40 protein-coding genes (2 of these 40 cut by a window edge) are annotated in these 57671 nt (G+C 73.9%); 23 read left to right on the top strand and 17 right to left on the bottom strand.

The window, feature by feature from the left end:
* On the top strand, window positions 1–148 hold the 3' portion of the coding sequence (locus tag AC6CH9_RS08610) for a fructosamine kinase family protein (protein ID WP_498154510.1). It extends 722 nt beyond the left edge of the window; only the last 148 of its 870 coding nucleotides appear in the window; its start codon lies beyond the left edge, outside the window; the stop codon is at window positions 146–148.
* Between the two features lie 18 nt (window positions 149–166).
* Here AC6CH9_RS08610 and AC6CH9_RS08605 read toward each other — a convergent pair whose 3' ends face one another.
* Both AC6CH9_RS08605 and AC6CH9_RS08600 read right to left on the bottom strand, forming a co-directional pair.
* Window positions 167–727 (bottom strand): phosphoribosyltransferase, encoded by a 561-nt coding sequence (locus AC6CH9_RS08605; protein WP_498154509.1) that lies wholly within the window; start codon window positions 725–727, stop codon window positions 167–169.
* A gap of 153 nt (window positions 728–880) precedes the next feature.
* A complete protein-coding gene (locus tag AC6CH9_RS08600) occupies window positions 881–1867 on the bottom strand; it encodes an FKBP-type peptidyl-prolyl cis-trans isomerase (RefSeq protein WP_498154508.1) in 987 nt (328 codons plus the stop codon).
* Window positions 1868–2087: 220 nt separating this feature from the next.
* Here AC6CH9_RS08600 and AC6CH9_RS08595 point away from each other — a divergent pair, with 220 nt between their 5' ends.
* The 3 genes from AC6CH9_RS08595 (at window position 2088) to AC6CH9_RS08585 (ending at window position 4161) form a co-directional block, all read left to right on the top strand.
* Complete coding sequence (locus AC6CH9_RS08595) at window positions 2088–2393, top strand: Rv1322 family protein (protein ID WP_498154507.1); 306 nt, start codon at window positions 2088–2090, stop codon at window positions 2391–2393.
* A 33-nt stretch (window positions 2394–2426) separates the two neighbouring features.
* On the top strand, window positions 2427–3284 hold the full coding sequence (locus AC6CH9_RS08590; RefSeq protein WP_498154506.1) for an alpha/beta hydrolase: 858 nt from the start codon (window positions 2427–2429) through the stop codon (window positions 3282–3284).
* 88 nt (window positions 3285–3372) lie between these two features.
* A complete protein-coding gene (locus AC6CH9_RS08585) occupies window positions 3373–4161 on the top strand; it encodes an alpha/beta fold hydrolase (protein WP_498154505.1) in 789 nt (262 codons plus the stop codon).
* A gap of 39 nt (window positions 4162–4200) precedes the next feature.
* On the opposite strand, the gene AC6CH9_RS08580 is transcribed toward AC6CH9_RS08585, so the two are convergent.
* Together AC6CH9_RS08580 and AC6CH9_RS08575 are read right to left on the bottom strand one after the other, a co-directional pair.
* Entirely contained in the window at window positions 4201–4647 is a 447-nt protein-coding gene (locus AC6CH9_RS08580; protein WP_498154504.1) for a hypothetical protein, read from the bottom strand.
* 3 nt (window positions 4648–4650) lie between these two features.
* Window positions 4651–6084 (bottom strand): cell envelope integrity protein TolA, encoded by a 1434-nt coding sequence (locus tag AC6CH9_RS08575; protein WP_498154503.1) that lies wholly within the window; start codon window positions 6082–6084, stop codon window positions 4651–4653.
* A gap of 375 nt (window positions 6085–6459) precedes the next feature.
* Between AC6CH9_RS08575 and AC6CH9_RS08570 the strand changes: the two genes are divergently transcribed.
* The 3 genes from AC6CH9_RS08570 to AC6CH9_RS08560 are packed head-to-tail and all read left to right on the top strand — an operon-like array spanning window position 6460 to window position 9703.
* Window positions 6460–7698: a hypothetical protein gene (locus AC6CH9_RS08570; protein ID WP_498154502.1), complete on the top strand. Its 1239-nt coding sequence runs from the start codon at window positions 6460–6462 to the stop codon at window positions 7696–7698.
* Window positions 7695–8732: a DUF8094 domain-containing protein gene (locus tag AC6CH9_RS08565; protein ID WP_498154501.1), complete on the top strand. Its 1038-nt coding sequence runs from the start codon at window positions 7695–7697 to the stop codon at window positions 8730–8732. Before AC6CH9_RS08570 ends, AC6CH9_RS08565 begins: the two co-directional genes overlap by 4 nt.
* A 20-nt stretch (window positions 8733–8752) precedes the next feature.
* Window positions 8753–9703, top strand: a complete 951-nt coding sequence (locus AC6CH9_RS08560) for a tetratricopeptide repeat protein (protein WP_498154500.1) — start codon at window positions 8753–8755, stop codon at window positions 9701–9703.
* Window positions 9704–9987: 284 nt separating this feature from the next.
* Here AC6CH9_RS08560 and glgB read toward each other — a convergent pair whose 3' ends face one another.
* Window positions 9988–12219, bottom strand: a complete 2232-nt coding sequence (gene glgB / locus AC6CH9_RS08555) for a 1,4-alpha-glucan branching protein GlgB (protein WP_498154499.1) — start codon at window positions 12217–12219, stop codon at window positions 9988–9990.
* Between the two features lie 98 nt (window positions 12220–12317).
* Window positions 12318–13766 (bottom strand): glycosyl hydrolase, encoded by a 1449-nt coding sequence (locus AC6CH9_RS08550; RefSeq protein WP_498154498.1) that lies wholly within the window; start codon window positions 13764–13766, stop codon window positions 12318–12320.
* A 283-nt stretch (window positions 13767–14049) separates the two neighbouring features.
* On the opposite strand from AC6CH9_RS08550, the gene AC6CH9_RS08545 reads away from it, so the two are divergent.
* Together AC6CH9_RS08545 and AC6CH9_RS08540 are read left to right on the top strand one after the other, a co-directional pair.
* The gene (locus AC6CH9_RS08545; protein ID WP_498154497.1) at window positions 14050–17496 is read left to right on the top strand and encodes a cellulase family glycosylhydrolase; all 3447 of its coding nucleotides are present in this window, start codon (window positions 14050–14052) and stop codon (window positions 17494–17496) included.
* A gap of 151 nt (window positions 17497–17647) precedes the next feature.
* Window positions 17648–18271: a LysE family transporter gene (locus tag AC6CH9_RS08540; protein WP_498154496.1), complete on the top strand. Its 624-nt coding sequence runs from the start codon at window positions 17648–17650 to the stop codon at window positions 18269–18271.
* 111 nt (window positions 18272–18382) lie between these two features.
* On the opposite strand, the gene AC6CH9_RS08535 is transcribed toward AC6CH9_RS08540, so the two are convergent.
* Complete coding sequence (locus AC6CH9_RS08535; RefSeq protein WP_498154495.1) at window positions 18383–21949, bottom strand: glycosyl hydrolase; 3567 nt, start codon at window positions 21947–21949, stop codon at window positions 18383–18385.
* A gap of 283 nt (window positions 21950–22232) precedes the next feature.
* Complete coding sequence (locus AC6CH9_RS08530; RefSeq protein WP_498154494.1) at window positions 22233–23249, bottom strand: LacI family DNA-binding transcriptional regulator; 1017 nt, start codon at window positions 23247–23249, stop codon at window positions 22233–22235.
* A gap of 164 nt (window positions 23250–23413) precedes the next feature.
* On the opposite strand from AC6CH9_RS08530, the gene AC6CH9_RS08525 reads away from it, so the two are divergent.
* The 5 genes from AC6CH9_RS08525 to AC6CH9_RS08505 all read left to right on the top strand — a co-directional run bounded on the left by AC6CH9_RS08525 (window position 23414) and on the right by AC6CH9_RS08505 (window position 30676).
* The gene (locus tag AC6CH9_RS08525) at window positions 23414–24433 is read left to right on the top strand and encodes a LacI family DNA-binding transcriptional regulator (RefSeq protein WP_498154493.1); all 1020 of its coding nucleotides are present in this window, start codon (window positions 23414–23416) and stop codon (window positions 24431–24433) included.
* A gap of 200 nt (window positions 24434–24633) precedes the next feature.
* Window positions 24634–25944, top strand: coding sequence for an ABC transporter substrate-binding protein (locus AC6CH9_RS08520; protein WP_498154492.1), 1311 nt, complete (start codon window positions 24634–24636; stop codon window positions 25942–25944).
* A gap of 126 nt (window positions 25945–26070) precedes the next feature.
* The gene (locus tag AC6CH9_RS08515; protein ID WP_498154491.1) at window positions 26071–27030 is read left to right on the top strand and encodes a carbohydrate ABC transporter permease; all 960 of its coding nucleotides are present in this window, start codon (window positions 26071–26073) and stop codon (window positions 27028–27030) included.
* Window positions 27027–28031: a carbohydrate ABC transporter permease gene (locus tag AC6CH9_RS08510; protein WP_498154490.1), complete on the top strand. Its 1005-nt coding sequence runs from the start codon at window positions 27027–27029 to the stop codon at window positions 28029–28031. Before AC6CH9_RS08515 ends, AC6CH9_RS08510 begins: the two co-directional genes overlap by 4 nt.
* Window positions 28028–30676, top strand: a complete 2649-nt coding sequence (locus AC6CH9_RS08505) for a glycoside hydrolase family 2 protein (RefSeq protein ID WP_498154489.1) — start codon at window positions 28028–28030, stop codon at window positions 30674–30676. The genes AC6CH9_RS08510 and AC6CH9_RS08505 overlap by 4 nt, the downstream gene beginning before the upstream one ends.
* A gap of 58 nt (window positions 30677–30734) precedes the next feature.
* Here AC6CH9_RS08505 and AC6CH9_RS08500 read toward each other — a convergent pair whose 3' ends face one another.
* From AC6CH9_RS08500 to AC6CH9_RS08485, 4 genes are all read right to left on the bottom strand, one after another.
* The gene (locus AC6CH9_RS08500; protein ID WP_498154488.1) at window positions 30735–32300 is read right to left on the bottom strand and encodes an aminoglycoside phosphotransferase; all 1566 of its coding nucleotides are present in this window, start codon (window positions 32298–32300) and stop codon (window positions 30735–30737) included.
* Between the two features lie 82 nt (window positions 32301–32382).
* A complete protein-coding gene (locus AC6CH9_RS08495) occupies window positions 32383–34422 on the bottom strand; it encodes a cell wall-binding repeat-containing protein (RefSeq protein WP_498154487.1) in 2040 nt (679 codons plus the stop codon).
* Window positions 34423–34757: 335 nt separating this feature from the next.
* Window positions 34758–36554 (bottom strand): maltose alpha-D-glucosyltransferase, encoded by a 1797-nt coding sequence (gene treS, locus AC6CH9_RS08490; protein ID WP_498154486.1) that lies wholly within the window; start codon window positions 36552–36554, stop codon window positions 34758–34760.
* The gene (locus AC6CH9_RS08485) at window positions 36551–38656 is read right to left on the bottom strand and encodes an alpha-1,4-glucan--maltose-1-phosphate maltosyltransferase (RefSeq protein WP_498154485.1); all 2106 of its coding nucleotides are present in this window, start codon (window positions 38654–38656) and stop codon (window positions 36551–36553) included. Before AC6CH9_RS08485 ends, treS begins: the two co-directional genes overlap by 4 nt.
* A 171-nt stretch (window positions 38657–38827) precedes the next feature.
* On the opposite strand from AC6CH9_RS08485, the gene glgP reads away from it, so the two are divergent.
* A complete protein-coding gene (glgP, locus tag AC6CH9_RS08480) occupies window positions 38828–41434 on the top strand; it encodes an alpha-glucan family phosphorylase (protein WP_498154484.1) in 2607 nt (868 codons plus the stop codon).
* 234 nt (window positions 41435–41668) lie between these two features.
* Entirely contained in the window at window positions 41669–42718 is a 1050-nt protein-coding gene (locus AC6CH9_RS08475) for a type IV toxin-antitoxin system AbiEi family antitoxin (protein WP_498154483.1), read from the top strand.
* Between the two features lie 85 nt (window positions 42719–42803).
* On the opposite strand, the gene AC6CH9_RS08470 is transcribed toward AC6CH9_RS08475, so the two are convergent.
* The 3 genes from AC6CH9_RS08470 to glgX all read right to left on the bottom strand — a co-directional run bounded on the left by AC6CH9_RS08470 (window position 42804) and on the right by glgX (window position 48476).
* The gene (locus AC6CH9_RS08470; RefSeq protein ID WP_498154482.1) at window positions 42804–44075 is read right to left on the bottom strand and encodes a hypothetical protein; all 1272 of its coding nucleotides are present in this window, start codon (window positions 44073–44075) and stop codon (window positions 42804–42806) included.
* 189 nt (window positions 44076–44264) lie between these two features.
* The gene (locus AC6CH9_RS08465) at window positions 44265–46019 is read right to left on the bottom strand and encodes an FAD-binding dehydrogenase (protein WP_498154481.1); all 1755 of its coding nucleotides are present in this window, start codon (window positions 46017–46019) and stop codon (window positions 44265–44267) included.
* An 81-nt stretch (window positions 46020–46100) separates the two neighbouring features.
* The gene (glgX, locus tag AC6CH9_RS08460) at window positions 46101–48476 is read right to left on the bottom strand and encodes a glycogen debranching protein GlgX (protein WP_498154678.1); all 2376 of its coding nucleotides are present in this window, start codon (window positions 48474–48476) and stop codon (window positions 46101–46103) included.
* Window positions 48477–48593: 117 nt separating this feature from the next.
* On the opposite strand from glgX, the gene AC6CH9_RS08455 reads away from it, so the two are divergent.
* From AC6CH9_RS08455 to AC6CH9_RS08440, 4 genes are all read left to right on the top strand, one after another.
* Entirely contained in the window at window positions 48594–49409 is an 816-nt protein-coding gene (locus tag AC6CH9_RS08455; RefSeq protein WP_498154480.1) for an electron transfer flavoprotein subunit beta/FixA family protein, read from the top strand.
* A 13-nt stretch (window positions 49410–49422) separates the two neighbouring features.
* The gene (locus AC6CH9_RS08450) at window positions 49423–50430 is read left to right on the top strand and encodes an electron transfer flavoprotein subunit alpha/FixB family protein (RefSeq protein WP_498154479.1); all 1008 of its coding nucleotides are present in this window, start codon (window positions 49423–49425) and stop codon (window positions 50428–50430) included.
* An 8-nt stretch (window positions 50431–50438) separates the two neighbouring features.
* Window positions 50439–50978, top strand: coding sequence for a hypothetical protein (locus AC6CH9_RS08445; protein WP_498154478.1), 540 nt, complete (start codon window positions 50439–50441; stop codon window positions 50976–50978).
* A gap of 182 nt (window positions 50979–51160) precedes the next feature.
* Window positions 51161–53293 carry a PhoX family protein gene (locus AC6CH9_RS08440; protein WP_498154477.1) on the top strand — a complete coding sequence of 711 codons (2133 nt, stop codon included), beginning with the start codon at window positions 51161–51163 and terminating at the stop codon, window positions 53291–53293.
* A 71-nt stretch (window positions 53294–53364) separates the two neighbouring features.
* Here AC6CH9_RS08440 and AC6CH9_RS08435 read toward each other — a convergent pair whose 3' ends face one another.
* Entirely contained in the window at window positions 53365–54411 is a 1047-nt protein-coding gene (locus AC6CH9_RS08435) for an aminoglycoside phosphotransferase family protein (protein WP_498154476.1), read from the bottom strand.
* 220 nt (window positions 54412–54631) lie between these two features.
* Here AC6CH9_RS08435 and AC6CH9_RS08430 point away from each other — a divergent pair, with 220 nt between their 5' ends.
* Both AC6CH9_RS08430 and mnmA read left to right on the top strand, forming a co-directional pair.
* Window positions 54632–55897, top strand: a complete 1266-nt coding sequence (locus AC6CH9_RS08430) for a cysteine desulfurase family protein (protein WP_498154475.1) — start codon at window positions 54632–54634, stop codon at window positions 55895–55897.
* Window positions 55894–57084 (top strand): tRNA 2-thiouridine(34) synthase MnmA, encoded by a 1191-nt coding sequence (gene mnmA / locus AC6CH9_RS08425; protein WP_498154474.1) that lies wholly within the window; start codon window positions 55894–55896, stop codon window positions 57082–57084. The genes AC6CH9_RS08430 and mnmA overlap by 4 nt, the downstream gene beginning before the upstream one ends.
* On the opposite strand, the gene AC6CH9_RS08420 is transcribed toward mnmA, so the two are convergent.
* Window positions 57057–57485 carry an ester cyclase gene (locus AC6CH9_RS08420; protein ID WP_144425491.1) on the bottom strand — a complete coding sequence of 143 codons (429 nt, stop codon included), beginning with the start codon at window positions 57483–57485 and terminating at the stop codon, window positions 57057–57059. The genes mnmA and AC6CH9_RS08420 overlap by 28 nt on opposite strands.
* A 173-nt stretch (window positions 57486–57658) precedes the next feature.
* Between AC6CH9_RS08420 and AC6CH9_RS08415 the strand changes: the two genes are divergently transcribed.
* A protein-coding gene (locus AC6CH9_RS08415) for a uroporphyrinogen decarboxylase/cobalamine-independent methonine synthase family protein (RefSeq protein ID WP_498154473.1) crosses the window boundary here: on the top strand, window positions 57659–57671 show its beginning. Its footprint extends 1037 nt past the window's final position; the window shows 13 of its 1050 coding nt (coding positions 1–13); the start codon lies at window positions 57659–57661; the stop codon falls past the right edge of the window.

Here is a 57671-nt window from a genome sequence, read left to right as displayed (position 1 = left end):
GGATCTCACGGGCCTCGACGACGACTGGCGTACGCGCCTGCCCGTCGTCCAGCTCCGGCAGCACCTGGCCGTCATCGCGCAGTTCGAGCCCGACTGGGGTGCGGCGGACGCCGTCCGCGCGACGCTGGCCCCCTTCCGGACGCGCTGACCGACCACGGCCGTCCGCTCAGTCGTTCGGCCGGGACTGCGCGCCCTCGACGGGCGGGTCGGCCGACCACGGGAACGTGATCCAGAGGTCGGTGTCCTTCCACGAGTAGTCCGGCTGGATGATGGTGCGCGGCTTGGTGTAGAGCACCGCGGATCGCGCCTCGGCGCCGTGGGTGCCGAGCATCTCCATGACCAGGGCGAGCGTGCGGCCCGAGTCCGCGACGTCGTCGACCACGAGCACGTGCGCGCCCGGCAGGTCGGAGGTGTCCATGAGCGGAGGGAGCACGCGCGGGTCGGTGAGGGTCTGGCCGATGTCGGTGTAGAACTCGACGTTGAGCGTCCCGACGCCCTTGGTCCCCAGCGCGTACGCGACCGCACCGCCGGGAAGGAGGCCGCCGCGCGCGACGGCGACGACGACCTCGGGCCGGAACCCGCTCGCGACGACCTGCTCGGCGAGCTCACGCGCAGCGACGCCGAAGGTCTCCCACGTGAGCACCTCGCGCTCCGGCGGGACGGCGGGGCTCGGCGACGACGCGTCGTCGGGCGCGGAGGGAACCGGGGTGGTGGAGGCGTCCGTCATGGATCGAGCGTACGTCGCGCGACGCGCGGGCTCTGCCGGTCCAGGTCCCGGCGGCCCGGGACCGATGGCCCGGCCCGCTACCCGCGACGACGGAGGGCCGCACCCCCGTGTCGGGTGCGGCCCTCCGTGGAGCGGCGTCGGCTCGGTGCCGGGTCAGTACGCCGCGAGGATGTCCACGACGAAGACGAGGGTCTCGCCCGCGAGCTCGTTCGAGTTCGTGTCGCTCTTCTCGCCGTAGCCGAGCGACGGCGGGATGACGAGGAGCACCTGGCTCCCGACGGTCTGGCCGGACAGGCCCTGGGTCCAGCCGGCGACGACGCCGCTCAGCGGGAAGGTCGAGGGCTCACCGCGGTCCCACGACGAGTCGAACTGCTCGCCGTCGAGCTTCCAGCCCGTGTAGTGCGCGATGACGGTCTGGTCCTCGGTGACCTCGGGGCCGCTGCCCTTGATGAGCGGCTGGACGACCAGCTCGGTCGGCGCGGTGTAGCCCTCAGGGATCTCGATCGACGGCTTGCCCGTGTCGTCGAGCGTGACGACGGGCAGGCCCTCGGCGGGGGTCACGGCCTCGCCCTCGGCGCGGTCCGGGACGTCCGCGGGGTCGGGAGCGACCGGGGCGTCCTCGACCGCCGTGACCTCGCCGACCGTGAGGACGGCCGAACCGTCCTGCCCCGGCGCGGCGAACAGGAAGCGCGTGCCGACCTTCTTGCCGACCAGCGCCTCGAGCAGCTGCGGGTACACCTGGTCGTCGAGGACGACCGGCTGCGCCGAGTCGTCCTCCCAGGTCGAGCCGAGCTTCGACCCGTCCGCACCGGAGTACGCCGCCTGGTGGAGCGTGACCTCCTGGCCCTTGGCGATCTCGTCACCGTCGCCGTCGTTCAGCGAGAGTGCGGCCGCACCGGATACCTCGAGCGGGGCCTCGAACTCGACGGTCGGCTCGCTGCCGGGGTCGCCCGTGACCGTGACGGCCTCGAGCACCGCGACGTCCTCGGGCGCCGACGTCGCGCCGTCGGTCGCGCCGTCGGAGGCGGACGGGCTCGGCGACGTCTCGTCGCCGGACCCGCCCTCCGACGAGCAGCCGGAGAGGACGAGGGCGGCGCCCAGGGTGAGCGCGGCGACGCCGCGCAGGGTGCGGTGCTTCACGAGGGGGGTCCTTCGGGTCGGTGGGACGGCGAAGCCGTCGGGTCTGGGCCGCACCCGCACGACGGCGGTCGTCGGCGTCCCGGGTGGGGGCCGCCTCGCGTCCGCACGCCGGGTGCAGCACCGGCGCGGACACTCTAGCGGTCCTGCCTGGACACCTGCTGGGAGCGGTCCTCGCGACGCTCGCGCGAGGCCGCGCGCGCCGCCGGGGGAGAATGGGCGCATGCCGTCGCGCCGACCGTCCCGCAAGCGACCCTGGGGGGCGGAGCACGCCCCCCTCGACCTGGACCGTGCCCTCGGCGGCGCGCGCCGCGAGTCCGCGACCGACGGCGAGTGGCAGGTCCGGACCGTGCGCGGCGGGTCCAAGACGTACCTGTGCCCAGGATGCAACCAGGAGATCCCGCCCGGCACGGGCCACGTCGTGGCCTGGCAGGAGGACTCGTTCTTCGGCGCCGAGACGGCGCTCGACCACCGCCGGCACTGGCACACGTCGTGCTGGCAGGCGCGCGGGCGCCGTCGTCCCCGGTAGGGGTCCGCGCTGGACGAACTAGGCTCGACCCTGATGAGCACCGCACCCGATCCCGCGCCCGCCGGAGCCGACGCGCCGGCCGGTCCGACCCCCATCCGGTCCTTGACGGTCCTGCCCGCGCGGCGCGAGGACGTCGAGCTGCACACGGCGGACGGGCTGACGCTCGTCGGCGAGCTCGCGCTCCCCGCCGACCGCGACCCGGTCGCGACGCTCGTGACCCTCCACCCGCTGCCGACGCACGGCGGCTACATGGACTCGCACGTGTACCGGAAGGCGGCGTGGCGCCTGCCCGCGCTGGCGGACCTCGCGGTGCTGCGGTTCAACACGCGCGGGACGTCGTCGCCGCGCGGGACGAGCGAGGGGACGTTCGACGGTGGCGAGGCCGAGCGCTACGACGTCGCCGCGGCCATCGAGCTCGCGGAGTTCCGCGACCTCCCGCACCCCTGGCTCGTCGGGTGGTCGTTCGGGACCGAGCTCGCGCTCAAGCACGGGACGGACCCGGCCGTGGAGGGCGCGATCCTGCTGTCGCCGCCGCTGCACCGCGCGACGGACGAGGATCTGGACCGGTGGGACGCGTTCGGCAAGCCGCTCGTGGTGCTCGTCCCCGAGCTCGACGACTACCTGCGCCCCGACGAGGCGCGCCGACGCTTCGCGCGCGTGCGCAACGCCGAGGTGATCGGCGTCGACGGCGCCAAGCACCTGTGGGTGGGGGAGCCGTCCGTGCGGCGCGTGCTCGACGAGATCGTGGGCCACGTCCGGACAGGGTTCCCGCTGCCGCTGCCGACCGAGTGGTCCGGCGACGGGACCCGGGCCGTGACGGCCGAGCGCGACACCGCCGACTCCGACCAGGCGAGCTACGACGCGAGCCGGTCGGACGGCGTGGACGACTGACACCCCCCGGCGGGAGGGTCGCGGCCGTGGCACGGTGGGACGAGACCTGATGCTGATGGCCACGGAAGCACGACCTGAGGAGGACGACGTGACGACGCCCCCGCTCGAGACCTTCACGCTGCGCGAGGGGTACGGGACCCCGCTCGTGCTGCTGCACGGCTTCCCGCTGGACCACCGCATGTGGGCCGACGTCGCAGCCGCGCTGCCGGGTGAGCCCACCGTCGTCGCCGTGGACCTCCCGGGGCTCGGCGCGAGCCCGCTCGCGGGCGGTCCCCCGTCGATCGACGCCTCCGCCGACGCCACCGCCGCCGCGCTCACCGCGGCGGGGATCACGCGCGCGGTCGTCGCGGGGCTGTCGATGGGTGGCTACGTCGCCCTCGCGCTCGCGGAGCGGCATCCCGACATGGTCGCCGGCCTCGGGCTCGTGGACACCAAGTCGACCGCAGACACCGACGAGGCCGCCGCCAACAGGCTGCGCATCGCGGACGACGCCGCGCGGTCCCAGACCGTCGACGCCGTCCTCGGCATGCCCGGCGTGATGCTCGGCGAGACGAGCAAGGCCGCGCGCAAGCACCTCACCGCGAGGGTCGAGGAGTGGATCCGCGGCCAGCGGCCCGACGGCGTCGCGTGGTCGCAGCGCGCGATGGCGGCCCGGCCGGACCGCACCCACGTCCTCGAGGACTTCGCCGGCCCGGTGGCCGTCGTCGTGGGGGAGGAGGACACGCTCACGCCCGCGGCCGAGGCGGAGCACATGGCCGACGCCGCGCCCGCCGCGCAGCTGGTCCTCGTGCCCGGGGCCGGGCACATGAGCGCGGTCGAGGACCCGGCGGCCGTCGCGGACGCCCTGGCAGACCTCCTGGCCCGCGCTGCGGCCTGACCACGCGGGCCGTCCCCGCCGTGCCGTGCCCGCCGGCGGTCAGCGCCCGTCGAGCACCAGCGCGAGCGCGTCCGCGAGGTCGATCGACTCGCCGTCCCGACCGCCCTTGCCGAGCACGAGCGGCGGGTCCGACGGCTCGACGACCACCCCGCGCAGCCGCCCCAGCACGGTGCCGGGCACCCCGAGGACGTAGAACTCCCCGTCCTCGCCGACGGCGACGCTGCGGTTGCGGCGCAGGTACCAGCCCTTGAGCGGGGTCCGGTAGGTGGTGCTGCCGTCGAACGACCGGGCCCGCAGCGGCTCGGGCGCGAGGCCGCGCTCATGAGCACGCACCACGAACTCGGCGAGGAGCGCGCGCGCCGCGGCGCTCTCCCGCGCGCGCTGGCGGTCGAGCTCGCGCTGCTGGTGCGCCGCGGCCTCGGTCCGCTGCCGACGCCAGTCGTCGGCAGCGGACCCGGTGCGGCCCGACGGGTCCGCGGAGGACACCGGTCAGGCCGGCGCGGGAGCGTCGGTCGCGGTCTCGGCCTCGGCGTCCGCCTGACCGGCGGAGCCACGCTTCGTCGAGGCGCCCGACCCGCCCTGCGGGGCCGGCTCCTCGGCGACGACCGGGAACTCCGCCGTCATGAGCGTCGCCGCGCGCGCCTGCTGCGCGGGCGTGCCCGCGGGCACCGCCGCCTTCTTCTTCGCGGGAGCCTTCGCGGCCTCGGCCTCGCCGCCGAGGAGCCCTCGCAGCTCGTCGAGGTAGGTGTTGATCGAGTCGTGCTGGCGCGTGAGGTCCTCGAGCTGGCGCTGGGCCACGTTGCGCTGCTGCTCGGCCTCCGCCTTCGCGTCGCTGACCGTCTGGTCCGCGAACGACCGCGCCTCGGCGACGATCTGGTCGGCGTTGCGACGGGCCGTCGACATGAGGTCCTTGACGTACGCGTCGGACTCCCGGCGAACCTTCTCGGCCTGCTCCAGCGCGAGCGCCACACGCTTCTCGGCCTCCGCCGCGTGCTCCTCGGCCGTGGAGACGAGCTTCTCCGTCTCGGCCTTGGCGGCGGCGTGCCGCTCCGCGTTCTCGCGCTCCGCCTCCTCGCGGCGACGCACGACCTCGAGCTCGGCGTCCGCGAGCGCGGTACGGGCCTTGTCGCGCAGCTCCTCCATCTCCGACGTGACCGCGTTGGCGGCCTCGGTCGCCTTGCGCTGCGCCTCGTCGACCTGGCGCTGCGCCTCACGGCGCGCGTTCTCCAGGAGCTCGGCGGACTCGCGCTCGGCGGCCTCGCGCTGGGCGGCGGTCTCCGCCGCGACACGGGCGCGCAGCTCGGCGGCCTCGCGCTCGGTGGTGACGCGGAGCTCCGTCGTCTCGCGCTCCGCCGTCGCCTTGAGCGTCCCGAGCTCGCGCTCGAGCGACGCGCGGCGCTCGCTCTCCTCGGTGGCGATGGCGCTCTGGATGCGCGCGGCCTCGCGCTCGGCGGAGCCGACGAACTCCTCGGCCCGGCGCTGGGCGCTGAGCAGCGTGCCCTCGGCCTCCGACGCGCTCGTGGCACGGATCTCCTCGGACTCGAGCCGCGCGCTGTTGAGGAGCTCGGCGACCTCGTTCTCGGCGCGGGAGCGGACCTGACCGGCCGAGAGCTTGGCGCGCGCCATGATGTCGGCGGCCTGGGCGTTGGCCTGGGAGAGGATGTCCGCGGACTGCTCCTCCGCCGAGCGCATGAGCTGCTCGATGCGGGAGCCGAGGCCGGCGTACGAAGGGCGTTCCGCCTCGCGGAGCTGCCGCTGCGCGTCGGAGAGCTCGCTCGTGAGCTGCATGGCGCGGGCGTCCGCGGCCTCGACGCGCGAGCGCGCGTCCTCCACGGCCTTCTCCAGCTTGGCGAGCTGGGCCTCGACCTGGACGCGGTCGTACCCGCGCATCGTGATGGGGAAGAGCGTGCGCTCGTCGGACACGTCGATGACCTCCGGTGCTGGTTCGTCGCGGCGTCCGCCGCCGGGCGGCGTCCCTCGTGAGGAGGGAGGGCGCGGCGGTCGTGCCACGGCCCCGCCGTGCTCCGACCAGGATACGGGGATCGGGCTGTCCTGAATACCCGGATTGGAGCAGGTGAGACGATGGTCGCAGTGCTGCGGGACTGGCGGCACAGGGCGAGGCGGCAGGCCGGTCCGACGGCGCCGCGCCCGCCCTTCCTGAAGGTCGGCTGACGAGCGTGGGACCGCGGGGAGAGGGGCTCGTGAACGGATCGTGAGGATCCGTGCACGATCCCCCGCGGTCGATCCACGAGGGGTTTCGCACCTATTCTGGAACGTCGATCGACGAAGGGAAGCTCGGTGCTCCAACGAATCATCGCCGCCCTCCTGCTCGTGGGAGGGCTCGTCGCCGTCGGCCTCGGCGTCGCGTCCGCCACGGTCTGGCGGGACAGCGACACCGTCGTGGCGACCACGGCCTACACGGGGGACGGGACCATGCTCGTCACCGAGCCCGGGGTCCTGGACCTCGTGGCCGAGGACGTGACGATCCGTGCCACGGCACCGGGCGAGCAGCAGGTGACCCTCGCGATCGGGCGCGAGGTCGACGTGACCGGCTGGGTCGGGGAGGACGCCCACGGCGTGGTCACCGGGCTCAGCGACTGGGACGCGCTCGCGACCCGCGCGGTCGAGCCGGCCGCTGCGGAGGAGACGCCCGCGGAGGGCGAGACTCCTGCTGACGGCGAGGCTCCCGCAGAGGGGGAGACCCCGGCCGAGGATGCTCCCGCCGACGGTGAGACGCCTGCCGACGGTGAGGCCGCAGAGGGGGAGTCCCCTGCGGGCGACGAAACCCCGGCCGAGGGCGAGACGCCGACCGAGACTGCCGTCGTCGGTGTCGACCCCGCGGGGTCGGACATGTGGTTCGAGGAGTCGACGGGCGCGGGCTCGGCGAGCCTGCGCTGGTCCGACCAGCCCGGCCGCTGGCAGCTGCTCGTGGCCGGCGTCGGGGAGGGCGCCGTCGCCCCGACGCTCGAGCTCTCCTGGCCGCGCCAGGTCGAGACGCCGTACCTGTGGCCAGGCGTCATCGGCGGTGCGGTGCTCATCCTCCTGGGCCTCGGGATCGGCGCCGCGAGCCTGCGACCGAAGCGCCGCGGCCCGTCGGGGCGCGGCACCGCGACGTCGGCCACCCCCGCGGTCGCCCCGGCTGCGGACGCGCCGGGAACGTCGTCGGGCGAGCGCCAAGACGAGACGGCCGACGGAGAGGTGCCGACCGACACGGCGCAGGTGCGCATGCTCACGCGACGCGAGCTCCGCGAGCGTGAGGAGGCCGAGCGGCTCGCCCAGCAGCAGGCGCGTGCCCAGAAGCCCCGGCGCGCGTGGCTCACCGGTCAGATCCCCATCGTCGCGCGAGGCGAGCGGCGGCCCAAGACCGCGGCCCAGCCGGCCGTCGACGCGGCCGACGGGCACCCGACCACGCAGGACAGCGCGACGACCCGTGCCGACGCCTGGCGTCGGGCGTGGGGATTCACCCCGGGCAGCACGGCGGGCGAGGCGCCCGACCCGCAGCGTGACACGGACGAGACGAAGGACAGCACCCGATGATCAGCACCACCCGCGACACGGCACGCCCTCGCGGCGCGCGCCGTCACCTCGCCGGGGTGGCCGGCGGTCTGGTCGGCGCGCTCCTGCTCGCCGCCTGCTCCTCCCCGCTGCCGACGGCGCAGCCGGACCCGACCCAGGACCCGCCCCCTCCCGTCCTCTCCGAGGCGCAGGAGACCGTGGTGCTGGACGCGGTCGCGTCGGCGCTCGCGGCGGCGAGCGAGGCCAACGACCCGAAGCAGCTCGAGGGCCGCGTCGTCGGCCCGGCGCTCGCCATCCGCACGAGCCAGCTCGCCGTCGCCGTCGCACGCGGCAACGCGGACCTCGTGACCGAGCTGCCGACCGAGGCCCAGCAGGTCGTCATCCCGACGACGCAGACCTGGCCCCGCACCTCGTATGCCGTGAGCGTCCAGCCCGAGAGCCTCCAGACCCCGCGCCTGTCCGTGCTCGAGCAGGCCGGCGCGCGGGATCCCTATCAGCTCTGGGCGTGGGTCCGCCTGCTTCCCGGTGTGACCATGCCGAGCTTCGCCGACCCGAGCATCGGGAGCGAGGCCGTCGCACCCGACGACTCGAGCCTCCTCGTCACGCCGACGGACGCCGTCGCGCAGTATGCCGACGTGCTCAACCTGGGGACGGGCTCCGGCTACGCCGAGGCGTTCGAGGACGACTCCTTCCGGACGCTGCTCGCCGAGCGCGCCCAGGCCTGGACCACGGCGCTCGAGCCCGCGGCCGGCAAGTACGCGCTGACGTTCACGCCCGACGCCGACGAGCAGGTCCGCGCGGTCCGCACCGCGGACGGCGGCGCGCTCGTGGTCGGCGCCATGACGTCGGCGGAGTCCATGACGGCCGAGGAGGGCGCGCAGGTCCCGCCCGACACCGAGACGATCAAGGCGCTCTACGGCGACAAGACCCCGACGAACGTGCTCAAGGTCGGGTACCAGGACGTGGTCGCGCTCTACGTCCCGCCCGCCGGGTCGGAGGAGAAGATCCGCGTCGTGGGCAACGAGCACGTCGCGACGTCCGTCGCGAACAGCTGACCCTCCCTAGGATTGCCTCCATGAGCGAACCTACCCAGCAGCCCGCGTTCGACGTGCGCGGAGCGGTCGACCTGTCCGCGCTGAACCGGCCGCAGTCCCCGCCGCCGGGGGAGGAGGGCGGCGCGCCCGCGGCCGGAGGCTACGTCGTCGACGTCACGGACGAGACGTTCGGCCAGCTCGTCCAGGACTCGACGCAGTACCCGGTCGTCGTCCTGCTCTGGATCCCGACCGACCAGGCGAACGCCCAGCTCGGCACCGACCTCGGCGCGCTCGCCGGCGAGTATGCGGGCCGCTTCCTCCTGGCCCGCGTCGACGCCCAGGCGTACCCGCAGATCACCGCCGCGTTCCAGGTGCAGGGCGTCCCGACCGTCGTCGCGATCCTCCAGGGGCAGCCGGTGCCGCTGTTCCAGGGTGCTGCGCCCGTGGAGCAGGTGCGCTCGGTGATCGACCAGGTGCTCCAGGCCGCCGAGGCGAACGGCGTCACCGGCCGGGCGCCGTCCCAGGGCGGCGACGGCGAGCCGGTGCCCGCCGAGCCCGCCCCGGAGCCCGAGCCCGAGCTCCCGCCGCTGCACCAGGAGGCGTACGACGCGATCGAGCGCGACGACCTCGACGCCGCCGTCGCGGCCTACGAGAAGGCGATCAAGCAGGACCCGCGCGACGCGCTCGCCGTCGCCGGCCTCGCGCAGGTGCGGCTCCTCCAGCGCACGCGCGACGCCGACCTCGGGACCGTCCGCGCCGCGGCCGCCGCCGCACCGCAGGACGTCGACGCCCAGCTCGCCATCGCGGACCTCGACATCCTCGGTGGCCACGTCGACGACGCGCTCGGCCGCCTGCTCGACCTCCTCCCCGGCGCGGACGCCGACGGCAAGGAGAAGCTGCGCGTGCGCCTCCTCGACTACTTCGAGGTCGTCGGCCCCACCGACCCCCGCGTCGGCAAGGCCCGCCAGCGCCTCGCGATCAGCCTCTACTGAGACACGAGCGCGGCGTAAGCACCCCTCTCGACGGCGGCCGGTCACCTTACGGTGACCGGCCGCCGTCGCGCTGAGGGATTCACCGCACAAGGCGAGACGAAGCCGGGTGGGTGGGGTGGTGGCGCCGGGTCGCGGCGGGCCTGGCGGGAGCCGCGAGGGACGAGCGGCGGATGGTAGACCCGGCGCCACCACCCCACCCACCACCCAGGGTGACCAGACCTCGAGGTCGGCAGACCAGACCTCGATGTCGGCGGACCAGACCTCGATGTCGGCGGACCAGACCTCTACCTCGGCGACGGGACGAGGTACAGCGCGCCGAGCGGAGGCAGGCGCAGGGCCGCGGAGTGCGCACGGCCCTTCCACGGGACGGCCTCCGCCTCGACCTCGCCGAGGTTGCCGACGCCGGACCCGCCGTAGACCTCGGCGTCGGTGTTGAGCACCTCGCGCCACGCCCCGCCGGACGGCAGCGCGACGCGGTAGCCCTCGTGCGGCGTGCCGGCGAAGTTCACGACGACCGCGACCTCGCTGCCGTCGCGCCCGCGGCGCACGAAGGCGAGGACGTTGTGGTCGGCGTCGTCGGCATCCAGCCACTCGAAGCCGACGGGGTCGTGGTCGAGCTCCCAGAGCGCGGGGGTCGCGCGGTAGAGGGCGTTGAGGTCGCGCACCGCGCGCTGGACGCCCTGCCGCCCGGGGTCGGCGGCGAGGCCGTCCCAATCGAGCGACCGGCCCTCGTTCCACTCGGAGTGCTGGCCGATCTCGCTGCCCATGAAGAGGAGCTGCTTGCCGGGGTGGGACCACTGGTAGGCGAGGAACGCGCGCACGCCGGCGCGCTTCTGCCAGTCGTCGCCGGGCATCTTGCCGTAGAGCGAGCCCTTGCCGTGCACGACCTCGTCGTGGCTGATCGGCAGGACGAACTGCTCGGAGTAGGCGTAGACCATCGAGAAGGTGATCTCGTGGTGGTGGTAGCGCCGGTTGATGGGCTCCTCGGCGACGTAGCGCAGGGAGTCGTTCATCCAGCCCATGTTCCACTTGAGCCCGAACCCGAGGCCGCCGGACGAGGTCGGCCGGGTCACGCCGGGCCAGGCCGTCGACTCCTCGGCGATCATCATGACGCCGGGCGTGCGCCGGTAGGCGGTGGCGTTGGCCTCCTGGAGGAACGCGATGGCCTCGAGGTTCTCGCGGCCGCCGTGCACGTTGGGGTGCCACTGGCCGGGGCCGCGCGAGTAGTCGAGGTAGAGCATGGACGCGACGGCGTCGACGCGCAGCGCGTCGACGTGGAACTCCTCGAGCCAGTAGGTCGCGTTGGCGACGAGGAAGTTGCGGACCTCGTTGCGACCGAAGTCGAAGACGAACGTGCCCCAGTCGGGCTGCTCGCCGCGCAGCGGGTCGGCGTGCTCGTAGCAGGGCGTGCCGTCGAAGCGGGCGAGGGCCCACTCGTCGCGCGGGAAGTGCGCGGGGACCCAGTCGACGACGACGCCGATCCCGGCGGCGTGCAGGCGGTCGACGAGGTAGCGGAAGTCGTCGGGGTGGCCGAAGCGTGACGTCGGCGCGTAGTAGCCGGTGACCTGGTAGCCCCACGACCCGCCGAACGGGTGCTCGGCGACGGGCAGGAGCTCGACGTGCGTGAAGCCCTGCTCGACGACGTAGGCGGTGAGCTGCTCGGCGAGGTCGCGGTACGACAGGCCCTGGCGCCACGACCCGAGGTGCACCTCGTAGATGCTGAGGGGCTGCGTGTGCGGGTCGTGGGCGGCGCGCGCGGCCAGCCAGGCGTCGTCGGACCACACGAACTGCGACTCGACGACGATGCTCGCCGTCGCGGGCGGCACCTCCGCCGCCTTGGCGAGCGGGTCCGCCTTCTGCCGCCACGAGCCGTCGGGGCCGAGGATCTCGTACTTGTAGCGAGCGCCCGCGCCCACGCCGGGGACGAACAGCTCCCAGACGCCGCTCGAGCCGAGCGAGCGCATCGGGTGCGTCGCGCCCCAGCCGTTGAAGTCGCCGATGACCCGGACCGCGCGTGCGTTGGGTGCCCACACGGCGAACGCGGTGCCGCTGGTGTCGCCGAGCGTGCTGGGGTACGTGCGCAGGTTGGCCCCGAGGGCGCGCCACAGCTCCTCGTGCCGCCCCTCCCGGATGAGGTGCAGGTCCACCTCGCCGAGCGTGGGCAGGAAGCGGTAGGGGTCGTCGGCGGTCGTGGCCTCGTGGCCGTAGCGCGCCCGGACGCGGTAGTCGGGGGCGTGCCGGGTCCCGTCGGCGTCCTGGTGCACCGGGACGACGGCGGCCCACACGCCGTCCTGCTCGTGCGCGGCCGCGTGCTCGCCGTCGGTCGTGACGACGACGACCTCGTCGGCGAGCGGGCGCAGGACCCGGACGACGGCGCGCGCGTCGCCGGCGTCGGGCGCCAGGTGCGGGCCGAGCACGGCGTGCGGGTCGAACGTGCGGCCCGCTGCCGCGGCCGCGAGCGCGTCCGCGGGCACGACGACGGGGGGCGGGGTGGTGGAGTCGGCTGGCCCGGTCATGAGGCAACCTTTCCACGTCGGCTCGCTGCGCACCTGACAGGCTCGCCCGGCGATCGCGAGGGGGCGCTCACGACCGCCGGGCGAGCCGGACCGGGGAGTCAGGACGGCAGGGTCCACCGTTGGTTCGCGGTGCCCGTGCAGTCCCAGACCTGGAGCCGCGTCCCGTCCGCCGACGACTGGCTCGTGACGTCGAGGCACTTGTTCGCCTGCGGGTTGCGCAGGGACTGCGTCGCGGCCGAGTACACCCACTGCTGCGCGCCCGAGCCGTTGCAGTCCCAGATCTGGACCACCGTGCCGTTGGCCGTGCCCTGGCCGGCGACGTCCAGGCACCTCCCCGCGTTCGGGTTGCGGATCGTGCCGTCGGAGCGCACCTCCCACGTCTGCGCGACGCCCGGCGCGCACGTGTAGAGCTGGACGGCGGTCCCGTTGGCGGTGCCCGATGCGGCGACGTCGACGCACTTGCCGGCGAGCCCGACGATCGCGCCGGTCGCGGGAGACGGGCCGGGCTCGGGCGACCCGCCGCCGGAGCCGAGCTGCACCTCGCCCTGGTTGAGCACGCGCGGGTGGAAGTACGCCGCCTGGATCTCCGCGTTCGTGTTGCTCCCGCGCAGCTGCTCGGACCAGACCATGAAGTAGCTCCAGCGCGGCTGGGCCGTGAGGAGCGCGTCGTTCGGGACCTTGCCCATCTCGGCGATCGCGAGGGGCTTGCTCCCGGCGATGGACTGGAGCTGCTGGTAGTCGGACTGGCTGGGGTGGTTCTTGTACCAGACGTCGAGGCTCACGACGTCGACGTACGAGCTGCCGGGGTAGTAGCTCGCCCAGTTCGCGTTCGGGTTGTCCTGGACGTTCCAGACCCAGATGAGGTTGTCGAGCCCCTGGGAGTCGAAGTAGTCCTTCATCTGCTGGTAGATCTTCGCGCCGCCGTTGACCCCTGCGCGGCCGCCCCACCAGTTCCACGTCTCGTTCATCTCGTGGAACGGCCGCCACAGCACGGGCACCCCGGCGTCCTTGAGCTGGCGCAGGTACGGCACGACCTCGGCCATGCGCGCGCGCCAGGTCTGGTTGAGCGCGGTGCCGCCCGTGACGACCTGCTCGAACTGGCTCTGGCTGATCTGCGTCTTGACGCCGCCCTCGAACTCGCACGTCCCCGGGCCGGTCGGGGAGCACGCGTGCCACGTGAGCGCGACGAGCGATCCGTTCGCCCACTCCGTCTTCGCCTGGTCGACGACGCGCTGCCGGTTCGCCTGGTCCTGGCCCCGGAACATCATGTCGCCGCCCCACAGGCCCGGGTACTGACCCGTGATGTCGCGCACCTGCTGCGTGTACTGGCCGGGTGCCGAGGCCGGCTCCTTGTTGTGCTGGCCCGAGACGATCGAGGTCCCGGTGATGGACCGCAGGTAGTCGATCACCGCCTGCTTGTCGCGTGCCGGGAAGGCGTGCGCGGCAGGGGCCGTCGGGACGAGCGTGGCCACGAGCAGGGCTGCGAGGCCCACGGCGAGCGCGGCGAGGGCTCGTCGTGGGGCGCTCGGGCGGGCCGTCGTCGTCACGTCGGGTCGAGGCCCGGATGCGTTGCCGGGTCTGCCGTGGGCTGGGGTGAGGTGTCGCATGCGTCCTCCGCGTCGTTGCGTGAGTGGTGCCTGACGGGCGGCAACGGTAGTACCGCGCCGACAGGTCTGTCTACCGTTGTCATGAACCGCTTAATGCCTTGTTATCACCAGCCCCAGTGGTAGGAGCGATTACATCGTGACAGCGTTGACATGATTCACCACCACGATCTACGGTCGCCCTGCGTCGGGCGGCCGACGCGCCACCGACGCGAAGGAGCGGACGATGACCCCACGACGACTGCGCGCGGCGAGGCCCCGCGCAGGCAACGCCGAGACCCACCGCGGCCGACCGCACGCCGGACGCCGACCACCTGCCGGACGCCGACCGCTCGGGCTGGCGACCGCCGTCGTGCTGGCGCTCGTGGGTACGGTCGTCCCGGTCGGCGCCGCCGCAGGCAGCGCGGGTGGCAGCCCGACCAGCACCGCTGCTGCCGCCCCGACGAAGGAGAACCCCGCCGTGAGCGCACCCCTCGGCGAGAGCCGCAACACCTCGTTCGTCGAGCGCGACGGCACGCGCCTCGTCCTCGACGGAGAGACGTTCCGTTTCAGCGGGACGAACATCTACTGGCTCGGCCTCGACGAGAACGTCCCGCCCGGTGTGGTCGACTACCCGACGTTCTTCCGCATCCGCGACGCGCTCGACACGGCGTCGAACCTCGGGGTGACGGTCGTGCGCTCGCACATGCTCGCCTCGACGGGTACGCCGCTCGCGATCCTCCCGTCGAAGGAGGCGGGGTACGACGCCGACGCGTTCGCGAGCATCGACTACGCGGTCGCCTACGCCGCCTCGAAGGGCATCCGCCTGATCCTGCCGCTGACCGACGAGTGGGCGTACTACCACGGCGGGCACCGCGACTTCGGCGCCCCGTACGGGCTGTGCGCGCCGACGTCCCCGCTGACGCCGTGCGCGGAGTTCTACTCCGACCCGCGGGTCGTCGCGGACTTCACGGACTACGTGCACCACGTCATGGACCACGTGAACCCGTACACCGGGCTCGCGCTCAAGGACGACCCGACGGTCCTCGCGTGGGAGCTCGGCAACGAGCTCGAGGGCATGACGCCGCAGTGGGTCGAGCACGTCGCCACCGAGATCTCCGAGCGCGCGCCGCGCCAGCTCGTCGCGGCGGGCAAGCGGTTCGGCATCGACGACGACACGCTCGCGTCCCCGCTCGTCGACATCGTCGACGTGCACTACTACCCGCCGACGGTGAGCGGCGTCCGCGCGGACGCGGCCCGCATCACCGACGCCGGGAAGGTGTACGTCGCCGGCGAGTACGCCTCGACCGCCGCGACACCCGAGCTGCTCGAGCCGCTCGCGGCCGAGCCCGAGGTCACCGGGATGATGTTCTGGTCGCTCTTCGGGCACGACGACGCGTCCGGCCTCGTCCCGCACGACGACGGCTTCACGCTGCACTACCCGGGCACCGACGACCGCATGCGCGGCAACGTCGCGGCGATCCGCGACTTCTCGGCGACGCTCGCGGGCGCCCCGGTCCCCGTCGAGGTGGGGCAGCCGCTCGTGACGTCGGTCGGCAGCACCTACGGGTTCCACGAGGTGTCGTGGCGCGGGGCCGCGGGCGCGGCGACGTACCGGGTCGAGCGCGCGGCGGTGTCCGACGGCGTTCCGACCGGGCCGTTCGAGGCCGTCGCCGAGGGCCTCACGGACACGGGCGAGCCGTACCTCGACACGTCCGCGGGCGGCGACGCGGCCTACCGTGTCGTCCCGGTCGGAACGGACGGCGCGGACGGGCCGGCCTCGGAGCCGGTCGTCGTCGCGGCGGGCGAGCAGGTCCTCGTCGACCCGCTCGAGACGCAGCGCCCGCTCGTCGACGACGCCGGGCTGCGCGTCACGCCCGACGGCGACGTCGCGCTCCTCGGCCCGGCCGGCGACGGCGCCGCGCACGCGACGTGGGCCCATGACGGCCTGAGCGGCGCGGAGCTGCGCGTGCGGTCGACGACCGCCGCCGACGTCGCGGCGCTCGCCGTGGAGACCAGCGCCGACGGCGAGACGTGGGCCGCGGCGAGCACCGCCGTCGGGCCGGACGGGGAAGGGTGCTTCCGGGTCTCCGTGTCCGCGGCGCAGGGCGAGCGGCTGCGCGTCACGTGGCCCGCGGGCGCGTCGGCGCGGCTCGAGCGCGTCACGCTGCGCGGCGCCGCCGACCTGCCCGTGGTCGACGACGCTCTGGACGACCTGTCGGGGGCGAGCGTCGAGGGGTCGGTCGGCATCGACACCGGCAACCCGGGCCTGTTCGGCGGCGACGCCGGGCGGGCGAAGCGCGACGCGCCCGGCGCGGCGTCGCTCGCGTGGGAGGCGGACGGCCTCACGCGCCTCGAGGCGACGGGGTGGTACTGGCCCGACGCCGAGCCGGCCCACCTCACATTCGAGGCGCGGGTCGGCGGCACTTGGCAGGGCCTCGACGTCGCGGTCGCCGGCGCTCCGGGGGCCGTGGGTGGCGCGTGGGGGCGCTTCGCGTACACCGCGCCCCTGCCCGCGGGGACCGACGCGGTGCGCGTCGCCTGGCCCGCCGACGCGACGCCCGAGTGGGCGCAGCAGCTCGGCCAGGTGCGCCTGTTCGGCACGGGCGGGGAGCTCGCCGCTCCGGGCGCGTTCGCAGCCCTCGCGCCCGACGACGGCGCGTCCGCCCTGCGCGGCACGCCGACCCTGCGGTGGGAGCCGGCCGCGCAGGCAGCGACCTACCGCGTGACGCTCGCCCGGACCGACGCCGCCGGCACGCCGCTCCTGTCCGCGGAGGTGCGCGGCACGAGCCTCGCGCCAGCCGTGGAGCTCGAGCCCGCGACGTCGTACACGTGGCACGTCGCGGCGCTGAACGGTGCGGGGAGCACGGGCATGACGGGCGGGCCGCGGACCTTCGCGACCGACGCGCTGCCGACTGAGCCGCTCGTGGTCGAGGACTACGAGGGCTTCGCCGACGACGCGGCGCTCACCGCCGCGCACCGCGCGAACACCGGGGGAGACCCGATCACGGCGACGCTCGTCCCCGGCGCCGACGGCGGTCTGGCGATGCGGCTCACGACGACGCTCGCGTCGTCCGGGTACGCGGGCGTGACCCGCACGTTCGACGCGCCGCAGTCGTGGTGGGGCTACGAGGGCCTCGACCTGTGGCTCGACCGCTCCGGCCTCGGCGTGGGCCAGAGAGTCACCGTGCAGGTCGTCGCCGGCGGCCAGTTCTGGGAGACCGTGCTGCCCGATGTGGGCCCGCAGCCGGCGGGGGTCGTGCACGTGCCGTTCGCGGACCTCGCGCTCCCGCCGTGGGCGGGCGGCGGCGGTCGCCCGGACCTCCAGACGATCACGGAGATCTCGTTCTACCTCGGGGGCGGCGGGCCGGCGGTGCTCGTCGTCGACGACGTGCGGACCGCCGTGGTGGGACCGGACGTGCCCGTGACGGTCGAGGCGTCCTCGCGGTGTCTCGCCGGGAAGGCGTACGTCGCCGTCCGGGCGACGAACGACGGCGACGCGCCCGTCGCCGTGACGCTCGGCACGCCGTACGGGAGCAAGGTCTTCGCGGCCGTCGCGCCGGGGGCCAACGCGTACCAGTCGTTCGCGGTCCGAGCGACGTCGGCGCCCGGAGGGGCGGCGGCCGTCACCGTCGCGTCGGGTGACGACACCGTCGCGCTCGACGTCCCGTACCCGGCGGTCGCCTGCGGCTGAGGACAAGGCCCGACGACGGCCCGCGCGACCCAGAAGGGCCGGGCGGGCCGTCGTCGTGCCCGGGGCACTCCGCTCTGGGTGCACGGCGCTCTGGGTACGCGGCGCGCTCGGCCTGCTCGGCGACCGCCGGCGGGCGCCTATCCTGTCCGCCATGGCGTGGTCGGTCTGGACGACCCTGGCGGCCGCCGGGGTGCTCATCTCGCTCACGCCGGGCGCGGGAGCGGTCAACACGATGGCCAACTCGATCGGCGTCGGGTGGGCGCGCTCCATCTGGGGGATCCTCGGCCAGCAGCTCGCCCTCGTCGCGCACGTCGCGATCGTGGCGGCCGGCGTCGGCGTGCTCGTCGCGGGCTCGCCCGTCCTGTTCGACGTCGTCAGGTACGGCGGCGCCGCCTACCTCGTCTACCTCGGGATCCGGCAGTGGCGGTCGCGTCCGAGCAGCGACGACGGCGAGGCCGTCGCGCGCGGACCGGAGTCGCGGTGGTCCATGGTCCGGCGTGGGCTCCTCGTCAACCTCACGAACCCGAAGGCGATCGTCTTCTTCCTCGCGTTCATCCCGCAGTTCGTCCGGCCGGACCGCCCGCTGCTGCCGCAGTACGTCGTGCTCGGGGTGACGGTCGTCGTGATCGACGTGCTCGTCATGTGGTTCTTCTTCGCGACCGCGGCCACGGGGCTGCGGCGGCTGACCCGCAGCCCGCGCGGGCAGCGCACCGTCAACCGGCTCTTCGGCGGCCTCTTCGTCGGGGTCGGCGTCCTGCTCGCCGCCGTCCACTGAGCTGCCGTCCTACCAAGAGCGGGGCTTCTCCTGCGCGACGACGCCCCCGACGCCCCATGCGGGCGTCAGGGGCGTCGCCCGTCGTCGGACGACGTGCGGGAAGGTCGGACGCTACCCGCAGGTCGCGGCGTCATAGGGGGCGTCGAGCGTCGTGACGGCGCCGTCGCCCGCGGTGACGGTGACGGTCGCTGTCCCCGCCGCGACAGCCGTCGCCCGCGAGGCGAACGACTGGTACGCGTTCGAGCCGGGCCCCACGGTCGAGTACGTCCTGCTGCCGTACGGCGTGGTGAGGGTGATGCCGACCGGGGCGCCACCGTCGTTCGCCGCCCGCACCGCGACGTACGCCTTCCCGGCGAGGCAACGTGCCGACGCCTCGACCGAGACCGACTGGCCGTCGTCGCGCGACTGCGTGAAGAGCCAGTCCAGGACGACCGGGTTCGCGTAGGTCGGGATCCACGACGAGTGCGGGTACGCCGGCCGGTCCGGCGTGCCCGTCGTGCCGGGCGAGTACGCGGTGTGGAGCACGTCGCTCCCGGCCGCGCGGGCCTCGTCCCACAGCGCCTGTGCCCGCGCCGCGGCCGCGTCGCGCGGGAGGTTGCCCGCCCACTCGCCGCGCGTCACGACGGCGCCCGCACGCTCGAGGCCCTCGAGGGCGGTGAGGGTGAGGCCGTATGGCGCCGTCGGGTCGTCGATCGCATGGTGCACCCAGACCGGCAGGTCGGCGATCTGCGCCGTGAGCTCGGCCGACTCACCACCTGCGACGAGCAGCGCTCCGGCGAAGAGGTCGCCGTCCTCGGCGAGCAGCGGCCAGCTCGCGCGCGAGCCGCGCGAGAGCCCGGTGAGGTACACGCGGTCGGGGTCGACCGGGTAGCGGTCGACCAGGTCCTCGACCATCCCGACGAGCGCCTCGCGCCCGGAGGGCGTGAGCCAGTCCTGGTCGGGCGCGCGCTGCGGCGACAGGACGAACGCCGGGTCGCTCGCCTGGCGCTCGGGCGCGGCGAACGCGACCGAGAGCTGGTTGCCGAGGAGCTGGACGGCGTTGTCGGTGCCGGTCTCGCCCGTGCCGTGGAGCGTGAGCACGAGCGGGTAGAGCGTGTCGTCGTCCGGCGCGTCGCGGTACGCGTGCGGGGTGAAGAGCCGGTACCGGAACGCGTCGCCCGGTCCGTCCCACACCCCGGCCTCGTACTCGTCGACGACGGGCGTGTCGACCGCCGACGCCGCGACCGGCCCGTCGGACGCGGGCAGGGTCGTCCCGCCGACGTGCACGTCGGCGACCTGGGTCACCGAGTACGCGGCGGCCAGGTCGTAGGTCTGCGTCGTCCCGGAGTAGAACGTCCCGGCCGCGTTGGTGTCGGAGGTGTCGAGCTCCAGGACGACCCACTCGCCCGGCACGGGTTCCTGCCCGGGTGAGCCGGCGCCGTCGGGCCATGCGGCGCCGTCGGGACCCGCCGCGGTGTAGGCCCGGACCACGGTGCGCGGGCCGTCCGACGACGTGTCCGGCGTCGGGCCGTCGAGGTCCGCCCGCACGGCGAACGCCGCCGGGTCGAGCTCGCCCGCGGGGAGGGGCGCGGAGTAGCGCACCGCGAGCGCGGCGACCTCGTACCCGTGCGGGTTCACGACGCCGACGACGCGCGCGTCCGTGGCCGTCGGTGTCGCCGTGTTGTCACGCGTCGTGAACCGGGGCAGCCCCGCGGCGCCGATACTGTGCTCGTAGAACGTCGCCATGGCCTGCGGCGTGTTGTGGTTCCACGTCCGCACACCCCACGGCATGGCGAGCGACCAGTCCGGCTGCGCGGCGATCTCGTCCTGCGTCGGGAAGACGAACGTCTCGCCGACGATCATCGGCTTGCCGTCGCGCTGCGCGATGCGCTGCGCCTGCTCGTAGTGCCGCGGCGCGTAGCCCTCGACGTCGTAGAAGTCGACGGACAGCACGTCGTAGTAGTCCGCGCCGGGGCTGAAGCTCGACCAGTCGTCGGCGTCGTACTCGGGCAGCCCGCCCTCGAGGCCCTCGTAGCGGTCGAACTTGGGATCGCCGTCGGCGAAGCCGTAGTCGTCGGGCAGGTCCTGGACGTTCCAGACCCACACGATGTTCGACAGACCCTTCTCCTGCTCCAGGTAGTCGTGGACCATGCGGTACAGGCCGGCGCTGCCGTCGAGCCCGGGCCGCCCGCCCCACCAGAACACGTGCTGGTTCATCTCGTGGAACGGGCGCAGCATGACCGTCACGCCCGCGTCCTCGAGCGGCTGGAGCAGGCGCGCGTACTCGTCCAGGCGCAGCTTCCAGTTCTCGTTGAGCGGCGAGCCGTCTGTGAGCAGCTCGTCCCACCGGTCCTCGTAGAGGAACGAGTAGATCCGGTTGGGGCTCGGGAGCGTCTCGTGCGCCTGGTCGCCGCCCCAGCCGCCCTGCACCTCCTGGGCCACGGTGTACTGCGGCGGCGAGACGTGGAACATGATCTGCACCAGGTTCCCCGCGTCCCACTGACGGCGGACCTCGTCGATCATGTTCTGCCGGTACGGCACGGTCTGGCCCGTGAGGAAGTCCGCGCTGTACAGCGCGGGATAGACGCCGAACTCGTTGGCGACGCGCTGGTGCAGCACGTCGTTCGCCGCGGGGTTCGCGTACGACTGGTCGTGGTGCATCGCGGAGAGCATCCCGGTCCCGGTGATCGCGTCGAGGTAGTCGACGACGTCGACGGGCGCGGTCAGGTCAGTCACCTCGATCTCGAGGTGGGTGTCCACGTCGACGGCGAACGTCGTGCCCGCGCCGCCGTCCTCGGCCGGGACGAAGAGGCGCACCTGGTGGAGGTGGACGCCGATCGTGCCCTCGGCGCGGAAGTCGCCCTTGGGCTCGGGTCGGGTCGCGTCGCGCAGGACCGCCTGGTCGTCGGAGGTCCACGTCGCCTGGACGACGCGCGTGCCGTCGGGCACGAGGGCGTGCTCGGCGAGCAGCGTGAGGAGGTTCCCGGCGCCGTCGGTGCGCAGCTGCGTCGCGGGGAACGTCACCTCCGGGACCGGCGGTGCGACGTCGAACAGCAGGTCGATCTCGTCGACCACGATGGTGCCTCCCGTCCCCGCCCCGACCTGGTTGACGTAGAGCGCGAACGAGGTGATCCCGCTCGTGCGCAGGGTGCCGGTCCCGGACTTGGGGCGGAAGTCCTCGATCGGGACGCGCACACGCTGCGGCGCCGTCGACGTCGGGTCGAACCCCGCGACGTCGTTCAGGTGCGCCTCGAACGACGCGCCGTCGGAGAGCTGCAGCAGCACGTCCTGACCGGGCGTCCCGTTCGTGATCCACAGCTCGACCGCCTGCAGGCCGGGCCAGTAGCCGTCGACCGCGCGCGAGCGACCCGAGTAGCCGTTGGTGAACGCGTAGTCGAACCGCATCGCGGTCCCGAGGTCCTCGCCCTCGGCGTCGAACGGCGAGTCGACGAGCGTCGCCGTGTTCGTCCCGCCGTTCGTGTTGCGGGGGTACAGCGACGACAGCGCGGCATCGTCGCCGTAGCCGTCGAAGTCGTCGAGGCTCACGACGACGGGCCCGTCGTCCGGTGGATCGGCGGCGGTGGGCCACGTCGTCGGGCCGGGGGAGGACCACGCGGGCGTCGCCGCGAGCGTGAGCGTCGCGAGGAGCGACAGCACCGCCGCAGCGGCTGTGGCGCACCGACGTGAGCGTCGGGACATGAGGACTCCTTCGTCCGAGGGGTGTGCTGACCCAGCGGACGCTAGGGCCGAGCTCGTCGAATGTCAACGTTGACATCGCGTCGAAGCGGCGAAGAAACCTGCTGTTGTAGCGACGTGTCGGAACGATCGACAACCTCGCGAATGCCATCGTTGGCACACTGGACTGCTCAAGATGTGGACGTGCGATCGTGAGGCGGCGCTCGCGAGGTTCGACCTCGCGAGCGTGGTCCGACCCGGTGAGCGGTCTCCGGGCCCGGCGATCTGATCTCGGGTGTCCGGGCCGCTAGCTCGAGCGAGCGGGCGGACGCTCGCCGGAGCCGCGGGCGACGAGGTGGGTGGGGATGCGGACGTGGACCGGTGCGCCCTGCGGGTCGGCGAGCCGTTCGAGGACGCGGCGTGCGGCGGCGCGGCCGATCTCGCGGGTGTCGTAGGCGACGACGCTGAACCCGAAGGCGTCGGCGAGGTCGAAGTCGTCGAACCCGACGTACGCGAGGTCGTCGCGCGCGGGACCGAGCGCGCGGACGAGCGCCGCGCTCGCGCGGTTGTTGCCGGTGACGATCGCTGTCGGGGGGTCCGGCTGGTCGAGGACGTCCAGCACCGCGGCCTCGGTGCTCCTCCCGCCGGCGTCGTCGAGGCGCTCCCACGGCGACGGGTCCGTGACGCCCACCTCGCGCAGGGCCTCCCGGTACCCCGCGAGCCGTTCCGCGTGGGTGTACAGGTCCCCCGGGCTGCACACGAACGCGACGCGGCGGTGGCCGAGCCGCGTGAGCGCCCGGACCGCCTCCGCGGTCCCCTCCCGGTTGTCGAGGACGACCGAGTCGGCGAGGAGGTTGTGCGCGGGGCGGTCGATCGTCACGACGGGCGTGCCGAGCCGGCGCTCGCTCTCGAGGTACGACTGGTCCTGCGCGATCGGGACGAGGACGAGCGCGCGGACGCGCTGGGCGAGCAGCGTCCCGGCGACGCGCTCCTCCTCGGCGGGGTCGTCCTCGGTCGCCGTGAGGACCATCGTCAGACCGTGCTGCGCGAGCTCGCGCTCCATGCCGGCGGCGACCTGGAAGTAGAACGGGTTGGTGAGGTCGCCGAGCACGAAGCCGACGGCGGACGAGACCCCGCCGTGGCGGAGGTCGCGCGCGAGGAGGTTGGGCCGGAAGCTCAGGCGCGCGGCGGCCTCCTCGATACGGCGCCGGGTGTCGGGGGAGACGTTGGTGCTGCCGTCGTAGACGCGGGAGACGGTCTTGGCGCTCACCCCGGCGAGCCGCGCGACGTCGGCCAGAGTGGCTCGTTGCTGCGGCTTCTGCACGGGCCGACCCTAGCAGCGGCGACGGGGACGGGCGGCCGGGCGCTGCGGTGTCCGGTCGGTCGCCGCGGCCGTGTGCCGAGGCGCGGCAGTTGACAGGTGAAGCGCTTCAGTGCAGCGTGTGGGCGACGGCACGGGGGTCGTCCCGACGACGAGGAGAGCGCACCATGGCCCGGATCACGATCGCGGACATCGCCCGGCGGGCAGGGGTGTCCACGGGTGCGGTGTCGTACGCGCTGAACAACCGACCAGGGGTGTCGGCCGAGACCCGGTCGCGCATCCTCGGCGTCGCCGCGGAGCTGGGCTGGGAGCCGAGCTCGGCCGCGCGCTCGCTCTCGGGGGCGCGCACGGAGACCGTGGGCCTGGTGCTCGCGCGCGACCCGAGCACGCTCGGCTTCGAGTCGTTCTACATGCAGTTCATCGCGGGCATCGAGTCCGAGCTCGCGGCACGGTCGTACGGCCTGCTCCTCCAGGTGGTCCCCGACCTCGACGCCGAGCTGCGCGCCTACCGCAAGTGGCGGGCCGCGCGCCGGGTCGACGGCGTCGTGACGGTCGATCTCCGCCTCGACGACCCGCGCGTCGCCTGGCTGTCCGAGCCGGACGCGATCCCCGCCGTCGTGGTGGGCGACCCGGCGCTCGCCGGCGACCTCACGAACGTGTGGACCGACGACGCCTCGGCCATGCGCGAGTCGGTCCGCTACCTGCATGCCGTGGGTCACCGGCGCATCGCGCGCGTCGCGGGGGTCACGAGCTTCGGGCACACGCACATCCGCGACGTGGCGTTCCGCGAGGAGGTGGCGCGCCTCGGCGTGAGCGGGGAGATCGGACGGACCGACTACACGGCCGACCAGGGGGCGAGCGCCACACGCACGCTCCTCACGGGGCCGGAGCGGCCGACGGCGATCATCTACGACAACGACGTCATGGCACTCGCGGGTCTCGGCGTGGCGAGCGAGCTGGGCGTCCGGGTGCCCGCGGACCTGTCGATCATCGCCTGGGACGACTCGCCGCTGTGCCAGGCGACGTACCCCCGGCTGTCGGCCCTGAGCCACGACGTGACGAGCTTCGGCGCCCACGTCGCGAGGCGGTTGTTCGACCGCATCGACGGCCGGGCGGGCGGCAGCTTCCTGGACTCCACGCCGACGCTGCGCCCCCGGGGCACGACCGCGCGTCGCGTCGAGAGCTGACGCCGCCCGACCCAGGCCCTCCCGTCGTCGTGATCGAACCGTGACCAGGCGTCGTTGACTTACGACAACTTAACCGCTTCACTCGTCCTCATCGACATCGGACCTGATCATCCGGTGCACCAGACGGCCGAACGGCTTAAGCGCTGTATCCGCACCGGGGCGGCGCGCACTGTCAACGACGACGAGAATGAGGGATCGAGATGGCGAAGAGGCGCATCCTTGCCGCGAGCACGGCCGCAGCCATGGTGCTCGTGCTGGGAGCCTGCTCCGGCGGCTCCACCGGCGGGGGCGACGGGGACGGCGACGGCCCGTCGGGGACGATCACCGTCCTGACGAACCGCACGGACATCGTCGACACCGTGCTCCAGGACTACGTGACCGAGTTCCAGAAGACCTACCCGGACGTCGACGTCGAGTTCGAGGCGGTGACGGACTACGAGGGCGACGTCTCGATCCGCCTCAACTCCGGCGACTACGGCGACGTCCTGCTCATCCCGAACACCGTCGACGCAGACCAGCTCTCGACCTTCTTCGAGCCCCTCGGGACGGTCGACGAGCTCGGCGAGGAGTACCGCTTCATCCACGACAAGGCGTACGAGGGCCAGGTCTACGGCCTCGCGACGTTCGGGACCGCGATGGGCTACGTGCTCAACAAGCCGGTCTGGGAGAAGGCGGGGATCACCGAGCCGCCGGCGACGCCCGAGGAGTTCCTCGACGCGCTGGAGGCGATCAAGGACAGCTCGCCCGACACCATCCCGTACTACACGAACTACGCGGACGGCTGGCCGCTCACGCAGTGGCAGTCCAACCAGGGCTCGATCGACGGCCCGGAGGCCGTGAACCTGCGCACCGAGCAGGACGCGCCGTGGACCGAGGGCGAGGAGCAGTACGCGATCGACTCGCTCCTGTTCGACGTCGTGGAGGCCGGCCTCTCCGAGCCCGACCCGACCACGACGAACTGGGAGGAGTCCAAGAACCTCGTCGGCACCGGCCAGGTCGCGAGCATGGTGCTCGGCTCGTGGGCCGTGACGCAGATGCAGGACGCCGCGGAGGCGGCGGGCAACCCGCGCGAGGACATCGGGTTCTGGCCGATGCCGTGGCAGACGGACGGCGCGTTCCACTCCACGGTCGGCGCCGACTACAAGCTCGCGATCTCCAAGCACTCGGAGAACAAGGAGGCCGCCGAGGCGTGGCTGTACTGGTTCCTCGACGAGTCGGGCTTCGCCGCGAGCCAGGGCGGGATCGCGCCGCAGGTGGACGGCGAGTCGCCGGAGATCCTCGCCGACTTCGAGACGTTCGGCGTCGAGGAGGTCGAGATCGCCCCAGCCCCGGAGGGCGAGGAGAACCTCCTGGCCGACATCTACAACGCCGCAGAGATCGACCTCAACGGCGACCAGTTCCGGCGCCAGTACATCGACGTCGCGCGCGGCGCGGCGGACGGCGACAAGGTGTCGTTCTTCGCCGACCTCAACGACCGCTGGGCGACGGCCCGCGCCGAGGTCGTCGGCTGACGAGGCGGGCGGCCGCGCGCCGACGGCGCGCGGCCGCCCCGCCCGGGGCGCGACCGCCCCCGGCACGAGCCTCGCCGGCCCCGGCGAGCGACGACCCAGCGAGCACGAACGAAGGAGGCGACTGCGATGGCCGCGGTCACCGGACCGGCCGGTGCGCTCCCAGCGACGCGCCCGGCACGCCTGAGGGGACGACGTCGTCCCGCCCCGGGCGGGGGAGCGACCAAGGGCGGGTGGCGGGTCACGCCGTGGCTCTTCCTGCTCGTCCCCGTGGGCATGCTGCTGCTCTTCACCTACGTCCCCGTGGCGAACATGGTGTGGTACAGCTTCACGTCCTGGGACGGGCTCGACCCCGTCAAGGAGCCCGTCGGCTGGAAGAACTACGTCGAGATCTTCACTCGACCAGAGATCTTCCGCGTGTTCCTCGTGAGCCTGTACTACCTCGTGGGCGCCGCCGTGCAGCTCGTCCTCGCGCTGTACTTCGCGACGATCCTCAGCTTCAGCACGCGGTTCCGGAACTGGTTCAAGGGGATCCTCTTCTTCCCCTACCTCATCAACGGGGTCGCGATCGGGCTCGTCTTCCTCTACTTCTTCCGGCCCGGCGGGACGCTCGACGCGTTCCTCGCCGCGTTCGGGTTCACCGAGCCGCCGCTGTGGCTGGGCGACCCGTCGCTCGTCAACGTCTCGCTCGCCGCGACGAGCGTGTGGCGCTACATGGGCCTGAACTTCGTGCTCTTCCTCGGGGCGATCCAGTCGATCCCGAACGAGCTCTACGAGGCGGCCGACCTCGACGGCGCCAACGCCTGGCAGAAGTTCCGCTTCATCATCGCCCCCGGGATCCGGCAGATCATCGGGCTGTCGGTGATCCTCGCGGTGTCGGGCGCGCTGTCGGTGTTCGAGATGCCGTTCATCATGACGGGCGGCGCGAACGGGTCGGAGACCTTCGTCATCCAGACCGTCAACACAGCCTTCACGTTCTCGAAGGTGGGTCTCGCCTCGGCGATGGCCGTCGTCCTGCTGATCATCGTCCTGCTCATCTCGTGGGTGCAGCGACGCATCGTCCCCGACGAGAGAGGTGATCTCGTATGAGCGCCGCACCGCTGCGCACGTCCGCCGCGCACGACGACGCCTCCCGGGCGGAGGACGCCCCGGCGCCCCGGACGGCCCCCGGTCCGCGCGACATGGCCGCCCCGCCGCTCCCCGCGCCGTCGGCCGCCGACCGCGTCCGGGCCGGCTGGGTGCGCTGGACGCGCGGGGCGAGCCCCGTCCTGGGGCCAGTCGGCACCACGCTCAAGTACGCGTCGCTGGTCGTGGCGTGCCTCGTCGCAGTCGTGCCGCTCGTGACGATCTTCATGGCGTCGTTCAAGACGCAGGCCGAGTTCCGCGAGACCGGGCCGCTCGACCCGCCGTCGAGCTGGACGAACCTCGACAACTTCGTCACGGCCTTCACGCGCGGCGGCATGCTCCAGGGGTTCGTCAACACGACGATCATCCTCGTGGTCGCCCTCACCGGGACCATCATCATCGGGACGATGGCCGCCTACGCGATCGACCGCTTCACGTTCCGGGGCCAGCGACTCGTCGTCGGGGCGTTCCTGCTCGCGACGCTCGTGCCCGGGGTCACGACGCAGGTCGCGACGTTCCAGATCGTCAGCGGCCTCGGCCTGTTCAACACCCGGTGGGCCGCGATCGTCCTGTTCATGGGCACCGACATCATCTCGATCTACATCTTCCTCCAGTTCATGAAGTCGATCCCGCGGTCGCTCGACGAGGCGGCCATGCTCGACGGCGCGAACCGCCTGACGATCTACGCGCGCATCGTCTTCCCGCTGCTCAAGCCCGCGATCGCGACCGTGATCATCATCAAGGGCATCGCGATCTACAACGAGTTCTACCTGCCCTGGCTCTACATGCCGAAGCGAGACCTCGGCGTCATCTCGACGTCGCTGTTCCGCTTCAAGGGCCCCTTCGGCGCACAGTGGGAGGTGATCTCCGCCGGGACCGTGCTCGTCATCGTCCCGACGCTGGTCGCGTTCCTGCTGCTGCAGCGCTACATCTACAACGGACTGACCTCAGGAGCCACCAAGTGACGAGCACGACCGCCCCGACGCCGACCGCACCCGCCGTGCCGGTGACCGACTCCGCACGCCTCGTCCGGCGCGAGCTCCACGCAGGCTGGACGGCGCGCGCCGTCGCGGGGCCGGTTCCCGCGCACGTCGTGGGCGTCGAGGTCCCCGCGTCGGTCCCCGGCAGCGCCCACACCGACCTGCTCGCGGCGGGGCTGATCCCCGACCCCTACCTCGACGACCACGAGAACCTCGTCGCGTGGGTGGGGCGCTGCGACTGGGAGTACCGGACGACGTTCGCCTGGTCCGCAGCGGACGCACCCGCCCTGGATCGCCACGACCTCGTGTTCGACGGGCTCGACACCGTCGCGACGGTGTCGCTCAACGGCACGCGCATCCTGAGCGCGCGCAACCAGTTCCGCACGTTCCGCGTTGCCGTGGCGGACCTGCTGCGCGTGGGCGAGAACGAGCTCGTCGTGCGGTTCACGTCCCCCGTGCGGTACGCCGACCGCGAGTCCCTCGCGCTCGGCTACCGCCCGCAGGTCAACAAGCACCCGTACAACGCGATCCGCAAGTCCGCGTGCAGCTTCGGGTGGGACTGGGGGATCGACGCGCCGTCGGTGGGGCTGTGGAAGCCCGTGCGCCTCGAGTCGTGGTCCACGGCGCGGGTCGCGTCGGTGCGCCCGCTCGTCTCGGTCGACCTGCCCGACGACGCGTCCTCCCGGGCGGGTCACCTCGCCACGGCGCCGGGCCGGGTCGCGGTGCACGTCGACGTGGAGCGCGCCCCGCTCGACCCGGACGCCCCCGGAGCTGCCGGCGACGGGCCGCTCGCTCTGCGCGTCGCGCTCCGCGGCCCCTCGGGCCACCACGGCGCCGAGGTGGTGCTCTCCGCGGGGGCGACGACCGCCGTCGTGCCGGTGGACGTCCCGGACGCGGCGCTGTGGTGGCCGCGCGGGTACGGGGCGCAGCCGTTGTACGACGTCGAGGTGACGCTCACCGCGGGCGACGGTGCGCTCGACGGGTGGGCCGGGCGCACAGGGTTCCGCGACGCGCGGCTCGACCTCACTCCAGACGAGCACGGTACGTCGTTCACGGTCGTGGTCAACGGGCGTGCGGTGTGGGTCAAGGGCGCGAACTGGATCCCCGACGACGTGTTCGTGCACCGCGTGACGCGCGAGCGCTACGCCGCCCGGCTCGACCAGGCGGAGCTCGCGAACATGAACCTTCTGCGCGTGTGGGGCGGGGGCATCTACGAGGCCGACGACTTCTACGACCTGTGCGACGAGCGCGGCATCCTCACGTGGCAGGACTTCGCGTTCGCGTGCGCCGCGTACTCCGAGGACGAGCCGCTGCGGTCGGAGGTCGAGGCCGAGGCGCGCGACAACGTCACGCGCCTGGCCCCGCACCCGAGCCTCGTCGTGTGGAACGGGAGCAACGAGAACATCTGGGGCTTCGGCGCGTGGGGCTGGGAGCTGCGGCTCGAGGGCAAGTCGTGGGGGCTGGGGTACTACACCGAGCTGCTGCCGGGCGTGCTCGCCGAGCTCGACGGGACGCGCCCGTACACGCCGTCGAGCCCGTGGTCGGGAAGCCTCGACGTGCACCCCAACGACCCCGACCACGGCTCGATGCACTCGTGGGAGCTGTGGAACCGGCAGGACTGGCCGCGCTACCGCGACGACGTGCCGCGCTTCATGGCGGAGTTCGGCTGGCAGGGCCCGCCCACGTGGTCGACGCTCACGCGCGCGATCAGCGACGACCCGCTCACGCCCGAGTCGCCCGGCATGCTCGTGCACCAGAAGGCTGCGCAGGGCAACGACAAGCTCACCGACGGCCTCGTGCGGCACGTGCCGCTGCCGGACGACATGGAGGACTGGCACTGGGCGATGTCCTGGAACCAGGCGGTCGCCGTGCAGGTCGCGGTCGAGCACCTGCGCTCGTGGGCGCCCCGCACGATGGGCTCCGTGGTGTGGCAGCTCAACGACTGCTGGCCTGTGACGTCCTGGGCCGCGGTGGACGGCGACGGGCGTGCCAAGCCCCTCCTGCACGCCCTCGCGCACGCGCACGCCGACCGCCTCGTCACCGTCCAGCCGCGGTCCGCGGAGGGCGGCGTCCCGGCCGGCGACGAGACCGACCGGCTCGTCGTGGTCGTGGCCAACGACTCGGACGAGGCGTGGTCGGGCGACCTGGTGGTGCGACGCCTGTCGTTCGACGGCACGGAGCGGCGGGCGACGTCGGTCCCGACCTGGGTCGACGCGCGTGGGACCACCAGCGTCGAGGTGCCGCGCGACGTCGCGACGCCCGACGACGCGACGGCCGAGCTGCTCGTCGCGACGCTCGGCGACGCCCGCGGGCTGTGGTGGTTCGCCGAGCCGCGCGACGCGTCGCTCACGCCGCCGCGCCTCGTCACCGAGGTGCACCGCGAGCCCGCAGGCTGGGCCGTGCGGGTGACGGCGGAGAACCTCGTGCGCGACGTCGCGCTCCTGGCCGACAAGCTCCACCCGGGCCTGCACGCGGACGACATGCTCGTCACGCTCCTGCCCGGCGAGTCCGTGACGTTCCACGTCACCGGGCTTGACGCGGCGCTCGCGGGCGTCGAGCCCGGGGCCCTCGTCGCCCCGCGCGTGCTGCGCTCGACGAACCAGCTCGTCACCGGCCGCGGCCGGCGCTGAACCGTCATCGAGGGAGGGCCCGGCGAGCGACCGGGTTCCTCCCTCCAGGGCTCCCGGGTCAGGCGTTGCCCGCGAGCAGGCGGTCCACGGCGGCGAGCGGGATGGGCTCCCAGTCGGGGCGGTTGCGCGACTCGTACACGACCTCGTACAGCGCCTTGTCGAGCGTGAGCGCCCGCACGAGCGCCTCGGACGTCGCGCGGTCGACGCCGGCGGTGTCGGCCCGGTCGTACGCGTCGAGGAACGCGGTGCGTGCCTGGACGGCCCACGCGGCGTCGCGCGCACGCCCCACGGCGGCCGCGTAGTCGAACGACCGCACGATCCCGGCGACGTCGCGCAGCGCGAGGTCCGGGCGCGTGCGCTCCGCGACGGGCCGCAGGGGCTCGCCCTCGAAGTCGAGCACCTTCCAGCCGAACCGGCGTGCGTGCAGCACCTGGCCGAGGTGCAGGTCGCCGTGGACGGTCTGGAGCCGGGGGAGGGCGTCCGGCACGCGCGTGACGTTCGCGAGGCGCGCCGACGTGCGGTCCCAGAAGGCGGCGACGTCCGCCGCGCGCCGCCCGAGCGCGCCGGAGGACGCGACGGCCTCGTCCGCGCGCCGGCGCAGGTCCGCGACGAGCCAGCGCGCGTCGACGGGCGAGCCGACGCCGAACGCACTGCGGAGCGCGCCGTGCAGGTCGGCGAGGACGCGTCCCAGGTCGGCCGCGAGGTCGGCGAACGAGGCGTCCTGCCCCGCGTAGGAGCAGGCGAGGTCGAACCCGTCGCGCGCGCCCTCGACGAACTCGCTGAGGATCGCCAGGTGCGCGGAGCGGGGCGCCTCCGCGCCCGGGGCGGTGCCCGACGGCGGTGCCTCGCCCCCCGCGGTCGGCTCGCCCGGTCGGTGGTCCGCGCCCGGGTCGACGGCGACCGGGTCGTCCGCCGCGTCCCACCGCACCTCGAGCCACGCGAGCGGCCGGGGCACCCCGGCCCAGCCCTGGGCCGCCAGCGCGCGGGGGATGGTCACGTCGGGGTTGGGCCCGATCGCGATGGCGCGCAGCACCTTGAGCATGCTCCCGCCGGCGACCCGCGGCAGCAGCACCGAGCTGTTCGACTGCTCGACGCTCAGCGCGCGTCCACCGGTGAGGTCGGTGTCGGCGTCGGGGCCCCCGCCGCGGGGACTCCCCCCGTCCGGTGCTGTGCCGCGGCTCTCCCACTCCGCCACGGCCAGGAGGGCCGCCCAGCACGCGGGGTGCGCGGCGCCGTCGTGCACGACCCACCCGGCGTCGTCGCCGCCGCCCGGGGCGAGCGTCCCGATCGGCGCCGCGCCGCCCGTCGTCGCGCCGCCCGGGGGCGCACTGCCTGGCGGCGCGCCGGCCGGCGGGATCGCCGGCTCGAGCACGAGGGGCACCTGGACGACGAGGTCCACGCCGTCGCCGACGAGCCGCAGCAGGTGGAGCTCGACCCGCGTCCCCGGCCACGCGCCGTCGGGCGGGCCGGGCGTGGCGGACGCCGGGACGTCGAGCGCGAAGGAGAGCCAGGGCACGTGGCGCACGGCGACCCCCTTCACGGGGTACCACCGCCGCGCGGGCAGCCAGGCGTCCAGGAGCTCGATGAGCTCTGCCGAGGGCAGATCCGTCCGTCGCACCGCCACGCCGAGCCTCCTCCGTCGGGTCAGCCCTATGCCATCACGCCTCGGCTCTTCACGCCGGGCCAGGCAGAGGACCGACCTCGACCTACAGCTTCGACTTGCGGTAGCCGGCGGCGACGGCAGCGGACTCGGTGCGGAAGCACTCTTCGGGGTGCGTCGCGGCGTAGTACCGGCCGCTGGGGACGTGGTAGATCATCGAGTCCGCGTTCCCCTTGATCGGAGCCCAGGACGGGCAGTTCACGGCGCTCACCGGAGCCGTGCGGGAGGGGTAGCCCACAGCGGACGTGGAACCGCTCGACCGCGTGACCGAGGTGTACCCCGCGAGCGTGCCGGTGACCGTGAAGCGGAGCTTCTTCCCGTAGTGGCCTGCCGTGAGGGTCAGCGACTTGCCGCTTCCCACGTACGTGGAGTTGGCATACCAGCGATATGTGAAGGACGTGCCCGGGGTCCATCCTGGACCGGGGTTCGCGGTGAGCGTCTTCGTCACCGTCGCTGCTCCACTGATCGACGGGGTGCCCGCCGCGAGGCATCCCAGGTTGCTGACGACGGCGTCGCTGACCGATGCCGTACCGCCGAGGTACACGCGGTGACTCGGGTTGACCGCGTTCGCGGAGTCCCGGATCGCCGGGGGGAGGCAGCCGGGAGTGGTGACGAACAGCGGCGCGGCGAGTCGGCCGGCGAGTGCCGCACCGGAGAGTGCGTCCGGGAAGTTGAGCCCGGTCGTGAAGAACGCGGTGTCCGCCCCGTTGGGGAAGAAGGCGGCGTTGATGCTCGCGGCGACGTCGTAGCGGGTAGCACCGCCGAAGCGGGTCACGGCGAATCCGGCGTTCTGCAGCTGCGTGACGATGGAGGGGCTCACCGAGCCAGGACCGCCGGCGACGTAGACGGTGCTGACTCCGAGGCCGCGCAGAACGTTCATGGTCGTCGAGGGGACGGACGCCCGAGCGCCATCGACGAGCAGGACCGGCGCTCCGAGCTTTCCCGCCACGCCGGACGCAGCCAGAGCGTCCGGGAACGTGCGACCGGTCGCGATCATCGCGGTGTCGGCCGTGGTGAATGCCGAGGTGGTGACGTTGCGACTGGCTTCGTACCGGTCTGCCCCGCCGACGCGCACGACCTCGGGCGCGTAGGCGGCGAGCGCGTTGAACACGGCAGCCGTGATCGAGCCGGTCCCTCCGACGACGACGATCCTGTGCGGCTGGAGCCGGGACAGCTCCGTGGCGACGCTCTTGTGCAGGGAAGCCGTGGGGGTGAGCAGCAGCGGTCCGCCGAGCCGGGACGCGGCGGCGGCCGCCGAGAGAGCGTCGGGGAAGTCGGTACCCTTCGCGATGTACACCACGGGCACGCCGGGCGAGTAGCGCTTCGAGATGCCCACGGAGACCGCGTACCGGTCAGCGCCACCCAGGCGGGTGTTCGCCTCGGTGAACGGAGCGATCACGGTCTGTCCCGGATCGGTGACCGGCTCCTCGGCCATCACCTGCGGGAGGGTGACCGCGGTCTGCCCGCACGTCCCGCTGAGCTGGGTCTCCAGCGCCGCGAGCTCCGCCGGATCCACCGACAGCGACCAGCGGTACTTCGTCAGCGCCCACCCCATGACGTACTCGCAGGTGGCAGAACCGTTGGTCGGAAGCCATTCCGCCGGGTCCTTGTCGGACTTGGACTGGTTCGACACGGAGGAGGCGGCCGTCAGCGCGTACGGGACGTCGAGGTCGTTCGCGAACGCACGCCGCGCGTCGTCGGTCCAGCCCGCGGCGCCGGACCGCCAGGCCTCTGCGAGCGCGACGACATGGTCGATCTCGATCTCCGCGGGAGAGAAGGCCGCGACGCCGTCGTACGGCGACACCCACGTGCCGCCGGAGAGGGCGCAGCCCGCGCCCACGGAGACAGGAGACGTCGACTCCTCGATCAGCACCTCGTACCGGGTGTTGCAGCCGTCGCCGTCCGCGTCGATCCAGTGCTCGAACCTGTCGCGGTCGTAGGACGGCGACGTGGTCTCGGCAGCAACGGTCAGGAGGCCGGGAAGCTCGGCGGCAGTGACGGTCGCCGCCGACGAGGGCGCGGCGACAAGAGACGAGAGGAGGACGGAAGCGCCGACGACAGCGGCAAGGCGCGCGCGAAACGACATGTGAGGGGTCTCCCGAGTGAGATGTGAACCCTCGCACAATAGCTGGGCAAAAATGCCGCCCAGGACCGTCTCGCGCCCGACCTCGGGTGAAATGGCATTCGGGGGATCCCGTTCTGCGAGGCGCGGCTTCAGGCCCCGGGCAAGTGCACACGCCGGTCCCGCGGCGAGGGGCGCCATGCGAGCGGAATGGCCGGCGGCCGAGGTCGTGGAGATCCGATATTCATGGCGCCGATGTGGGCCGCGGGTCCTGGACGGTCGATCGGCCGCATCTCGATGACGAGAATGAGGCACCGCGGTGCACCACCTGAGGAGCAGCAGCGGCGTGGTCGGGCAGCTCAAGCGCCGGCGTGTCCGACGACCAGCCAGTAGAAGTCGCGCGACCCCCACGTCATGACGACGCGCTCGTCGTCGTCGACGGCCGGGAAGTGCGCGCCGCCGAACACGTCGACGAGCGTCGCGCCGGCGTGACCGGGCAGGTGCACCGCGGCCGAGCGCGCGGTCGCGGAGAGGTTCGCGACGCACAGGATCGTCTCGGAGTCGGTGCGGCGCAGGAACGCGAGGATCGACTCGTTGTCGCACTCGAGCGCCACGAAGTCGCCCGTGCCGAACGCCTTGTGGCGGCGCCGGACCTTGAGCATCCCGTGCACCCAGTGCAGCAGCGACGTCGACTGCTCGAGCTGCGCCTCGACGTTGACGTAGCCGTAGTGGTGCACGAGCGACTGCACGAGCGGCAGGTACACCTTGCCGGGGTCGGCGGTCGAGAACCCGGCGTTGCGGTCGGGCGTCCACTGCATGGGGGTGCGCACCGAGTCACGGTCGGGCAACCAGATGTTGTCGCCCATCCCGATCTCGTCGCCGTAATAGAGGCACGGGCTGCCCGGCAGGGAGAGCAGGAGCGCGTGCGCGAGCTCGACCTCCTTGCGCGAGTTGTCGAGCAGCGGGGCGAGCCGACGGCGGATGCCGACGTTCGCGCGCATGCGCGGGTCCGGCGCGTACCACCCGTACATCGACGCGCGCTCCTCGGTGGAGACCATCTCGAGCGTGAGCTCGTCGTGGTTGCGCAGGAACGTGCTCCACTGGGCGCCGGGCGGGATGTCGGGCGTGTCGGCGAGGATCTCGAGGACCTGGTTCGCGCGCTGGTCCCGGATCGCGTAGTAGATGCGGGGCATCACGGGGAAGTGGAAGCACATGTGGCACTCGGGCTCGTCCTCGGTGCCGAAGTAGTCCACGACCTCGCGCGGCCACTGGTTCGCCTCCGCGAGCAGGATGCGCCCTGGGAACTCCGCGTCGACCATGCGCCGCACGCGCCGCAGGAACTCGTGCGTCTGCGGCAGGTTCTCGCAGTTGGTGCCCTCGGCCTCGTACAGGTACGGCACCGCGTCGAGGCGGAACCCGTCGACGCCCATCTGGAGCCAGAACCGCGCGACGTCGAGCATCGCGTCCGCGACGCGCGGGTTCTCGAAGTTGAGGTCGGGCTGGTGGGAGAAGAACCGGTGCCAGAAGAACTGGCGGCGCACGGGGTCGAACGTCCAGTTGGACGTCTCGGTGTCCACGAAGATGATGCGCGCGTCCTGGTAGCGCGTGTCGTCGTCGCTCCACACGTAGAAGTCCCCGTACGGGCCCTCGGGGTCGGCGCGCGACGCCTGGAACCACGGGTGCTGGTCGCTCGTGTGGTTCATGACGAGGTCGATGACGACGCGCATGCCGCGCGCGTGCGCCTCGCTCACGAGCTCGGCGAAGTCCGACGTCGAGCCGTACTGCGGCGCGATCGCGGTGTAGTCCGAGACGTCGTAGCCGCCGTCGCGCAGCGGTGACGGGTAGAACGGCGGCAGCCACAGCGCGTCGATCCCGAGCCACTGCAGGTAGTCGAGGCGGTCGATGAGGCCCCGCAGGTCGCCCGTCCCGCTGCCGTCCGAGTCGGAGAACGCGCGGACGATCACCTCGTAGAAGACGGCCGTGCGGTACCAGTCCGGGTCGTCGGACAGCCCGGGGCGTGCGTCGACCGGCGCCGTCGGCTGGCGGCGCGGCGGGAGCGCCGCGACGGGGACCGGCGCGGTGATGGGCGGCACGGGCGTGGGGCCGGCGGCGGGTCCCCGTACGGGGACCGGAGACGCGTCGCGGGGGAACGTCATGCGGGCCTCACGTGCACGACGTGCGCGACCTGGCGCATCGGCTCGAGCCGCACGTACACGTCCTGGCCCCAGCCGTAGCTCTCGCCGGACAGCTCGTCGTGCGCGACGAACGACGGCGCCCACGGGTCCTGGCCGTCCGCGAGCGGTGGCAGACCGAGGGCAGCGAGGTCGAGGTGCACGTTCGACTCCTGCGGGGAGTGCGGGTCGAGGTTCACCACGACGACGACGGTGTCGGCCTCGCCGGTGGGCGAGTGCTCGGCCGGAAGGTGCCGCGAGAAGGCGAGCACCTGGTCGTTCGTCGTCGGGTGGACGGTGAGGTTGCGGAGCTGGCGCAGCGCGGGGTGGTCGCGCCGGACCTCGTTGAGCCGTGCGAGCAGCGTCGAGATCCCGATCTCGTCGGCGAGCGCCCAGTCGCGCGGCTTGTACTCGTACTTCTCGTTGTCGATCTGCTCCTCGACACCCGGCCGCGGCACGTTCTCCACGAGCTCGTACCCGGAGTAGATCCCCCACGTGGGCGACCCGGTCGCGGCGAGCACCGCGCGCACCGCGAACCCGGCCACCCCGCCGTGCTGGAGGTACGGCGGGAGGATGTCGTGCGTCGTCGGCCAGAAGCTCGGCCGCATGTAGGCGCCGGCCTCGCCCGAGACCTCGGTGAGGTACTCGGCGAGCTCGTCGCGCGTGTTGCGCCACGTGAAGTACGTGTACGACTGGTGGAACCCGATGCGCGCGAGGGTGTGCATCATCGCGGGCTTGGTGAACGCCTCCGAGAGGAACACGACCTCGGGGTTCGTGGCGCGCACCTCGGCGAGCAGCCACTCCCAGAAGTCGAGCGGCTTGGTGTGCGGGTTGTCGACGCGGAACGCCGTGACGCCGCGGTCGATCCACACGCGGACCACGCGCAGCACCTCGGCGTAGATGCCCTCGGGGTCGTTGTCGAAGTTCAGCGGGTAGATGTCCTGGTACTTCTTGGGCGGGTTCTCGGCGTACGCGATCGAGCCGTCGACGCGGGTCGTGAACCACTCCGGGTGCTCGGCGACCCACGGGTGGTCGGGGGAGCACTGGAGCGCGAGGTCGATCGCGACCTCGAGCCCGTTGCGCCGGGCTTCCTTGACGAACGCGCGGAACGTGCGATCGCTGCCGAGCTCGGGGTGGATCGCGTCGTGGCCGCCGTCCTTCGAGCCGATCGCGTACGGGCTGCCCGGGTCGCCCGGGAGCGCGGTGAGGGAGTTGTTGCGGCCCTTGCGGTGGGTCGTGCCGATCGGGTGGACGGGCGTGAGGTAGACGACGTCGAAGCCCATCGCGGCGATCGCGGGCAGGCGTCGGGCCGCGGCCGTGAACGTCCCGGAGCGCCAGCGCCCGTCCTTCAGCCGGCGCGCGCCCTCCGAGCGCGGGAACATCTCGTACCACGCGCCCGCGAGCGCCAGCGGGCGCTCCACGCGCAGCGCGTACGTGGCCGACGCCGTCACGTGGTCGCGCAGGGGCGCGCGACGCAGGACGTCGCGCACCTCGGGTGACGTCGCGGCGGCGAGCCGGGCCTGCGCGGGCCGGCTCGCGTCGGCGAGCGCGGCGGCCGCGTCGGCGAGCGTGCGCGCGTCCTCGGGGGAGCGGGTGCCCGGGGTGCCGTCCGCGCCCGGGAGGGGGACGGCGTCGGCCAGGACGCGCTCGAACAGCCGGACGCCCTCGGCCAGCATGAGGTCGACGTCGACGCCCGCCTCGATCTTGATCGTCGCGTCGTGGGACCACGTGCCGTACGGGTCGCTCCACGCCTCGACGCGCAGCGACCAGTCGCCGACCGCGTCGGGGTGCAGCGTGGCGCGGAACCGGTCGAGGCCGGGCGCGACGTCGACCATCGGCGCGGTGCGCTCGGCCCCGTCGGGGGCGACGAGGACGGCCGTCGCGGCGACGGCGTCGTGCCCCTCCCGGAAGACGGTCGCCTCGACCGGCACCATCTCGCCGACGACGGCCTTCGCGGGCCATCGGCCGCCCTCGACGACCGGGGACACGTCCAGCACGGGGATGCGGCCGATCGGGGCGGACGGGGCAGGACGGGGGGTGGTCGCGGGGGCGCGGTGCGGCGCGGGGGCCGGGGAGGTCGACGTCACACGCACAACGTATCGAGGCCCGCGGGGGGCAGGCACCTGGGAGCGGGGTCGGCGCGTCGTCGACGAGGTGCGGGCGACGGACGTGACGCCGGGTGAAAGTTCACGCAAGCGTGACGTGCGTGTGACACCGCGAGGGTGTGCACCGGGCTCGGCCTGCGTAGTCTCGTCCCCGTGAGAGCGATCCGACGGTTCACCGTCCGCACCCTGCTGCCCGCCGAGCTGCGCGACCTGGACGAGCTGGCGCACAACCTGCGCTGGTCCTGGCACGCCCCGACGCGCGACCTGTTCGCCGGCATCGACCCCGAGGCGTGGGCGTCCGTGCACGGCGACCCCGTCGCGTTGCTGGGCGCGCTCGGCCCGGAGCGTCTCGCGGAGCTCGCCGCCGACGGCGCGTTCGTCGAGCGCGTGCGCGCGGCGGCGGCGGACCTGCGCCACTACCTCGACGACGCGCTGTGGTACCAGCAGCGCGCCGCGGAGGCGTCGGCGGAGGACGGCGGCGACCTCCCGGCCGCGATCGCCTACTTCTCGCCCGAGTTCGGCATCACGTCGGTGCTGCCGCAGTACTCCGGTGGCCTCGGCATCCTCGCGGGCGACCACCTCAAGAGCGCGAGCGACCTCGGTGTGCCGATCGTCGGCGTCGGGCTCCTCTACGGCGCCGGGTACTTCAAGCAGTCCCTCACGCGCGACGGCTGGCAGGTCGAGACCTACCCGCTGCTCGATCCGGACGGCCTGCCCCTGACGTTGCTGCGCGACGACGACGGCACGCCCGCGCGCGTCTCGCTCGCCCTGCCCGGCGGTCGGGCGCTCCACGCGCACGTGTGGGTCGCTGCAGTCGGCCGCGTGCCGCTGCTCCTGCTCGACTCGAACGTGCCCGGCAACGACGAGGCCGCGCGCAAGGTGACGGACCGTCTCTACGGCGGCGGCGGTGAGCACCGCCTCCAGCAGGAGCTGCTGCTGGGTGTGGGCGGCGTGCGCGCGCTGCGCCTGTGGTCGCGCCTCACCGGCGCGCCGGAGCCGGAGGTCTACCACACCAACGAGGGCCACGCCGGGTTCCTCGGGGTCGAGCGCATCCGCGAGCTCGTCGAGCAGGGCCTCACGTTCGACGAGGCGCTCGAGGCAGTGCGCGCCGCGACCGTCTTCACCACCCACACGCCGGTCCCCGCCGGCATCGACCGGTTCGGGCGGGACCTCGTCACGCAGTACTTCGGCGGCGACATGGCCGTGGACGGGCTGCCGGTGGAGCGGGTCCTCGCGCTCGGGGCCGAGGACTACGACGGCGGCGACCCGACCGTCTTCAACATGGCCGTCATGGGCCTGCGCCTGGGCGGCCGCGCCAACGGCGTCTCGTTGCTGCACGGCGAGGTCTCGCGCGGCATGTTCGAGGGGCTGTGGCCGGGCTTCGACGCGCGCGAGGTCCCCATCACGTCCGTGACGAACGGCGTGCACTCGCCTACGTGGGTGGACCCCGCGTTCGCTGCGCTCGAGGCCGAGCGGCTGGGGCTCGACGAGCTCACGGCCGACGCCGCGTCGTCGGGCTGGCTGCGCGATGCCGGGGACGGTGGCGTGAGCGACGGCGAGCTGTGGGCCGTCCGTCGCGAGATGCGGGGCCGCCTCGTCGACGAGGCACGCCGCCGCGTGCGCAAGTCGTGGCGCGAGCGCGGGGCGACCCCGGCCGAGCTCGGCTGGGTCGACGACGTCCTGTCGCCCGACGTGCTCACCATCGGCTTCGCGCGCCGCGTGCCGACGTACAAGCGGCTCACGCTCATGCTGCGCGACCCCGAGCGGCTCAAGGCGCTGCTGCTGCACCCCGAGCGTCCGGTCCAGCTCGTCGTGGCCGGCAAGTCGCACCCCGCGGACGACCAGGGCAAGCGACTCATCCAGCAGCTCGTGCGCTTCACCGACGACCCCGAGGTGCGGCACCGCATCGTCTTCCTGCCGAACTACGACATCGCCATGGCGCAGTCGCTCTACCCGGGCTGCGACGTCTGGCTCAACAACCCGCTGCGCCCGCTGGAGGCGTCGGGCACGTCGGGCATGAAGTCGGCGCTCAACGGCGGCCTCAACCTGTCCATCCTCGACGGGTGGTGGGACGAGTGGTTCGACGGCGAGAACGGCTGGGCCATCCCCACCGCGGACGGCGTGGAGGACGCGGACCGCCGTGACGACCTCGAGGCCGCCGCGCTCTACGACCTCGTGGAGCAGCAGGTCGCGCCCCGCTTCTACGACCGCGACACCGACGGCGTGCCCGGCCGGTGGCTCGAGATGGTGCGCCACACGCTCGCGACGCTGGGACCGAAGGTCCAGGCGACGCGCATGGTCGGCGAGTACGTGACGCGGCTCTACGCGCCCGCCGCCGCAGCCGGGCGGACGCTGGCCGCCGACGGTCTCGCCCCGGCGCGCGAGCTCGCGCACTGGAAGGAGTCCGTGCGGTCCGGGTGGTCGCGGGTGCGCGTCGACCACGTCGACTCGTCCGGCATCGGCGAGGTGCCACAGGTGGGGGACCGGCTCACCGTGCGCGCGTACGTGTCGCTCGGTGACCTGCGCCCCGAGGACGTGCAGGTGCAGGTCGTGCACGGTCGCGTGAGCGAGGCCGACCTCATCGAGGAGTTCACCGCCGAGCCGCTCGCGCTCGCCGAGACGTACGAGGCCGGCCGCTACGCGTTCGCCGGCGACGTGGTGCTCGACGCGTCCGGCCCGTTCGGCTACACGGTCCGCGTCGTCCCGACGCACACCGGCCTCCCCAGCGTCGCCGAGCTCGGCCTCGTCGCCAACGCCTGACGCGCCCGCCGCCGAGGTAGAGCCCTGGCCTCGCGAGGTAGAGCCCTGGCCTCGCGAGGTAGAGGCGTGGTAGCGCGACAGGAGGGCCCCGTCGTCGGCGGGGCCCTCCCGCGCTTCGCTGCCGAGGTCGTGCACGACGGCGGAACGTGGGCGTGAGGACCCGCACGGCGCGTGCTTTTCCACAGATGTCCGGGCGCGCGCCCGCGACATCGTCGAGCCCGGCACGCTGGGACGATGGATGAGACGACGCAGACCTCCCCGACGGACCTCGGTCCCGCGGCGCGACGGCGCCCGACGAGCGCACCGGCGACCGTGAGGCCACCCGGTCGCTACACCGCGGACACGACCGGACCGCGGCGTGTCCCCGTGGCCGTGCCGTACGCACGACGGCGGCGCGCCGAGCTGGCGGCCCGAGCACGGGACGGTGAGCTCGTCCGGGTGCGGCGTGGTGTCTACCTCCCCTCGCCGCACGTCGCGGCCTCCGCGCGGGAAGAGTGGCTGCTCGGGCAGGTCCGCGGGCTCGTCGATCGGCTCAGCACGCCGTTCTGGGTGAGCCACGACACCGCGGCGCTGCTCTGGGGATGCTGGACCTGGCGGCTTCCGCCGTTCGCGCACCTGACCCAGCTCGGCCACCCGAACGTGGAGCGCGAGCGCGACGCCGTGGTGCGGCGGCACTGGACGGACCTCCCGGTCCGCGATCGCGCGGAGCTCGACGGTGTCCCCGTGACGAGCCTCGAGCGCACGCTGGTCGACTGCGCACGGGCGCTGCCGCTCGAGCGCAGCCTGGTCGTCGTCGACTCCGCCTTCCGCATGGGGGCGGACCGACGGCTCGTCGACTCGATCGTCGAGGAGTCGCGGGGCAAGCGTGGGGTCGTGCGCGCACGCCGCGCCCTGGAGCGCGCGGACCCGAGGTCCGAGTCGCCGGGGGAGACGCTCGTGCGGCTCGCCGCCGTGCTGGGCGGTCTGCCTGCGCTGACCCCGCAGGTACCGGTCGCGACGGCGCGGGGCAACTACGCCGTCGACCTGGCCTGGCTCGACGCCCGGGTGGTGATCGAGTTCGACGGAGCCGTGAAGTACTCCGGCGGGGCGTACGGGGACCCGGACGACGTCCGGCGTGCCCAGGACGTCCGCGAGGCGGCGCTCGTGGCCGCGGGCTGGACGGTCGTCAGGTTCACGTGGGACGACCTGGGCGACCCGGTGGCGGTCGGGTGCCGCCTCGCGGAGGCCCGCCGTCTCGCGCTGCGCCGTCGTGTCTCTCGCCGACAGACGTCCTGGCCGAGGTAGAGCCCTGGTCGGCCGAGGTAGAGCCCTGGTCCAGCGAGGTAGAGGTGAGGTCGTGACCAGGCCTCTACCTCGGCCTACCAGGCCTCTACCTCGGCGAGGAGAGGGGGTCTCCCGGGGACGGGGTCGAGGGCTCGCCGAGGAGTTCGAGGTAGCGGGAGCGGGTGCGGACGACGTCGGTGAGCTGGGTCTCGATGCCGTCGACGAACTCCTCACGGTAGATGGCGTCGACCTGGACGGAGATCGCGTAGTAGAGCCCGGTGAACGTCGCGATCGCGACGGAGACGCGCAGGAGCGTCTGCGTGACGACGAGGTCCGCCCCGCCGACGCCGCCCCCTCCCGCGAGCGAGAGCGTCTGCTGCCACGTGCCGCCGTCGACGTCCCACAGCGCCATGACCTCCGGCGTGACGGTGAGAGTCCCCAGCGCCATGAAGAACACGCCCATGCCGAAGCTCACCACGAGGACCTGGAGGAGCTGGCTGCTCGCGATCATCGTCGCGAGGTTCGCGGTCTGTCCGCGGCTGAAGCGCGTCGCGCGCTCGTGCCCCGGCAGCCGCGCGGACGTCTCGGCAAGGGCCTCGCGCGCCTCGGCCGGGGAGCGCAGCGCGACGAACAGCACGACGAGCAGCGCGAAGAACGCTCCGAGCACGACGTCCGCGATCCCGTGCGTGCGGTCGAACACCTGCCAGACCTCGGCGTTGTAGAACAGGACGAGAGAGAAGACGAGCAGCAGCGGCAGCAGGCGCACGAGCCGCAGCAGGGCCGCGCCCAGCTCGTCCGTGACGCGCGCGAGGCCCCACCACAGCGACGACAGCACGCCGTACCCGACGACGACGCGTACCACCCCGAGCAGGACGAGGTTGCCGACGACGGTGAGCAGCGCGTCGCCCCACTGCCCGCCGAACACGAGGGGCAGCAGCGCGGGCACGAGGACGAAGAACGCGAGCTCGGGCACGCCGACCGACTGGGGGAGGGTCGACCACGGGCGGCCGCGGAGCACGTTGAGCCCGGCGTACGCGGCCGCGACGATCGCGGCGCCGCTCAGGAGCGCGAGCGCGTTGGCCCAGGCCGGCCAGCCGGACCGGATCGCGCCGCTCAGCTCGGCGAGCAGCACCACGAGCAGGAACGGCGCCGACCGCCCGAACACGTCACGGTCCACGGAGTGGCCCTCGACCAGCAGCGGTAGCCCGTTGCGGCGGAAGAAGCGCTCGCACGCGGCGACGTCGCGCGGTGCGGCCGCCGGGTCGGTGCTCGACTGCTCGACGCCGTCAGGACCGGCGGGTTCGTCGTGCCTGACCGGTCCGGTGTCCGAGGCTTGGGCGGATCGCCCGGTTCGGGGCGCGTCGTCGTGCACGCTCATGCTCGGTGACCCTACCGGTCGCGGCACCGTGCGCGACCGACGCCGACGGGCGGTCCCCGGCGACCACACCTCTACCTCGTGAGCATGCCTCGACCTCGGCCTACCAGGCCTCTACCTCGCGTGACCGGGCCTCTACCTCGGCCGACCAGGCCTCTACCTCGCGCGACCGGGCCCCGGCCTCGCGCGCGGTCAGCCGAGCTCGGCCGCGAGGGCACGACCCGCGACGCGGCCGGAGTAGAGGCAGCCACCCAGGAACGTGCCCTCGAGCGCGCGGTGGCCGTGCACGCCGCCACCGCCGAACCCGGCGGCCTCGCCGGCCGCCCAGAGCCCGGGGAGCACCGAGCCGTCCTGGCGCAGCACGCGCGCGGACGTGTCGGTCCACAGCCCGCCGAGCGTCTTGCGCGTGAGCACGGACAGGCGGACGGCGAGCAGCGGCCCGTCCTTGGGCGTGGTGAGCGGGCGCGGGGGAGAGACGCGGATGAGCCGGTCGACGCGGTAGCGCCGCGCCATCGCCGTCGCGACGACCTGCGGGTCCTTGCCGAGACCGGTGCGGACCTGCTCGTCGCGCAGGTGGACGATGCGCGCGAGGGCGTCGGGGTCGACGTGGCCGCGCGAGCCCGGTGTCGCCTCCACGAGCGCGTTCATCCCGGCCGCGAGCTCCTCGGGCGTGTCGGCCCACACGAACTCGGGCGACTGCTCGGCGAACCGCGCGACGGGGCCGACGGCGCGCGGCAGGACGCGCTGGGCGAGCAGCCTGACGTCCTTGCCGGTGAGGTCGGGGTTCTGCTCCGACCCGGACAGCGCGAACTCGGACTCCATGATCGCCTTGTTGAGCACGAACCAGGAGTGGTCGTCGCCGCGCTCGGCGACGTGATGGAGCGCGCCGAGCGCGTCGAACCCGGGGAACAGCGGCGCGGGGAGCCGGTTGCCGTCCGCGTCGAGCCACAGCGAGCTCGGGCCGGGCAGGATGCGGATGCCGTGGTCGGTCCAGACGGGGGAGTGGTTCGCGATGCCCTCGGGGTAGTGCCACATGCGGTCCTCGTGCACGAGCGCGGCGCCCGCGTCGGCGGCGACGCCGATCATCAGCCCGTCGGTCGAGTCGGGGACGCCGGAGAGCATGCGGGCGGGCAGCGCGCCCGCCGCCTGCGGCCAGCGGGAACGTACGAGCTCGTGGTTCGCTCCGATGCCGCCCGACGTCACGACGACGGCGCTCGCCGCGATCTCCACCTCGCCGACGACCTCGCGCGACGACGGGGCGCCGCGCTCGACGTCCGACGGCGCGAGGACCTCCGCGCGCACGCCCGTCACCGCGCCGTCGGTCACGACGAGCGACGTGACGCGGTGCCGGAACCGCAGGTCGAGCAGCCCGGCGGCGCGCGCGTCGAGCGCCGCGCGCACGAACGGCTCGAGGATCGCGGGCCCGGTGCCCCAGGTGACGTGGAAGCGCGGGACGGAGTTGCCGTGGCCTCCCGCGGCCGTCCCGTCGGCGCCCGAGGTCACCGGGTACCCGCCGCGCTCGGCCCACTGCACGAGCGGGAACCACCGCACGCCCTTGTCGTGCAGCCAGCCACGCATCTCGCCCGCGGCGAAGTCGACGAACCCGCGCGCCCAGGCGTACCCGTGGCGGTCGGGGCCCTCGCCGCGGTCGGCGCCGGGCGCGAACCTCGCGGACCCGAGCCAGTCGTCGAACGCGAGCTCGGCGGAGTCGGTGACCCCCATGCGCCGCTGCTCGGGCGAGCCGACGAGGAACAGCCCGCCGAACGACCACCACGCCTGGCCGCCGAGGCTCGCGGCGGGCTCCTGGTCCAGCAGGACGACGCGCCGTCGGGCCGCGGTGAGCTCGGTCGCCGCGACGAGCCCGGCGAGCCCGGCCCCCACGACGACGACCTCAGGGTTCTCGATCGCGGGAGAGCTGACGGAGGAGTCGACCGCGCTGTCACTCATGCGGGAAGAGTAGAGCACGTGTCCAGCCCCGGCAGGCCCGGTGGGCGTGCCACCACGCCTCTACCTCGTGCGACCGGGCCTCTACCTCGGCGGGGTGGAGACGTAGACGCGCAGGCTCAGGGCCTCGAGCCCGACGACGTCGCCCGCGCGGGCGGTGCCGTCGCCGTTCGCGCGGTCCCGGTCCTCGGGTCGCTCCCAGTCCGAGTCCCACGCGAGGTCCCAGCGCTCGACGTCGCCGCCCGACGCCGCGCGCACGCCCGGGAGCGTGACGTCGACCGGGTCGAGGGCGCCCGCGAGCACGACGAGCACGTCGGCGTCGCCGGGCTCCGGGGCGGTGCGCAGCATCTGGAGCGTCCGGACGGCGGGGTCGTGCCAGGCGGAGTGGTCGAGGAGCTCGCCGTCGGCGTCGAACCACACGAGGTCGGGCACGCCCACGTCGCCCCCTGGGGCCGATGCCTCGGCACCGGCGGTCGAGGCGTCGGGCCGGGGGCGGCCGGTGTAGAACGTGTCGGGACGCAGCGCGGGGTGCTCGCGCCGCAGGGCGAGCAGGTACCGCGCCGTCGCGAGCAGGTCCTCGCGCCACGGCGAGAGGTCCCACGACACCCAGGACGTCTCGTCGTCCTGCACGTAGGCGTTGTTGTTGCCGCGCTGCGTCCGCCCCATCTCGTCGCCCGCGGTGAGCATCGGGGTCCCTGCGGCGAGGACGAGCGTCGCGAGGAGGTTGCGGATCGACCGGCGGCGCAGGGGCGCGATCTCTTCGCCAATCCCGAGCCTGATCCCGAGCGCGTCGAGTCCCGCGCCCAGCCGCCCGCCCGCCCGCGCGTCCGGTGCCGCGACCGGGCCCTCGAGTCCGTGGTTCCACGACCGGTTGTCGTTCGTACCGTCGCGGTTGTCCTCGCCGTTCGCGAGGTTGTGCTTGTGGTCGTAGGCGACGAGGTCGGCGAGCGTGAACCCGTCGTGCGCGGTCACGTAGCTCACCGACGCGACGGGTCCGCGCAGCAGCGGCGGGTCGGAGTGGCCGAACAGGTCCGCCGACCCCGCGAGCCGGGTCGCGAGGTCGCGCACGCCGTGGCCCGGCCGCCCGTGGGACGCCTCGCGCGCGTCGGCGAGCCAGAACTGCCGCGCCGCGTCGCGGAACCGGTCGTTCCACTCGGCGAGCGGCGGCGGGAACTGGCCGGTCCGCCAGCCGCCCGGCCCCACGTCCCACGGCTCGGCGACGAGCTTGAGCCCGCACAGCACCGGGTCTGTCTGCAAGGCGACGAGGAACGGGTGGTCGGGGTCGAACCCGGCGGTCCCACGACCGAGCGTGACCGCGAGGTCGAACCGGAAACCGTCGACCCCCACGACCTCCGCCCAGTACCGCAGCGAGTCCAGCGCGGCCCGCACCACGGCCGGGCGCCGGAAGTCGAGCGAGTTGCCCGTCCCGGTGACGTCGGCGAGCCGGGCGGGCGAGCCGCCGTCGTGCAGGTAGTACCCGGCGTTGTCGAGCCCGCGCCACGACAGGTGGTAGCCGTCCGCCCCGCCCTCGCACGTGTGGTTGTGCACGACGTCGAGCAGCACCTCGATCCCCGCCTCGTGCAGCAGGTGGACCATGCCGCGTACCTCGTCGAGGACCGCGCCCGGCCCGGCCTCCCGTGCCGCGCGCGTCGCGTACGCGGCGTGGGGCGCGAAGAACCCGAGCGTCGAGTAGCCCCAGTAGTTGGTGCGGCCGCTCGCGAGCAGGTGCGGCTCGGGCACGTTCGCGTGCACGGGCAGGAGCTCGACCGTCGTCACGCCGAGCGACCGCAGGTGCTCGATCGTCACCGGGTGCGCGACGCCCGCGTACGTGCCGCGCAGGGGCTCGGGCAGGGCCTCGAGACGCTGCGTGAGGCCGCGCACGTGCGCCTCGTAGATCACGGTGTCGCGCCACGGGACGCGCGGCCGGGGCGCCAGGGCCCCCGTCGGCTCGGCCACGACCACCGCGTGCGGCACGAACGGCAGAGAGTCGCGCGCGTCCGCCGGGCCGTACGGGTCGCTCCCGGCCTGGCCGTGGATCGCCGGGTCGTCCACCAGCTCGCCCACGAGGCCGCGCGCGTACGGGTCGACGAGCAGCTTCGCGGGGTTGTGCCGCAGCCCGGCCGTGGGTTCCCACGGGCCGTGCGCGCGGAACCCGTAGCGCTGCCCGGGCCGGACGCCGGGGACGTGGGCGTGCCAGACGCCGTACGCCGGCCCGGCGAGGGGGACGCGGCGCTCGCGGTAGCGGGCCGGGTCCTGGACGGGCAAGGACGCGTCGACCACGTCCACGAGGCACAGCTCGACGGCGGTCGCGTGCGACGCGAGGACGGCGACGTCGACACCGTCGCCCGCGACGCGGACGCCGAGCGGCGGCACGAGGGCGTGCCGGTCTACAGGACCCGGCGGAACCGGGAGCGTGGGCTCGCCGGTGGCCGCGGGGACGGGGGAGGAGGTCGGGGACACGTGCACCCGTCCATTGTGGCGGGTGTCACCGGCCCGCCCCGCCGCCCGCCGGTAGGCTTCCCCGAGCGGGCCGGGAACCTCTCCGGCCGACCGCCCAGCGCACAGGGAGAGCAGCCGATGCGGATCGTCGTCGCCGTGAAGTACGTCCCGGACATCCATGCGGACCGGGGCTTCGAGGGCGGGCGCGTCGTGCGCCGGGCCGACGAGGGGACGCTCAACGAGCTCGACGAGAACGCGGTCGAGGCCGCGCTGCGCCTCAAGGAGGCGCTGCCGGAGGCGGAGCGCGAGACCAGCGAGGTGATCGTCCTGACGGTGGCCGGCCCGGACGCGGACGGCGCGGTGCGCCGCTCGTACCAGCTCGGCGCGGACCGCGGCGTGCGCGTGAGCGACGACGCGATCGCGGGCTCGGACTACTTCGGCACCGCGCGCGTGCTCGCCGCCGCGGTGCGCCGTCTCGCGGACGAGGCACCGGTGGACGTCGTCGTGACGGGCATGGCCGCGCTCGACGGGCTCGGCTCGGTCGTCCCCGCGCTCCTGTCCGCGGAGCTCGGGCTCCCGCAGCTCACGCTCGCCGGAGAGCTCGAGGTCGAGGGAGAGCCCGGCGCTCGGACGGCTCGCGTCACGCGCGAGCTCGACGGCGCCCGGGAGGTCCTCGAGGCGCCGCTCCCCGCCGTCGTGTCGGTGACCGACCACGCGAACGACCCGCGCATGCCCAACTTCAAGCTCATCATGGCGGCGCGCACGCGGCCGGTGGAGGCGTGGAGCCTCGCCGACCTCGGCGTCGACCCGGCGCTCGTCGGTGACGCCGGCGCGCGCTCGCGCGTGCTCGACGCGTCGCCCCGCCCGCCGCGCCCCGACGCCGAGATCGTCGTCGACAAGGGCGAGGGCGGGCGCGCCCTGGCCGAGTTCCTCATCCGCAACGACCTGGTCTGAGAGGCGTCCGCACATGAGCACCCCCGGGACCCGTACCGTCCTCGTCCTCCTCGACTCCGCCGGCACCGAGCTGCGCTCGCCCGTGCTGGAGCTCATCACCGTCGGTCGCTCGCTCGGACGCGTCGAGGCCGTCGCCCTCGAGGCGCCGAGCGTCGACGTGCTCGCCCAGCTCGGCGCCCACGGTGTCGAGCTCGTGCGCCAGGCCGAGCCGTCGTCGGGCGGGGAGGTCGTGACCGGCGACGCGCTGCACCTGACGCCCGTCGTGGCCGAGGTCCTCGCCGCCGCGACGCGCGCGTCCGACGCGGACGCCGTCCTGCTCACGTCGTCCTTCCCGAACAAGGAGGCGGCCGCGCGCCTCGCGTTCCTCACCGAGGCGGGCCTCGTCGTCGACGCGTCCGCGCTGACCGACGGCGGCACGCACCTCGTCGCGGACAAGCGCGTCTTCGCGGGGTCCTGGGACGTGCGCAGCGAGATCGTCACCGACCCCGCCGTGCTCACCCTGCGGGCGAACTCCGTCGTGCCGCAGCCCGCGGAGGTCGCCGTGGCGACCGAGGTCGCTGCGCTCCGCCTCGAGCTCTCGCCTGCCGCGACGGCGGCGCGCGTCGTGTCCCGCACGGTCGACGAGTCGGCCGGCGCGGGGCGCCCGGCGCTCGGCGAGGCCGCGATCGTCGTCGCGGGGGGCCGCGGTACCAACGGCGACTTCGGACCCGTCACCGAGCTCGCCGACGCGCTCGGCGCGGCCGTGGGCGCGACGCGCGACGCCGTCTACGAGGGCTGGCACGACCAGTTCGTCGGGCAGACCGGCGTCACCGTGGCGCCGCGGCTGTACATCGGCGCGGGCATCTCCGGCGCCCCGCACCACCGCGGTGGCATGCAGGCGTCTCAGGTCATCGTCGCGGTGAACAACGACCCGGAGTGCCCGCTGTTCGAGATCTCGGACTTCGCGGTCGTCGGCGACCTCGCGGACGTGCTGCCGCAGGCGGCCGAGGTGCTGCGCGAGCACCGGTCGTCGCAGGGCTGAGCGCTCTGATGGCCTGGTGGGAGGAGGACAGGTCGCCCCTCGCCGATCAGCTCGCGGACTCGAGCCGGCCGGTGCGCTCGGTGTCGCCGTACGAGGGTGACCACTCGGGCGCGTGGGCGGCCCTGCCGTGGTGGCTGCTGCTCGGGGCGGCGGTCACGGCCGCCGGCGTCGTGGTGCTCCGGCTCGCCGGCACGCTCGCGGGGACGAGCTTCGGCGCGACCGTCCTCGCACTGGGGATCTTCTACCTCAGCCAGTACGGGGTCCTGGCCTTCTACGCGCTCCAGGCTGGTCGCCTGCGGGGCCGGCGCGTCGCGGCCGCGCTCGCGCACGAGCCGCCGCCCGCCCTGACCGACCACGACGTGCGGCAGTTCCACGTGCCGTTCCGGCGCTCGTACTCCGGCTCCGCGTCCATCGGGCTCCTGAGCCCCGGCGAGGGACCCTCGCCGGCGGCGCTGCGCGTCGCGCGGGTCGTCGGGGGTCTGTGCATCGCGGTCTTCGTCGTGGGCGCCGTCGTGACGGTCGTCGCCGGGACGCTCGCGCGCACCTGACGGCGCCGCCCACCGGTACGCGAGCACCGGTCCGCCCGCACGCCTCCGCTCAGGTGGCGGACAGCCGGTGCCGAGAATTCACCCGGCGTCCTCCGGGTGGTGGCCGGCCGGTCATCGACCGTTCCTAGCGTCGGGCCGACTCCCCGGTGACGGGGAGGCCCCCCGACCTGTGGAGACGACCGATGACGATCACGCCTGCCCCCGAGCATCGCCCCCTGCTCTCCGTCGCGCCGCACGCGCGCGGCAAGCGCAGCCCCGTCACCTGCCGGCTGAAGTGCGCCGACGCGTGCTCGCACCCGGTCCCCAACGAGAGCGCCAACGAGACATTCCGTGACGTCGTCGCGGGCGCGATGTCGCGCCGCGCGCTGCTGGGCGGGCTCGCGGTCGGTGCCGCGGCCGTCGTGCTCGGCGCGCAGACCGTCGGCGCCCCGCCTGCCGCGGCCCAGGCGCTGCCCGCCCACGGTGGCGGCCACGGCGGCCGCCCGCAGAAGGGCCTGGCCTTCGGCGCGATCTCGCCGCAGCCCGCGGCGCGCGACGCCTTCGTCGTGCCCGAGGGGTACCGATGGCGCCCCGTGATCCGCTGGGGCGACCCGATCCTGCGCGGCGCCCGGCCGTTCGACGTCGCGCGTCAGACCCCCGAGCAGCAGGCCCGGCAGTTCGGCTACAACAACGACTACCTCGACATCCTGCCGTTCGAGCGTCAGCACGCCCTCGCCGGCGCGCAGGGCCGGGGCAAGGGAACCGGCCGCGGCACGCGCGGCCTGCTCGTCGCGAACCACGAGTACACGAACCCGGCCATCATGTTCGACGCGTCGTACGACGCCGCGACCCGCCGCGCCATCGAGCGCGCCGCGCACGGCATGTCCGTCGTCGAGGTGCGCCGCCGTCGGACGGGCACGCCGTGGGACTACGTCGCCGACAGCCGGTACAACCGCCGGGTGCACATGACGACCGAGTTCCGCCTCACCGGACCCGCGGCTGGATCGGACCTCGTCAGGACCGTCGCGGACCCGTCGGGGACGCGCGTGCTGGGCACGCTGAACAACTGCGCGGGCGGCACGACGCCGTGGGGCACCGTGCTCTCGGGCGAGGAGAACTACAACGGCTACTTCCGCACGTCGGGCACGGGCCACGACGCGCGCTACGGCCTGCGCGACGCCGCGACGGGCTACGGCTGGGAGCTCGACGACCCGCGGTTCGACGCCCGCAACCCCGGCTACGAGAACGAGCCCAACCGCTTCGGCTGGATCGTCGAGATCGACCCGTACGCGCCCGACGAGCCGCCGGTGAAGCACACCGCGCTCGGCCGCTTCAAGCACGAGGGCGCCAACGTGATCCTCTCGCGCCGCGGGAACGCGGTCGCGTACATGGGCGACGACGAGCGCTTCGACTACGTCTACAAGTTCGTCTCGTCGCGCACGGTGCACCCGGGGAACAGCGAGGCGGCGCGCCGCCACAACAAGACGCTGCTCACGGAGGGCTCGCTGTACGTCGCGCGGTTCCGCGGCGACTCGCCCGCGGCCGAGATCGACGGGTCGGGCGCGGTGCCGTCCGACGGCGCGTTCGACGGCCGGGGGGAGTGGGTCCCGCTCGTCCTCGACGGGCGGAGCGAGGTCGAGGGCATGAGCCTGGAGGAGGTGCTCGTCTACACGCGCGTCGCGGCCGACAAGGTCGGGGCGACCAAGATGGACCGCCCCGAGGACGTCGAGCCCAACCCGGTCACGGGTCGCGTCTACGTCGCGTGCACCAACAACACCTCGCGCGGTCCGGCGGCGGCCGAGGCCGCGACCGAGCCGAACCCGCGCAACACCAACCGCGACGGGCACGTCGTGGAGATCGTCGAGGACCGTGACGACGCCGCGTCGCTGACGTTCCGGTGGAACCTGCTCCTCGTCGCGGGCGACCCCGCGACGAACACGTCCACCTACTTCTCGGGCTACCCGAAGGAGAAGGTCTCCCCGATCTCCTGCCCGGACAACCTCGCGTTCGACGCCGAGGGCAACCTCTGGATCTCGACCGACGGCCAGCCGAGCACGATCCAGAAGTGCGACGGGCTGTTCAAGGTCACGCTCGACGGCCGCGAGCGAGGCCGTGTCGAGCAGTTCCTCTCCGTCCCGCGGGGCGCCGAGACGTGCGGGCCTCTCGTCGACTCGACGGACCGCATGGTCTACGTCGCCGTCCAGCACCCGGGCGAGGACGGGTCGTTCGACGCCCAGGCGTCGTACTTCCCGGACTACCTGACGCCGGGTGCCCCGGTCCCGACGGGTGCCTTCGCCGGACCGCGCCCGTCCGTCGTCCAGGTCTGGCGCGACTGACGCCTCTGGTGTGATCGAGGGGCCCGGTGCCGCGAGGGCGCCGGGCCCCTCCGTCGTCCGCGGAGGGACTCTCAGAGGCCCAGGTGCTCCAGCCAGGCGACGGCCGCGACGCCCTGCGCGCGCTGGAACGCACGCAGGCGCGGGATCGTCGGGACGGCGGGCTTGCGGGCGGAGTGCAGGAAGTAGCCCGCGATCCCGGCGACGACCGAGCGCAGGTCGGCAGGGTGAACGTCGCGCCCGAGGGGGTGCGCGGCGAAGGTCGACGCCGCCCACGCGCCGCCCCGCGCGCGGCGGGCCGCGTCGGCGCTCACCGTGACCGGCTCGCAGACGTCCACGACGCCCTGCATGACGACGCTGGGCAGGAACATCGCGAGGTCGAGCCAGGCCGCACCGCGCGACGCGTGCGGCCAGTCCACGAGGTAGACCTTCTCCGGCGTGAGGAGGACGTTGTCGGCACGCAGGTCGCCGTGCACGAACGACTCGCCCTCGCACGCCACGAGCGCCCCGCGCTCGGCCTCCGCGAGCGCGTCGAGGTGCGCGGCCGCCCAGGGCGCGACCGCGGGCAGGCGCGGGTCGGGGTCGGCACGGAGCGCCCGCCACCCGGTCGCCATGTCGGCGAAGTCGGGCCCGGTCGGCGGCAGGCGCATCGCGCGGGCTCCCGGGACGGCCGCGACGCGGACGAGGGTGGTCAGGACCCGGTCGAGCTCGTCCGGGTCCCAGGGCGTGGCGGGCACGTGCCCGTCGACCACCTCGAAGGCGAGCGCGATCCAGTCGCCGTCGCCGTGACCCCACGCGAAGCGGGGGGCCGGCACCTCGCGGGGCAGCCGGGTCGCGATCTTCGCCTCGGCGCGGTGGAGGTTGGCCGCCACGGGCTCGTCCGCGGTCCGGGCCGCCTTGACGAAGAGGCGGGTGCCGTCGTCGAACGTGAGGACGGACGCGAGGCCGGGGCTGAACCCGGCGGAGATCGAGCGCTCCTGCACGACCCGCCCGCCGGCGACGGCCTCCAGCTCGTCGCGCAGCGCGAGCGGCAGGTCTCCCCAGAGCAGGCGACCGCCGCCCGAGGCGACCGGGACGTCTCCGGCGGCCTCGACGGCGGGCGGTGCGGCGTCGTCGGGCATCGAGATGCCACTTCCCCTGTCGGTGGCTGGACGGTCTCGTCCTCGGCGCGTTTCCGTCCCGCGGCGACGTGTGGCGCGCGACGGCGGTCCTGCGACCGGGACGAGCGCCCGGCGACGGCCGGGCGCAGACCTCTGACAACCTAGCGGTTCTCCCCCGGATGTCCAGCGCCGCCCACCCCTCGGACCGCGGGTGCCGTGACGGTTCGTAGACTGGGTGACCGTGACCCATCCATCCGGCCCTGTCCCCGCGGCGGCCGCGTACCTCGACCACGCCGCGACCACGCCGCTGTCCGCGGCGGCGCGCGAGGCGTTCGTCGACGAGCTGTCGCGCACCGGCAACCCGTCGTCGCTGCACGCGGCGGGGCGTGCCGCCCGCCGCACGGTCGAGGAGGCGCGCGAGTCGATCGCCGCGGCGCTCGGCGCGCGCCCGAGCGAGGTCGTGTTCACCGCGGGGGGCACCGAGGCGGACAACCTCGCGATCAAGGGCCTGTTCTGGGGGCGGCGTACGACGGACCCGCGCCGGCTCCGCATCGTCGTCTCCGCGGTCGAGCACCACGCGGTGCTCGACCCCGCGTTCTGGATGGCCGAGCACGCGGGCGCGGAGATCGTCCTGCTGCCCGTCGACGGCGAGGGCCGCGTGGACCTCGCGGCGCTGCGCGCGGAGATCGCCGAGCACGCGGACGAGATCGCGCTCATCTCGGTCATGTGGGCCAACAACGAGGTGGGCACGCTCCAGCCCGTGCAGGAGGTCGTGCAGCTCGCGCGCCCGCACGGCATCCCGGTGCACTCCGACGCGGTGCAGGCGGTCGGCCAGGTCCCCGTCGACTTCGCGGCGAGCGGCCTCGACGCGATGACGGTGTCCGGGCACAAGCTCGGCGGCCCGGTCGGTGTCGGCGCGCTCGTCGCGCGCCGCGACGCCCCGCTCACCCCGGTCCTGCACGGCGGGGGACAGGAGCGCGGCGTGCGCTCCGGCACGCTCGACGCGCCCGCGATCCGCGCGTTCGGCGTCGCGGTCGCCGAGGCCGTCGCGCGCCGTGAGCAGCGCGCCACCCACCTCGCGGCCCTGCGCGACGAGCTCGTCGTGGGCGTCCGCGAGCGCGTCCCGGACGCGGTGCTCAGCGGGCCCGAGCCGGCGTCCGGCCACCGCGACGCCGCCCGCCTGCCCGGCAACGCGCACTTCACGTTCCCGGGGGCCGAGGGCGACTCGCTCCTCTACCTGCTCGACTCCGCGGGCGTGCAGGCCTCGACCGGCTCGGCGTGCCAGGCCGGCGTGCCGCAGCCGTCGCACGTGCTGCTCGCGATGGGCGTGCCCGAGCACGACGCGCGCGGCGCCCTGCGGTTCACGCTCGGCGTCACGTCCACGCCCGACGACGTGGCGCGCCTCCTCGACGCCCTGCCGCCCGCCGTCGAGCGCGCGCGGGCCGCGGGCCTCGCGTCCGGCCCGACCCGTACCGCGGTCCCCAGCCGCGCGGGAGATGCCGCGTGAGGGTGCTCGCCGCCATGTCGGGCGGCGTGGACTCCGCCGTCGCCGCTGCGCTCGCGGTCGAGGCGGGGCACGAGGTCGTGGGCGTCCACATGGCGCTGTCGCGCAACCGGGACCAGTTCCGCACCGGCTCGCGCGGGTGCTGCTCGATCGAGGACGCCGGGGACGCGCGGCGCGCGGCCGACGTGCTCGGCATCCCGTACTACGTGTGGGACCTCTCGGAGCGGTTCGAGGACACGGTCGTCGCCGACTTCCTCGCGGAGTACGAGGCGGGGCGCACGCCCAACCCGTGCGTGCGCTGCAACGAGCACATCAAGTTCGAGGCGCTGCTCGACAAGGCGACCGCGCTCGGCTTCGACGCCGTCGCGACGGGCCACTACGCGCGCGTGGTGACGCGCGAGGAGGCCGACGCGTCCGTCCCGGGCGGGGCGCGCACGGTGCGCGAGCTCCACCGCTCCCCGAACACGGCGAAGGACCAGTCCTACGTGCTCGCGGTCATGGGGCCCGAGCGCCTCGCGCGCGCGATGTTCCCGCTCGGGGACTTCGCGTCGAAGGACGAGGTGCGCGCCGAGGCCGCGCGGCGCGGGCTGTCGGTGTCCGCGAAGCCCGACTCGTACGACATCTGCTTCGTCGCCGACGGCGACACCCAGGGCTTCCTGCGCGACCGGCTGGGCGCGCGGCCGGGCGAGATCGTCGACGCCGAGGGCGCGGTGCTCGGCGAGCACGACGGCGCCTACGCGTACACGGTCGGCCAGCGCAAGGGCCTGGGCATCGACCGCCCCGCACCGGACGGCCGCCCGCGGTACGTGCTCGACGTGCAGCCCGCGAGCAACCGCGTGGTCGTCGGCCCGGCCGAGCTGCTGAGCGTCGACCGCATCGAGGCCGGTGCGGCGGTCTGGTTCGACGACGCGCGCCCGGCGGCGGGGGAGCAGGCCGACGTCGAGGTGCAGGTCCGTGCGCACGGTGCCCCGGTCGCGGCCCGGGTCCGGGCGGTCGGCGACGCGATGGAGGTCGAGCTCACGGGGACGCCGCTGCGGGGCGTCGCCGCCGGGCAGTCGCTCGTGGTCTACGCCGGCCCGCGCGTGCTCGGCCAGGCCACGGTGGACCGGGCCTCCCGCGCCGCGGCGCGACCGGCCGCCGAGGCGACCGCGCGACCGACCGCTCAGCCGACGCCGACGGGCGCGGGGTGAGCCAGCGCCCGCACGAGCGCGGACTCGTCGCGCACGCACCAGTGCTCGGCCTCCTGGCCCTCCGCGAACCGGAGCATGTGCATCTCGCGCACCCGGAACCGACGTCCCGTCGGGGCGACACCGCGGAAGAACCCGGTGTGCCGCGCGCTGAGCTCGACGTGCAGCGCGACGAGGTCGCCCTCGGCGACCGCGTGCAGGACCTCCACGCGCTGGTCCTCGAACGCCTCGTCGTACCAGTGCATCGTCGCGAGGAGGGCGTCCGCGCCGCCGTCGCAGCCGGGCGACGTGTCGTGGTTGCGGAACCCGGGCGCCAGCAGCGTCGCGAGCGCGTCGCCGTGGTTGCCGGGTATCGCCCGCGTGTGCACGGCGACCGCCGTGGCCTTGTTCTCGTGCGTACCCATGTCGGAGCCCTTCCGCACACCCTCGTGCTCGGCGGCCGCGCGGCCCCCGGACCCCGGCGGGGTCGCGGCACGGCTCGGTTTCCCAGTGTGCTCCTGGAGAGAGGTGGTCGGCACGTGGTTCGTGACGAGAGGGCGCTCGGCGCCCGGGACGAGGACTCGCGCGGGGGTGCGGCATGACCGCGGTGA

Source organism: Cellulosimicrobium sp. GQ32 (assembly GCF_059758455.1).
The sequence above is the reverse complement of the archived record's forward strand: the minus strand, read 5'-3'. Positions and strand labels throughout refer to the sequence as shown.

Bases quoted from the DNA above. Each gene is read 5' to 3' on its own strand.
- AC6CH9_RS08605 (WP_498154509.1), bottom strand. From the start codon at position 727: ATGACGGACGCCTCCACCACCCCGGTTCCCTCCGCGCCCGACGACGCG.
- AC6CH9_RS08595 (WP_498154507.1), top strand. From the start codon at position 2,088: ATGCCGTCGCGCCGACCGTCCCGCAAGCGACCCTGGGGGGCGGAGCAC.
- AC6CH9_RS08590 (WP_498154506.1), top strand. From the start codon at position 2,427: ATGAGCACCGCACCCGATCCCGCGCCCGCCGGAGCCGACGCGCCGGCC.
- AC6CH9_RS08565 (WP_498154501.1), top strand. From the start codon at position 7,695: ATGATCAGCACCACCCGCGACACGGCACGCCCTCGCGGCGCGCGCCGT.
- AC6CH9_RS08560 (WP_498154500.1), top strand. From the start codon at position 8,753: ATGAGCGAACCTACCCAGCAGCCCGCGTTCGACGTGCGCGGAGCGGTC.
- glgB (WP_498154499.1), bottom strand. From the start codon at position 12,219: ATGACCGGGCCAGCCGACTCCACCACCCCGCCCCCCGTCGTCGTGCCC.
- AC6CH9_RS08545 (WP_498154497.1), top strand. From the start codon at position 14,050: ATGACCCCACGACGACTGCGCGCGGCGAGGCCCCGCGCAGGCAACGCC.
- AC6CH9_RS08540 (WP_498154496.1), top strand. From the start codon at position 17,648: ATGGCGTGGTCGGTCTGGACGACCCTGGCGGCCGCCGGGGTGCTCATC.
- AC6CH9_RS08535 (WP_498154495.1), bottom strand. From the start codon at position 21,949: ATGTCCCGACGCTCACGTCGGTGCGCCACAGCCGCTGCGGCGGTGCTG.
- AC6CH9_RS08525 (WP_498154493.1), top strand. From the start codon at position 23,414: ATGGCCCGGATCACGATCGCGGACATCGCCCGGCGGGCAGGGGTGTCC.
- AC6CH9_RS08520 (WP_498154492.1), top strand. From the start codon at position 24,634: ATGGCGAAGAGGCGCATCCTTGCCGCGAGCACGGCCGCAGCCATGGTG.
- AC6CH9_RS08515 (WP_498154491.1), top strand. From the start codon at position 26,071: ATGGCCGCGGTCACCGGACCGGCCGGTGCGCTCCCAGCGACGCGCCCG.
- AC6CH9_RS08510 (WP_498154490.1), top strand. From the start codon at position 27,027: ATGAGCGCCGCACCGCTGCGCACGTCCGCCGCGCACGACGACGCCTCC.
- AC6CH9_RS08495 (WP_498154487.1), bottom strand. From the start codon at position 34,422: ATGTCGTTTCGCGCGCGCCTTGCCGCTGTCGTCGGCGCTTCCGTCCTC.
- treS (WP_498154486.1), bottom strand. From the start codon at position 36,554: ATGACGTTCCCCCGCGACGCGTCTCCGGTCCCCGTACGGGGACCCGCC.
- AC6CH9_RS08475 (WP_498154483.1), top strand. From the start codon at position 41,669: ATGGATGAGACGACGCAGACCTCCCCGACGGACCTCGGTCCCGCGGCG.
- AC6CH9_RS08470 (WP_498154482.1), bottom strand. From the start codon at position 44,075: ATGAGCGTGCACGACGACGCGCCCCGAACCGGGCGATCCGCCCAAGCC.
- AC6CH9_RS08465 (WP_498154481.1), bottom strand. From the start codon at position 46,019: ATGAGTGACAGCGCGGTCGACTCCTCCGTCAGCTCTCCCGCGATCGAG.
- AC6CH9_RS08455 (WP_498154480.1), top strand. From the start codon at position 48,594: ATGCGGATCGTCGTCGCCGTGAAGTACGTCCCGGACATCCATGCGGAC.
- AC6CH9_RS08450 (WP_498154479.1), top strand. From the start codon at position 49,423: ATGAGCACCCCCGGGACCCGTACCGTCCTCGTCCTCCTCGACTCCGCC.
- AC6CH9_RS08445 (WP_498154478.1), top strand. From the start codon at position 50,439: ATGGCCTGGTGGGAGGAGGACAGGTCGCCCCTCGCCGATCAGCTCGCG.
- AC6CH9_RS08440 (WP_498154477.1), top strand. From the start codon at position 51,161: ATGACGATCACGCCTGCCCCCGAGCATCGCCCCCTGCTCTCCGTCGCG.
- AC6CH9_RS08435 (WP_498154476.1), bottom strand. From the start codon at position 54,411: ATGCCCGACGACGCCGCACCGCCCGCCGTCGAGGCCGCCGGAGACGTC.
- AC6CH9_RS08420 (WP_144425491.1), bottom strand. From the start codon at position 57,485: ATGGGTACGCACGAGAACAAGGCCACGGCGGTCGCCGTGCACACGCGG.